Raw genomic sequence first — 55,738 nt, 5'->3', positions numbered from 1 at the left:
CAATGCCGAGGGCAGCTGTTTGATCAGGCCCTCGTTGGCGATGAACACGTCCGCGCCCTCGATGATGCTGGCCTCGATCACATTCCACACGATGATGCCGACGGTCACGTACGGCAGATATTCGCGCAGCGGCTGAGCGAGCAGCGTCGCGTACAGCAGGCCGATGGCGGCCGCCTGCACCGCGGTCGAGATGGTGATCCAGAACGGCCCCAGCACCGACCGGCGGTACCGCTGCTTGATGTCCTGCCAGCCCAGCGACAGCCATAGTTCACGCTGCGCGAAGCCGTCGCGTAGATCCTTGAACGCACGTCCGAACGACTGCGAATCAGACACTATCGGTACCGAGGCGTCGGCCGGGCGCTGTTCGGCGGTCGCCGGCTCGGCTGGAGCTGCTGCGGGCACAGTGACCGACTGTAGCTGTGCGCGGTGGCGGCCGCTGCGTGCGGGCCGCAAACCGCGCATGGTCGGTGTTCGGAAGCGTCAGAGATACTGACCGCTGCCCGTGGCCGAACCGCCCTGCCCGCGCTCGCCCGGGGTGTGCGCGCCCGGCGGCAGCGCGTGCCGCATCTGCTCGAGCTGCTGGCGCGCGGCCATCTGCTGGGCGAACAGCGCGGTCTGGATGCCGTGGAAAAGTCCCTCCAACCAGCCGACCAGCTGGGCCTGGGCGATGCGCAGCTCGGCGTCCGACGGGATGGACCCCTCGCTGAACGGCAGCGCGAGGCGCTCCAGCTCGTCGCGCAGCTCCGGCGACAGGCCCTGTTCCAGTTCGCGGATCGAGGTCTGGTGGATCTCCTTGAGGCGGGTGCGGCTGGCATCGTCCAGCGGCGCCGCCCGCACCTCCTCCAATAGCTGCTTGATCATGGTGCCGATGCGCATGACCTTCGCCGGTTGCTCGACCATGTCGGCCAGCGACTCGTCCTTGCTGTCGGTCTCCGCGCCGCCCTCGCCGACCACCTGCCCGGCGAACGGCGCCTCGCCCTGGGCGCTCGCCGGGATGACCAGCGGCTTGCCTTCGGGGCCGATCACCACGATGGAATCCGGTGCTCCGTCCGATTGCGTCATGATCTCCATCATGTCTTGTCCGGCCGCGACGCGCTTCGGGTGGGTACGCACTGCGGGTATGCCGGATGGTGACGGTCAGTATTCTGTTGCGGTCGTGTCCGCCTCGTGAGTGGTTCGGTTTGCTGAAAGTCGGTTGCCATGTCGCGTGATCTGTCAGCTGGTTACCCCGGTGGTACCGGTGTGGTAGTCCGGTGCTCGGTGGTAGCCGTCGACACGGTTACCTCGACTTGCCCCCTGCCCTTAGAGTGGCCCACATGACTTACGACGTCGCGAGGGTTCGGGGGTTGATACCGTCCCTGGGCGACGGCTGGATCCATCTCGACCCGCAGGCGGGGATGCTCGTCCCCGATTCGGTATCCCGCGCCGTCTCAACAGGTTTCCGCACTTCCGCGTTCACCCACGGTAATCGGTATTCGGCCACCAGGCGCAGCGGCGCCATCCTGGACGCCGCGCGCGAGGCGGTTGCGGACCTGGTCGGCGCCGACCCGGCGGGCGTCGTACTCGGCCCGGATCGCGCGGTACTGCTGGCCTGGCTGGCCGAGTCGTTGAGTTCCCGGCTCGGGCTGGGCACGGGGATCGTGCTGTCGCGTCTGGACGACGAGGCGAACGTGGCGCCGTGGCTGCGCATCGCCAACCGCTATGGCGCCCATGTGCGTTGGGCCGAGGTGGAAATAGAGACGTGTGAGATGCCGGCCTGGCAGTTCGAGGAGCTGATCGGGCCCACCGCGCGTTTAGTTGCCTTGACGGCGGCGTCGCCGATCGTGGGTTCGGCGCCGGCCGTGCGGGTTGCCGCGGACCGGGTGCACGAGGTCGGCGGTTTGCTGGTGGCCGATTGCTTCGGCGCCGCACCGTACGCGCTGATCGATATCGACGAACTCAACGCCGACGTGGTCGCGCTGTCGGCCCCCGCGTGGGGCGGGCCGCAGATCGGCGCGCTGGTGTTCCGGGATCCGGCGTTCCTGGACCGGATTCCGTCCATGTCGCTGAATCCCTATGCCAAAGGCGCCGAGCGGCTCGAGGTCGGGCATCACCAATACGCGTTGCTCGCCGGGCTCACCACCTCCATCGAATACCTCGCCGGGCTGGACGAGCAGGCCACCGGCACTCGCCGTGAGCGGCTGGAGATCTCGATCACCTCGCTGCAGGACTATCACGATCAGCTGTTCGAGCATCTGATGGACGTGTTGGACCGCGTCCCGAACCTGACGGTGATCGGCCGCGCCTCCACCCGCATCCCGACGGTGAGTTTCACCATCGCCGGCATGCAGGCCGAGAAGGTCTCCGCGAAGCTGGCCGATCATCGCGTCGGCACGCTCAGCGGCGTGCACGGGGGAAGCCGTCTGCTCGACGCGCTGGGTGTGAACGACGAGGGCGGGGCGGTCACCATCGGGTTGGCGCCTTACACAACGAAATTCGAGATCGAGCAGTTGGGCCGTGCCTTGGCGACGCTGGACTGAGCGTCCGTCTCCCTATTGCTCGTTGATCCGCAGGATCACCTTGCCGACGGTCTCCGGTGAGTCGAGCAGGCGATGCGCCTCGGCGGCCTCGGTGGCGGGGAGCTCGGCGCTCACCACGGGGGCGACGGTGCCGTCGGCGATCAGCGGCCACAGGTGTCGACGCAATTCGGCAATGATCTCCGCCTTGCTGGAACGGCCGGTTCCCGGGCGGCGCCGCAGGTTCGTTGCGTGCACGGTGCCGCGCTTGGCCAGCAGTTTCGAGATATCGAACTCGGCGCGGACCCCGCCCTGCATGCCGATGATGCACAGCTGCCCGTCCTCGGCGAGGGCCTCGACATTGCGGTTCAGGTAGGCCGCGCCCATATTGTCGAGAATGACGTCGGCGCCGCCCGCCTCGCCGACCACGGCCACGAAATCGTCGTCGCGGTAGTTGATCAGGATGCTCGCGCCGAGTTCCGCACAGCGGTCGAGCTTGAGCTGCGAGCCCGCCGTCACCGCCACCCGCGCGCCGCGGCTCACCGCCACCTGAATGGCATGGGTGCCGATACCGCTGCCGCCGCCGTGAATCAGCAGCAGCTGCCCCGCGTGCAGCCCGGCCCGCAGCACCAGATTCGACCAAACGGTGGCGGCCACCTCCGGAAGTGCCGCCGCCGCAGCCAGATCCAGCCCCTCCGGTACCGGCAGCACCTGGGTCGCGGCCACCACCACCCGCTCGGCGTACCCGCCGCCGGACAGCAGCGCACACACCCGATCACCCGTCCGGAAGTCCGTCACGCCCGCCCCGACCGCCGCGATCACACCCGACACTTCCAGTCCGACGATCTCGCTGGCCCCGGGCGGCGGCGGATAGAACCCCTGCCGCTGCATCAGATCCGCGCGATTCACGCCCGCCGCCGCGACCTCGATGAGCACCTCACCGGCCGCCGGACCCACCGGATCCGGCACTTCCGCCCACCCCAGTACCTCAGGACCGCCGAAACCCTCGAGTGTCACCGCATACATACCCGCGACCTTACGACCCTCCCGTTCCGAACTCCCGCGCCCCGCGCCGAAACCAGCACTCCGTCGCCGGTACTGCGCTGCTGCCCGGCTTCCCGCGTTGCGGTTTTGCTTCGGGTCAGGCGAGTGCTATCCAGTACCGTCGCGCGGGTCCGTGCCGGGTATCGCGGACTTCTTCGAGGATGCCGCCGGCGCGCTCGATCGTTTTCGCCGATTCGACATTGTGCGCGGCGCAGACAACCAGCACGCGGTCCATGCCGAGTGCACGCGCGTGGTCGAGCATGCTGCCCAGCGCCCAGGTGGCAAGCCCCTGTCGTCGTGCTGTCGGGCGGATGCCGAAGCCGATGTGGCCGGCCCAATTCACGTAGTCGTCGACGTTGTGTCGCAGTGCGATTCCGCCGAGTACGCGGTTGTCTTCGGCGATCCACCGGTATGTGGTGTCCGTGTCGTCGGTCAGCCGTTTCACCCATGCGGCGAAACCGGTCTGCGACTCGACCTCGTCGGTGGGCGCCAGCCCGAACCCGTCTTCATGCGCGCCGGGACCCCACTCGGCATGCGCGTCGAGCCAGGCGTCGTGAAGGCGTGTGGTGGGCGCGATCAACTCGGGCATGCGCCGACACTATCGATTCTGTTCGGCGGCGGGTGATTCCTACTAGCGTTCCGGGAATGAGCAGTTTCGCCGACTTCCAGAACGAGATCTATCTGGCCGGGCTCTCCGGTGCGGTCCCCGAGTTGCCGATGACGGCCGCGGGCCTGGCCGAACGAGCCCGCGAGGTGCTGTCGCCGGAGGCCTATGCCTATGTGGCGGGCAGCGCGTCGTCCGAACGCACCGCGGCGGCGAACGAGGCGGCGTTCGACCGGTACCGGCTGGTCCCGCGGATGTGGCGCGGCGCCAGCGGACCTGGTGTGCGCGATCTTTCGGTGGAGGTGCTCGGTACGCGGCTGGCCGCGCCGATCCTGACCGCACCGGTCGGCGTGCTGGAACTGCTGCACGAACGCGGCGAGGCGCTCGTCGCGGAGGTGACCCGCGAACTCGGCGTCGGCATGGTGCTGTCGACGGCGGCGTCGACCCCGATCGAGGACGTCGGCGCGGCCGCCGGGGCCTGGTGGTACCAGCTGTACTGGCCCAACGACGATGAGCTGGCCCGCTCGTTCGTGGAGCGGGCGACGAAGGCGGGCGCCCGGGCGATCGTGGTCACCGCGGACACTCCCAGCCTGGGTTGGCGTCCGCGCGATCTCGAGCTGGCCCACCTGCCGTTCCTGCAGGCCAAGGGCATCGCGAACTACTTGTCGGACCCCGTGTTTCGGGCGAAGCTGTCCGCGCCGCCGGAGGAGAGCGAGGAGGCGCTGCGGATGGCGGTGCTGACCTGGGTCGGCCTGTTCGGCAACCACGGCCTGCGCCCGGCCGACATCGCCCGGTTGCGCGAATGGACCGAACTGCCGATCGCGGTGAAGGGCGTCCTGCATCCCGACGACGCCCGCCAACTGGTCGACGCCGGCGCCGACGCGGTGGTGGTGAGCAACCACGGCGGCCGCCAGGTCGACGGCTCCATCGCGGCGCTGGACGCGCTGCCCACGGTTGTCGCGACCGTCGGCGACCGCGCCGACGTGCTCTTCGACTCCGGCATCCGCACCGGCTCGGACGTCATGGTCGCCCTCGCACTGGGCGCCAAGGCAGTGCTCTACGGCCGCCCGTGGGCCTACGGCCTGGGCATCGCCGGAGCGGCCGGAGTCCGGCACGCCCTCCGCGTGCTGCTCGCGGATCTCGATGCGGCCATGGGCCTTTCGGGCTGCACCGGCATCGCCGACCTGAGCCGCGCAATGCTGTCGTCCACCCGCTGACCCCGGTCCTCCCCGCCCTGACCGGGCGAAGCTCGCATCTCGGGCGGCTAATAGAATGTCCGCATGACTTCCGAACCGAGCGGTACGCCCCCGGAGCCGAGGTGGCTCAGCTCGGCTCAGCAGCGCGCTTGGCGCGCCTACATGGACGGCGGCCAACGCCTCATGGCCCAACTCAACCGCCAACTCCAACGCGACAACGACCTAAGCCTCGCCGAATACCGAATCCTCGTCCTCCTCTCCGAATCCCCCGACCACTCCCTCCGCATGAGCGATCTAGCCGACGGCGTCCTCTCCTCCAGAAGCCGCCTCACACACCAGATCCGCCGCATGGAAGCCCAGGGCATGGTCCGCCGCACGAGCGCGGAGGAAGACGGCCGAGGAGTCCGCGCCCACCTCACCGAGGTAGGCATGACCCGCCTACGCACCGCAGCCCCAGGCCACGTAAACGCGGTCCGCCGGGATTTCATAGACCTGCTGACACCGGAGCAGATCAGGGTTCTGGGCGAGGTTTTCGAACTGGTCGAGAAGGAACTGTCAACCCGCGACTTCCGCTGAAGCGATGGGGGTGGGCCGCGCCCAGCACAGGCGTCGGGTTGACTGAGACGTGTACCTGACCTGCGGTGGGTGTGGGATTTGAACCCACGGTGGCGTGAACCACGACGGTTTTCAAGACCGTTCCCTTAGGCCGCTCGGGCAACCCACCTTGCTCCGGACGGAGCCATCTCAGGTTACTGGTGAGCTGGGCGGGATGCCCAATCGGTGTCGGGGCGGGGGAGGGGGCGGGTTGTACCGTTGACCGGTTCGGTCGGTAGGGGAACGGGGTGTTGTGGTGCGCGGCGTGGTTGGAATGGTGGGGGCGATCGCGGTCCTGCATGTGGTCGGGTGGGGTGTGTTGTTGCTGGTGATCGTGCCGCAGCAGCACCTCGTCGACGGAGCGGTGTTCGGGGTCGGGCTGGGGGTGACCGCTTACACGCTCGGGATGCGGCATGCGTTCGATGCCGATCACATTGCCGCGATCGATAACACCACGCGGAAGTTGGTGGCGGAGAACGGGCGGGCGCGGTCGCAGTCGGTCGGGTTCTGGTTCTCGCTGGGGCACTCGTCGGTGGTCTTCGTGCTCGTCGGGCTGATCGCGCTGGGGGTGCGGGCGTTGGCGCGGAATCTGGAGGATTCCGATTCGGGGCTGCAACGGTGGACGGGGCTGTGGGGGACCAGCGTCTCGGGCACCTTCCTGATTCTGATCGGGCTGTTGAATCTGGCGTCCCTGATCGGGATCTGGCGGGTGTTCCGGCAGATGCGGCGCGGCGAGTTCGACGAGGCGCAGCTGGAACGGGCGCTGGACTCGCGCGGGCTGCTGAACAGAGTGCTCGCGCCCGCGGTGCGGATGGTGCGCAAGCCGTGGCACATGTATCCGGTCGGACTGCTGTTCGGGCTGGGTTTCGACACCGTCACCGAGGTGGGCCTGCTGGTCATCGCGGGCGGCGCGGCCGCGACCGGACTGCCCTGGTACGCGATTCTGGTGCTGCCCGTGCTGTTCTCGGCCGGCATGTCGCTGCTCGACTCGCTGGACGGCTCGTTCATGAGCTACGCCTACGACTGGGCCTTCGCCCGGCCGATCCGCAAGGTCTACTACAACCTGGTGATCACCGGGCTATCGGTGGCGGTGGCGTTGCTGATCGGCGGGCAGGAGTTGGTGTCGATCCTGGTGGAGAAGGTCGGTGTGGAGTCGGGGATCGTCGCCTGGATCGGCAATCTCGACCTGGGGCAGCTCGGCTTCATCATCGTCGGACTTTTCGTGCTGACCTGGGCGGTGGCCGTGGCGATCTGGCGGTTCACCGGGGTGGAGCGGCGCTGGGAGAACGACCTGGCCTCGGACTGACTCGCCAGCGTAACTCGAATTGCTGTGGCGCAGGCCACTTTCGGCGCGACCCCTATTCCGCGCTTCGCCGCTGCCCTCGACCTCTGGCAGGATGACGGTCATGGTTCGTCGCCGGAGACGGTGTCGGCTGTCCGGCGCCGCCATCGCCTGTGCCGCACTGGTCATCGGTGTGGCCGGTTCGGCAGCTCCGGGTATGGCCGACCCTCCGCCCCCGCATCAACCGCCCGCCGAGTCCGGTTCGGCCGAGGGGCCGCAGCCCCGGGCGGAGAAGTCGCCTCCCCTGGAAGCGGCGATCGACCACGTCGAGTCCCTCTCCGATCGGCTGGTCGAGGTGTCGGTGCGCTCGCCCGCGATGGGCCGGACGGTGGAGGTGCAGGTGCTGCTGCCCACCGACCGCAGCCGACCGCGGCCCACCCTCTACATGCTCGACGGCCGCAGCGCGAGTAACGACTACAACAACTGGATCGAACGCGGCCACGCCCTGCGGTTCTTCGACGACAAACAGGTCAACGTGGTCTTCACGCTCGGCGGCCCGGCCGGCTACTACACCGACTGGCAGCAGACGGACCCGGTCCTGGGCACCAACAAGTGGGAAACCTTTCTCACCCGCGAGCTCCCCGCTGATCGACGCGAAGTTCGACGGCAACGGCAGCAACGCCGTCGAGGGCGTATCGATGGGCGCCGAGGCCGCGATGATGCTGGTCATGCGCAATACCCGGCTGTACCGCGCGGTCGCCGCTCACAGTGGCTGCTACGCCATGGGTTCCGATCTCGGGCAGGCGCAGGCGCGGGCCGTGGTGCGCACCTACGGCGGCGACCCGGACAACATGTTCGGCAACCAGGACGACCCCGACTGGCTGGCGCACGATGTGATGGTGAACGCGGAAGGGTTACGCGGCGAGACGATCTACCTGTCGTCGGGCAGCGGTCTGCCCGGCCCGCACGACAGCTCCGCCAACCCCGACTCGACCACCTCGGTCGCCTTCGGCGGACCGCTCGAGGCCGCGGCCAACGCCTGCACGATGGCGCTGGCCGACCGGTTGTCCCGCATGCAGATCCCGGCCACGGTGAACCTCAACCCGGTGGGGACGCACTCCTGGCCGTACTGGGCGGATGAGTTGCCCAAGGCGTGGCCGACGCTCGCCAAGGCGCTGGGCACACACTGACCCGGTCTGAACGGACACAATCAGTCGGCAACCGGCGGATTTCGCCGCGCCGAGGCGGATTGTGTCCGCTGAGGCCGGTCCTCATTGAGTACGGCCACCGTCGCCCCTGCGGTGCCGACGGCTCACCTGGGCGGGTGTGGTCCCCTCAGCCCAGAAAACGGCCGATGACCTCTGAATTCGTAGCGAAGGCCAGGAACAGGTCGTTTTCGTGCGGATCGCCCGCCGTCACTCGGACGCCGTCGGTTCCGTAGGGCCGCACCAGCACTCCGGCCGCCGCGCTCGCCTCGCCGAACTCCGCACTGCGCTCGCCCAGCGGCAGCCACACGAAATTCGCCTCGCTCGGCGGCACGGTGTAGCCCGCTGACCGCAGCGCGTTGCCCATCCGATCCCGTTCGGCCGCAACATGATCGGTGCGGTCCAGCAGTTCGTGCCGGGCCTCCAGAGAGGCGATCGCGGCCGCCTGCGCCAGCCGATTCACGCTGAACGGGATGTGCACCTTGAGCAGCGCGGTGATGACCTCCGGATCGCCCACCGCGTAGCCGACCCGCAGCCCGGCCAGCCCGTACGCCTTCGAGAAGGTCCGCAGCACCAGCACGTTCGGCCGATCGCGGCCGATCTCCACGCCGTCGGGATGATCGTCGGCGGGCAGCCGCAGATATTCGTAGTAAGCCTCGTCGAGCACGACCAGGACGTGGCCCGGCACGGCGTCGAGGAACCGGATCAACTCGGCGCGCCCGTGGGCCGTGCCGGTGGGATTGTTCGGGTTGCAGACGAAGATCAGCCTGGTGTGCTCGGTGACGGCCGCGGCCATCGCGTCCAGGTCGTGGGCGTAGCCGCCGGTCAGCGGCACCTGCACCGCCCGCGCGTTGCCCACCTGGGTGACGATCGGATAAGCCTCGAACGAGCGCCACGCGAACAGCACCTCGTCGGTCGGCGCGGCACAGGTGATCTGCACCAATTCCTGACACAGAGCGACGCTGCCGCAACCGACCGCCACCCGCGACACGTCCACATCGTGGAACTCGGCGATGGCCGCGCGAAGTTCGCCGGCCATGTTGTCCGGGTACCGGTTGGCGAGTTCGACCGCCTCCGCGATGGCCTTGGCAACGGTCGGCAGCGGGCCGTGGGTGGTTTCGTTGCTGGCCAACTTCACCGCACCGGGACGACTGCGGCCGGGTGCGTAGGCGGGGATGGACTCCAGGTCCGGACGAATACGAGCGCTCACCTCACCACAGTAGAACTTGCCGGACCGGCTCGGTCGTGGTGGCGGCCCGGCCGAAAATTATTCGGGGGGAGTCCGCCTCATATGCGAGTTCTCCCGAAGTTTCCGAAGCCGAACTACCCTGGTTTCATGTCGGGCATTTATCGAGACATCGCAGCGCCGCGCGACGGCGCCGTGGCGGCCCGGGTGCCGATCACCGTGCTCGAGCCGGAGGGGCATGCGCGCGGCGCGATCGTCGTGCTGCATGAATCCCGGGAGTTCGCGGATGCGTTGCTGGAGCTGATGCGGTCGCTGTCCAGCGAGGGCTGGATCGTCGTGGCGCCCAATCTGTTCCACCGCAACGGCAGCACCGACGCGGTGTTCGGCGACGAACTGTTCGACGACTTCGACGCGTGTTACGACTGGCTCGTCGGCCGCGGGGTGTTCGGTGACTGCATCGGGGTCCTCGGCTTCGATTCGGCGGGCACCGCCGCCTGCCTGGTGGCGACCAACCGGCCGATCGGCGCCGCCGTCAGCGTGGCGGCCCCCGGAATCACCGTCCCCCTCGACGATCGGGCCGACGCGCTGGTCCGGGCCGCTCCGCAACTGCAGGCCCCGTGGCTGGGCCTGTACGGCATGGACGATCCGGCCACCCCGGCCGACCAACTCGAGTCCCTGCGCGAGGCCGCCGCCCGAGCCGCCGTCGCCACCCTCCTGGTGAGCTACCCAGGCCTGCACCACCGCCCCGACCACCCGGGCTTCGACGCCGCCGACTCCGAAGACGCCGACATCCTGCTCGACGCCCAGTCCCGAATCTTCGACTGGTTCGACAGCCACCTACGCTAGCCCCAACTGACCAGCCGTTTTGCGTCCCGAGCGGTACCTCTGTACTCTTTGCTCTCGGCGGTTCGAAAGGACCGGGCCCCTCGAACGAGAAGGCTCCAGGAGGCGTGCCAGAGCGGCCGAATGGGACTCACTGCTAATGAGTTGTCCCTTCACGGGGACCGGAGGTTCAAATCCTCTCGCCTCCGCCACGCCCGGCCAGCCGGGTCATAACTGAACACACGATGTCATTGGACATCACCTGCGCCCGTAGCTCAACGGATAGAGCATCTGACTACGGATCAGAAGGTTGGGAGTTCGAGTCTCTCCGGGCGCGCATCAATCCCCTGACACACATTGTGTGTCAGGGGATTTCTCTTTGCCCACGTTTCACGATGTTTCGGCTCGGGTGAATTCCCAGATTATGTCTGTGCCGATTTCTGCAGGGGCCAAGGGGTCGCGAGGTGGGGTGTGGCGGGCTATTTCGGTGAAGCCGAGGCGGTGGGGAACGCCGGCGCTCGCGGTGTTGGCGGCGTCGTGCCAGATTTGGACGCGGTCGATGGTGGGGAGGGTGAAGGCGGCGGTGATGAGGGCTGCGGCGGATTCGGTGGCGTAACCGTGTCCGGTGTGGGCGGGGTGTAGCCAGTAGCCGATTTCGAGGGCGCCCGGGCCGATTCGGTTTTCGAGGCCGCAGGCGCCGATCATGGTGTCGGAGACGAGGATCGCGTAGGAAAAGGAGTCACCGGAGAGCCAGTTCTGGTCGGCTCGGGTGAGGTAATCCGCGATTGCCGCGCGGGGGTGTTCGCCCTCGGGGGATACCCAGCCCATCCATGGGCGGAGGTGGGTGAGGGACTCGTTGATGAGGCGGTACAGGGTGTCTTCGTCGGTGCGGCGGACCCGGCGTAGCTGTACGCGTCCGTGGGTGAGGGTTTCGGCCGGGTAGGTCATGCGGCCCATGGTTGTCATGGGCGCGACGGTGGGCAAGCCGATTTCGCGGGGAGTCGGATACCCCGTTCCGGCACTCGAGTAACGTTCTCCCGCAGGCCCGGCACGGTAGTGCGGGCTTGCCGGGGTCGGGCGGCGAAAGGAGAGCTGTGACGGGCGCGCTGATGGTCGGGCTGTTCGCCGGTATCGGCGGACTGGAGCTCGGCCTGAGCGCGCACGGGTGGCGGACCGAATTGCTGTGCGAGATCGATCCGGGTGCGCAGGCGGTGCTGGCGGCGCGGTTTCCCGAGGTCGAGTTGCATGCGGACGTGACGCGATTGCGGTCGCTGCCGTCCGGGACCGATCTGGTCGCCGCCGGGTTTCCCTGTCAGGACCTGTCGCAGGCCGGGCGGACCGCCGGGATTACCGGTGCGCGTTCGGGTTTGGTGGATCAGGTGTTCCGGTTGGTGCGGCGCAAGCGGGGGCCGCGCTGGTTGCTGATCGAGAATGTGCCGTTCATGCTGCAACTCGATCGCGGGCAGGCGATGCGGCACATCACCGCCGCGCTGGAAGAACTCGGCTACACCTGGGCGTATCGGGTGGTGGATGCCCGAGCGTTCGGGTTACCACAGCGGCGACAACGGGTGCTGATGCTGGCCTCGCGCACCGAGGATCCGCGCCCGGTGCTGTTCGGCACCGACGCGGGGCCGCGGACGATCGGTGACGTGGATGTCGATCCGTGCGGCTTCTACTGGACCGAGGGGGTGCGTGGGCTCGGCTGGGCGGTGAACGCCGTACCTACTCTCAAGGGGGGATCCGGGCTGGGGATCGCCAGCCCGCCCGCGGTGCGGCTGCCGTCCGGCGAGATCGTCACGCCCGGTCTCGCGGATGCCGAACGCCTGCAAGGGTTTTCGCCCGGTTGGACGGATGCGGCGCTGGCCGCCCCGGGTGTGCGGCAGGGGCACCGGTGGAAGCTGGTCGGCAATGCGGTCAGCGTGCGGATGGCGTCGTGGGCGGGGGCGCGATTGGCCGATCCGGTGGTCCACGTGGTCCCCGACGAACTGCCGCTGCCGAGTCACCGCTGGCCCGCGGCGGCCTGGGGACACGCCGGAACCGTGCATCGCGTGGCCGTCTCGACCTGGCCGGTGCACGAACCGTACGAGGACCTCCGCTGGTTCCTCGAGGATGCCCGCCTGCTGTCGGCCCGCGCCACCGCGGGCTTCCTCCGCCGCGCCGCCCGCGGCAATCTCCGCTTCCCACCCGGATTCCTGGGCGATGTGGAGAACCATCTGCTCAGAATGGGTGGATTCCCCCCGGTCGCAGGGGAATTCACCGACTTGTCCACACTCGCCGAGACCCGTGTGACGGCCCGCTGACGGGAGCACAGCATGTGGAAAGGCAGTACATCGCAATACTCTTGGGCATCGTGACCGCAGGACGCCCCACGACCGACGCGCAAACCAGTGCGCGGATGTCTCGCCAGCGCCGGGTCGGTACCAAACCCGAAACCGAACTGCGCAAGGAGCTACATCGGCGTGGGTGCCGGTTCTTCGTGGACCGGGCACCGGTGCGTGGCCTGCGGCGACGGGCGGACCTGGTGTTCCCGCGTCGGAAGGTGGCCGTCTATGTCGACGGCTGTTTCTGGCACTGCTGCCCGGAGCATGCCACCTATCCGAAGAACAATGCGCAGTGGTGGGCGGACAAACTCGCGGGCAATGTCGCGCGGGACCGCGACACCGATGCGCGGCTGGCGGACGCGGGCTGGCTGGTGGTGCGGGTGTGGGAGCACGAGCCCGCCGCGGCGGCGGCCGACCGAGTGCAGGCGGCGCTGTCGGGTCGATAGGTCATGATGGAGTGGTAGGGCGGCAACCCGTCCGACCAGTCCGTAGTCGGGCCGACGGACCAACGAAACGAGGGCGATGGCGCAGACCGAACACTCGCGCTCCGCGGCGGCCGTGCTGGAACGGGATCGGCCGGTGTCTCGGTGGCCGCGGGTCCTGCGCTGGTGCATTGCCGCGGCGATCGCGGTGGCGGGCGTCTGCTACTCCTCGTGGATCCTGGAATTCGTGCTGCCGGTCGGCCTGGACCCGGTCGACTCGTTCCTCAGCGAACTCGACGCCGACGGCCGCCCCTACGGCTGGGTCTTCTCCACAGCCGACACGATCGCGGGCAGTCTGGCGCTGGCGGCCGCACTCGGCGGGCTGTTCGCGTTCTCGCGCCGCCGGTTGTCGACGGTCGGATGGGTGGCGCTGGGTTGCTTCGGCGCGTCCACCATCGCGGACGCGCAATGGCCGATCGAACCGTGCGCCGAATCGTGCGACAACGGCCTGTTCCCGCAGCTGCACCAGGTGCACGCGCTCACCAGCACGCTCGCCGTGACCTCGATCTTCGTGGCCATGATCGCGTTCAGCGCGGCCGCGTTCCGGTACCGGCGCTGGCCGATCCTGCGGCATTCGGGCCTGTGGATAGTTGTGCTGGGGACGGCGGCGACGGCCTGGATGTTGATCGCCGACAACCTGACCGGCGATTACGCGCTCGGCATCGCCCAGCGCATCCAGGTCGGGTCGATGTCGCTGTGGCTGGTGGCGCTGGCGGTGCAGGTCGGGCTGGTCAGCGGCGGCGGACGCGCACGGCGACCAGCGAGCGCGGCGCCGCCGACGCGACGGCCCCCGACACGGCCATAGCTCCCAGGACGGCCAGCGCGCCGGCTCCGACGATGATCTCCATGAGGATGTGCATAACTCCACCGTGACACCGCCGCCTGTCAGCGGTCCGTGTGCTGTGTGGGTAAATCCTGAGAATCACCCGACGGTCACGGTCACCTCGGCCGTCTCGGTGCGCGCGGGCAGTTTGCCGGTGTCGATCCGCAGGATCTCGCCACTGTCCTGTGCTCCGTTCGGCAGGATCTTGGGTCGCAGCCCGAACGGTGGGGCGTCGCCCGTGCTGCCGGCCAGGCCGAAGTCGCTGTCGTCGGTGATGTAGAGGGTCCTGCCGCCGTCGGTGGTGGCGACGCCCTCGATTTTGTCGTGGCCGAAGCAGCCGCCGTCGGCGGCCAGCCCGGCCACCAGGCCCGACAGGTCGAGGTTCGAACGCTTCGCGACCGGTGTGATCGCGGCCCGCCGCAGCGCCGCCACGCCGTCGGCGGTGGGCACGGCGCCGACGTAGGTCTCCAGCGGCTTGTCTCCGACGAGCAGACCGAGGTTCGGGTCGTAGCGCGTGCCGGGCACCGCGGCCCGCGGACCGACGTCGGTGGCCCCGGCCAGATCGATGGTCCACAGCTTCTTGTCCGACTTCGGCGCGAGTTTGCCGTCACGCTCGTCGACGAGGAAGGTGGTGGCGCTCAACGCGGTGATATCGGAGACGGCCAGCTGACTCTTCGGATTCTCCAGCGGATAGACGAACTCGCGGACCGCCTTGGATTTCAGGTCGACGGTGACGATGCGGGTCATCGGGACTTCGCGGGCCGAGGTGAGACCCGGTGTGCGCAAACCACTTTGGATGATGCCGACGAGCGTGCCGCCGTCCGGCGTGAGGGTGAGTCCTTCCATCCCCTGATTGGGGGTGCGTAGCGAAAGTTCCTTCGGCAGGCCGCTGCCCGGGGCGAGGCGCTCGATCTCGGTACCGGCGGCGTCGAAATGCACCAGGAACGGGCCGTATTCGTCGGAGACCCAGAAGGTTCCGTCGGGCAGCGCCACCAGGCCCTCGGGATCCAGGCCGTGATCGGTCGGGGCCAGGGGCCGGCCGTCGAGGTCCCGGATCGTCTCGCCGGTCGAGGCCGAACTATCGATCCCTCCGTTGAACGCCACGCCCGCACGGCTTTTCAGTTCCAGGGTCGATTCCAATTCGGCGCGCGTGCCGGTCAGCTGGAACTTGCCGATCTTCGGAACGAAATCCGGTGTGGGCGAGATCTTTTCATCCTTCGCGGGACCATCCACGTTGGGGCCGCGGTCGGTCAGTCCGTAGAACTCGTCGGCCGATCCCGGAACCGGTGTGAGCGCCGACCCGAAACCACTGCCCTGCACCGTCGTTCCACCGAATTGCCCCAAAGGCGGAATGTCGGTGGTGTACAGCCGCACGGCATCGGTGGTGGTGACCGAGAGCGTGTCCGAGCCGGTGAAACCCGCGTCGGGGGTGTAGATCACCGCGCCGTCGGGACGATGTTCGATCCGCCCGTGCGCCGGGTCGGCGATCGCGACGGCCGCGCTGCCGCCGGTGCGCGCGAGGAGATCGTCCGGGGAGATGACCAGCGGCCGATCCTTCCCCGTGGCGAAGCCCGGCTGATCGGACGAGCAGGCGGCCAGGTACAAGGCGGCGGCCAGCATGGCGGCTCGGAGACAACTGCTGGTTCTCATCGGTGATGCCTATCGCGACCAGGCGACGACCACTTGTCTCGCATCTGAACAGTTACCTTTCGGCGATCGATATGGTGCGGCGCGCCGCCGCCGCGATGAGTAGTGTCGCATCCGTGACCAGCGATGCCCCCGAACTGAGCGAGCATCTGTCCCTGCTCGGCACGGTCGACACGGCGACCGCCCGCCTGCTCGGCGCGGTGGAGAAACTGACCGACGACGACCTGCCCGGACCGTCGCTGTGCGCCGGCTGGACCCGCGCACACGTGCTCGCGCATCTGGCACGCAATGCCGACAGCCTGGTGAATCTGCTGCTGTGGGCCCGCACCGGGATCGAAACACCGCAGTACGCAAGCCAATTCCTGCGCGACTCCGATATCGAGATGGGCGCGCGGCGGCCGCTGGCGGAGCAGATCGACGACCTGCGCGCCGCCTCCGACCGCTGGCTGGCGCTGGCCCGTGCCATGCCCGCCGACCGCTGGCCCACCCCGGTGCGCACCCGCACCGGAAAAGAACTGCCCGCCACGGCAATTCCGTGGCTGCGCCTGCGCGAGGCCGAGATCCACCACGTCGACCTCGACATCGGCTATCGGCCCGCCGACTGGCCCGAGGAGTTCGTCGCACGGTTGCTGCCCGAAGTGGTGCACGGGTTGGATCGCGCGGCCACGCCCAGCCTGCCGCCGGGCGCGAAGCCCATGACATCGGATCCGTCGGAGCCCAAGCCGCCCAGTTTCACCGTGACCACCACCGACACCGGCTACACGGCCACCATCGGGACCTCGCCCACGACCGAGGTCACCGGCCCGGCCGCCGCCGTCGCCGCCTGGCTCATCGGGCGGTCCGACGGCGCCGATCTCACCGGCGACCTCCCGGCGCTGCCCGACTGGCTGTAGGAATCACAGTCGGCGCTCGTCCGAGCAGGTGAATTCGCGCACGTCGGCGTCGATGATCTGTTCGGACAGATCGCCCGGACCCGCGCCGCGGAAGGACTCCACGGCCTCGCGCGAGGTCCAGCGCTCGTACACGGTGACACGGTCGGGCTCGACGAGGTCCGCGCCCAAGGCATAGTCCAGGCAACCCGGGGTGGTCCGGGCGGTCTCGACCACCGCGCGGCAGCTGTCGAGATAGCGATCGCGGTCGAGGACCCGCAGGTATCCGGCGACTATCAGCACGTCGTGCAGCATAGGCCGGGTCTCGGGCCCGCCGCGAGCAGCTTCCGGACCGGACGAGTCCGCCGAAAACCTGTGGCGTGCCCGTGCCCGGTGCTGGCAACCTGGAATGTCGTACCCCGGCGCGAGCTGTGCGGCGGCCGCTGTGTGGGGCGGGAGAATCTTGCGAACGACGAAGGGGGAGAAGCTGTGTCCGTCGTCTTGGCGGGGGCCTCGTCCGATACGGAGGCCGACATTACCGGATCGAGTGCGCCGGTCGAAAACTCGCGTTCGGGTCCGCTGCGGCGGCTGTGGCCCGATTTCCGCCCGTACCGCCGCGCGCTCTACGCCAGCGCGCTGCTGCCGGGTCTCGGCATGCTGTGCGATCTGCTGGTGCCGGTGCTGACCGCGCACATCGTCGACGGGCCCGTTGCCCGCCGCGATTTCGACGGGATCTGGGGCCCGGTGCTGCTGGTGGCGGTGCTGTCGCTGCTCAGCACCATGACGTCGTGGCTGCGGCGATGGATCATCGCCCATCCCGCCGCGCAGCTGGAAGTCGGCTTGCGCGCCAGGCTGTTTCGGCGATTACAAGTGCTGTCCGTCGGCGTGCACGACGGCATGGAATCGGGGCAGCTGACCTCCCGCGCCATCACCGACATGTCCACGCTGCGCCGGTTTTTCGCGTTCGTGGCGCCGACGCTGGTCGCACTGTCGATGACCTTGGCCGCCGGGGTGCTGATCCTGTTCGCGTTCGCCTGGCAGATCGGTCTGGTCGAATTGCTGATCGCGGTGCCGCTGGTGCTGCTGGCGCTGCGATTCGAGCAGGAGTACGGCCGCGCGTCGCGGCGCGCCCAGGACCAGTCCGGCGATCTGGCCACCACGGTGGAGGAGTCGGCGCAGGGCATCCGGGTGCTCAAGGCCTTCGGCCGCGGTCTGTGGTTCGGTGGCCGGTTCCGGCGGCAGGCCCGCGAACTGCAGCGGCTGGAACTGGACAAGGTGCGGCTGGCCGCCCGGCTGTGGACGGCGCTGAACACGCTGTCGACGCTGAGTATCGCGGCGGCGCTGGCCATCGGCGGGTTCCTGCTCACGACGCACACGATGACGCTCGGCACTCTGGTCGCGGGCATCACCCTGGCCACCTACCTGCAATGGCCGATCATGGGGATCGGGTTCGTGCTGGCCGAGATGAACCAGGCCCGCACCGCGGCGGAGCGGTACTGGGAGATCATCGACACTCCGGTGGAGATCGCCGATCCCGTGCGGCCGGTGCCGGCGCCGCGGCCACTGCGCGGTGAATTGTGTTTCGAGACTGTGCGATTCCGTTTTCCGGACGCCGAACACGATCTGCTGCACGACGTTTCGCTGCGGATACGGCCGGGTGAGACGGTCGCGATCGTCGGCGCTACGGGAAGTGGCAAGTCGGCTCTGCTGGGGCTGGCGCCGCGGCTGTTCGATGTCTCCGCCGGTGCGGTCACCGTCGACGGCGTCGACATCCGCTCGCTGCGCCTGGCGGACCTGCGCTCGATGGTGTCGGTCGCGTTCGAGGAACCGGTGCTGTTCTCGGCGAGTGTGCGGGAGAACATCACCCTCGGATACCCGGATGCCACCATCGCGCAGGTTCGCGCCGCGCTCGAGGTCGCCTGTGCCACCGAGTTCGTGGACAACCTGCCCTGGGGCCTGCGCACGCGCATCGGCGAGCAGGGGCTGAGCCTGTCCGGCGGACAGCGGCAGCGTCTGGCGCTCGCCCGCGCGGTGCTGGACCGGCAGCGGCACAGCGACGGGCACATCGTCGTACTCGACGATCCGCTGTCGGCCTTGGACGTCACCACAGAGGAAGTGGTGCAGGCCCGATTGCATGCCGCCCTCGCCGGGGCGACCGTGCTGCTCGTCGCCCACCGCCCCTCCACCGCCGCCTGGGCCGACCGCGTCGCGGTGCTCGACGGCGGCCGCGTCATCGCCGACGGTCCGCACGAACGCCTGCTGGAAACCTGCCCGCGCTACCGGGGAGCTCATGGGCGGGGTGGTCGAGGGTGGTCGGGCAACCGGGGCGACCGGGGAGACCGGGGAGACCGGCGGCGAACGTGTTCCCGAAGACTTTGGCTCGCAAACGATTTCAGTGGACAGGAGGTGACGAAGATGCCGGAAAGCCCCTTCCCGGAACGAGACTCCTCGGCGCATCGAGCCGAGTCCGCACCTTCGGTCGAGTCGGCACCTGAGCCGGCTATGCCCTCCGGCTCGGCCGTGTTCCCGACCGACTCGCCCCGGCCCCCGGCTGACTCGGCCGCATTTCCGCCCGCGATGTCGCTGCCCTCGACCGCGACTAGCGCCGAACCCGAAGCGCCCGAGGCGGAGTGGCGTGGTGTCGCCGCGGAGGAGACCGAGGCTTCCGATGCTGTGAATCTCGCGTTGGCGGCGCGGCAGCGGCGGTTGCTGTGGTCGCTGGTGCGGCCGTATCGGTTGTGGGCGCTGGCGGCGCTCGTGCTGGTCGTGGTGGACAACGCCACCATGGTGTCGGCGCCGCTGTTCATCGCGCACGGTCTGGATGCCGGTGTGCGCCCGGCGATGTCGGGGGACTGGGGGCCGCTGTTGCTGGCCGTCGGCGGGGTGGCCGGTTGCGCGGTGCTGGGTGGTGTGACGACGTTCCTGTTCGTGCGCATCTCGGGCCGGCTGAGTCAGCAGGTGCTGTTCGATCTGCGGATGCGGGTGTTCGCCCACGTGCAACGACTGTCGGTCGCCTTTCACGAGAACTACACCTCGGGCAAGATCGTCGCCCGGCTCACCAGCGACCTGGAGTCGCTGGAGGACCTGCTCGACCGCGCCCTCAACGATGCCCTGAGCGCCGTGCTGTCGGTCGCGACGATCGCGGTGATCCTGCTGTGGCTGGACATTCCGCTCGCGCTGGTGGTGCTGGCCGGGTTCGTCCCGCTCGTCTACGTGACCCGCTGGGCGCAGCGGCGGCAGCGGGCGGGATACCGGCGCACCCGCAGCGCCATCGCCAAGGTCGTCGTCCATTTCGTGGAAGTCATGGGCGGGATTCGCGCGGTGCAGGCCTTCCGTCGCGAGGACCGCAACCAGACCATCCTGGGAACCGAGGACGACGAGTACCGCGCCGCGAATGCCGGGGCACTGCGCGGCATGGCCGGCTACATCGGCCTGGTGCGGTTGATCAGCAACGGGACCACCGTGGTGATTCTGGTGGTGGGCGCGTGGCGAGTCATTCACGGCCACGTCGAGATCGGCGTGCTGGCGGCCTTCCTGCTGTACCTGCGGCAGTTCTACGGACCGCTGGACGAATTGGCCCAGGTGTTCAACTCCTACCAATCCGCGGCCGCGGCGCTGGAACGCATCTCCGGGGTGCTCGAGGAGCGGCCGACCGTGGCCGAACCGCGCACGCCGCACCCGCTCGGCCGGGCGCGCGGCGAATTGGCGCTCGATGACGTCCACTTCGAATACCCGGCGCGAAATACTCAGGACGACGGGGAGGTGGCGGAAAATTTCGCGAAAAAGCCCGTCCTGCCGAAATTCTCGTTGCGAATTCCGGCGGGACAGGTGATAGCGCTCGTGGGCGCCACGGGTGCCGGGAAATCGACGCTCGCCAAACTCGTCGCGCGTTTCTACGATCCCTCCGGCGGTACCGTCCGGCTGGACGGCGTGGATCTGCGCGAGGTGTCCGATGTCGACCTGCGCCGCAATATCGCCATGGTGACCCAGGAGTCGTACCTGTTCTCCGGCTCGGTGGCCGACAATATCCGGCTGGGCAAGCCCGACGCTTCCGACGCCGAGGTGCATGCCGCGGCCCGCGCGGTCGGGTTCTACGACTTCGCGATGTCGCTGCCCGAGGGTTTCGACACCGATGTGCGCAAGCGCGGTGGGCGATTGTCGGCGGGGCAGCGTCAGCTGGTCGCGTTCGCGCGGGTGTTCCTGGCCGACCCGGCGGTGATCGTGCTCGACGAGGCCACCTCGAGCCTGGACATTCCGGGCGAGCGGCAGGTCCAGCACGCCCTGGAAACCGTGCTCCGCGACCGCACGGCCGTCATCATCGCGCATCGCCTGTCCACCGTGGCCATCGCCGACCGGGTGCTGGTGCTGGAGTCCGGCCGCATCGTCGAGGACGGCTCCCCGGCCGAACTGACAGCTACCACCGGGCGTTTCGCTTCCTTGCACACGGCATGGCAGGAGTCGCTGGTGTGAACCCGAGGTTCGGGCGGCGCGCGGCACCTACGGCGCGCGGGGGACGGGTGACTCGTCACTTACGGTAGAGAGGTGAGCAATCCAGCCCAGGGCAATTCGGCGGCCGCCCAGGCGAGCGGCGAACGTGTGGACGCGGCAGCGACGGTATCGCGCTGGCCCGCGATGCTCACCTGGCGGTCGCACAATGCCTCTCGCATGGAGTCGGTGCGGGTGATCCTCACCGGCAACCGGATTCGCGCCTCCGGCCGGATCATCGCCGGTGACTCCGACGAGCACCCCGCGTTCAGCGCCTCCTACGACCTGGTCACCGATGAGAGCGGGGTGACGAAACGCCTGTCGCTGCGCAGCACGGTGGCCGCGGGCGAGCGGCACGCCTCCATCGCCCGCGACGAGGAGAACTACTGGCTGATCGACGCGGGCGGGACCCACGTGCGCTCGACCTTCGGCGGGGCGCTGGACGTCGACGTGGTGCTCAGCCCGTTCTTCAACACTCTGCCGATCCGCCGCTACGGTCTCGCACAGGCCGCCGAGGACGTCCAGGTACCCGTCGTCTACGTGCGCCTGCCGGATCTGCTCGTGCAGGAGGCGAGTCTCACCTATTCCAGCGGCGCCGACGGCATTCACGTCCTCTCCCCGGTCTCGAGTGCGACCGTGACCGTCGATCCCGACGGCCTTGTGTTGGACTACCCGGGGCTCGCGGAACGCATCTGATTCTCCGGGCGCTGCCGGGGCTTTCCGGGCGCTGCCGGGACTTCGCCGGACGCCGCCGGGACTTCTCCGGCGTCGCCGGGACTCGGGTTGTCCAGGGGACAAAATGTGTACAGCCTCCCCGGCGGCGTGTCGCCCAGGGTCCAGGGCGGAGTGCCGCCGATGTCAGCGCACTGTCCAGGCCGTGTCGATCAGGAAAGCGTGCGGAGGACGCCGCCGCGTTGGCCCGCGTCGCGCAGCTGCTCGAGCCAGTCGTGGTCGCCGGGGCGGATACCGGTGATTTCCCAGCGTTCGAGGGTGTCGTAGCGGTTGCGTTCGGTGTATCCGGCGTCGACGAGTTCGCCCAGGGCGCCGGTGGCGGACAGGTTGTCGCGGGCGGCGGTGAGTAGTCGCAGGGTGTCGTCGAGGGCGTCCAGGAGGGCGGTGGAATTCGGCTCGCAGATGGCCCGCACCAGGTCGGGGGCGGTGGCCGCGACTCGGGTGCCGTCGCGGAAGGAACCCGCGGCCAGGCCCAGCGCGAGGTCGCCGCCGCCCGCTCCGGCCACCGCGAGCGCCTCGGCGAGCACGTGCGGCAGATGCGAGATCCGTGCCACCGCGCGGTCGTGCTCCTCGGCGCGGACCGGGACCAGATACGCGCCGCAGTCCAGCGCCAGCCGGGCGACCCGCGTCCACGGGTCGGCGTGCGTGCCGGTATCGACGCCGATCGCCCAGGCCGCGCCCTGGAACAGGTCGGGACTCGATGCCGCCCAACCCGATTCGGAGGTACCGGCCATCGGGTGCCCGCCGACGTAGCGCGCTCCCAACTCGTGTTCGCGCACGGCGGCGGCGACCGGACCCTTCACGCTCACCACATCGGTGAGGGCGCAATCGGGCGCGAACTGTTTCACATCGGACAGGATCGGGGCGAGGGCCGGCATCGGCACGCCCACCACCAGCAGCGCGTCGGCCGCGGCGGCCCGGGAAAGGACGGCTTCGATATTGCCGTCGACGTCGAATCCGTCCGCGCGGGCGGCCCGCACACCGGCCTCGGAACGGTTGTATCCCCAGGCCGGATAACCCGCGGCGACGGCGGCGCGCAGCACCGATCCGCCGATCAATCCCGTGCCCAACACGCATACGGCTGATTTTCGGTCGCCTGTCACCGGATCAGATTCGCATACGACTTCAACATTTCCGCCCAAGCGGACTACCGTTGCGGCCATGGCAGCACAGCGCTCGAGCACGAACAGGGCGGCGTCGGACGATTACGAAGACGTCGAAGGGTTCGCAGTGGCGGTTGTCCGCGAAGAAAGCACCTGGCGATGCAGCCCGCTGTCCCCCGCGGCACTCAACAGTTTGACGGCGGCCGAACACGAACTGCGCGCACTGCGCAGTACCGGAGCGGTGTTCGGACTGCTCGATGTCGACGACGAATTCTTCATCGTTTTGCGGCCCGCGCCGACCGGCAGCCGGCTGTTGCTCTCGGATGCCACAGCCGCGATCGACTACGACATCGCCGCGGACGTCCTCGAGACTTTGAATGTCGAGATTCCGGATATCGATCCCGATGAACTCGACGACGTCGAGCCGTGGGAGGAAGGCGATCTCGGCGTGCTCGCCGACCTGGGCCTGCCCGAACCGGTGCTGAGCGTGATCCTCGCCGAGACCGACCTGTACCCGGACGAGCAGCTCGGAATGATCGCCCAGCGCCTCGGTTTCGCCAACGAGCTGTCGGCGGTGCTGGACAAGCTGCCCCGCTGAATCGTGCCGGACACCAGGCGAGCACGGGGCTCGATGCGGGCGCCCGGAGGCAGTGCGCCCGGAGGCAGCGACGGGCGGAGCGACAGCTCGTGATGCCGTCCGACGAGGAACTCGTCCGCGCGGCGCTGTCCGCGGCCGCCGACGCCGACCCCCGCGATGTGCCGGTCGGCGCCGTGGTCTTCGACGGCGACGGGCGTGAGCTGGCCCGCGCGGCCAACGCCCGCGAAGCGCTCGGCGACCCCACCGCCCACGCCGAGGTCCTGGCACTGCGCCGCGCCGCCGAGGTACACGGCGACGGCTGGCGACTCGCGGGCGCCACGCTGGCCGTGACACTGGAACCCTGCACGATGTGCGCCGGCGCGCTGGTACTCGCCCGAGTGGACCGCCTGGTCTTCGGCGCCTGGGAACCGAAGACGGGCGCGGTCGGCTCCCTCTGGGACGTCGTCCGCGACCGCCGCCTCAACCACCGCCCCGAAGTCCGCGGCGGCATCCTCGAATCCGAATGCGCCGCAACCCTGGACGCCTTCTTCCACACCCAACGCCCCTGAACCCTCGCACCACCCCCTCCCCGCCGATTTCGGGAATACGGGGTCGTTCCGGTAAAGTCACCGGCGGTGGCGTGTCCGAGCGGCCTAAGGAGCACGCCTCGAAAGCGTGTGAGGGGTAACCCCCCTCCGCGGGTTCAAATCCCGCCGCCACCGCTCTTGCCCCTCATCTGCCCAGCAGGTGAGGGGCTTTTTGCGAGATATCCGGAGGTTGGACGACACGCATTCCCCACACTGAGCTCGCAGTGCTGATGTCGATGGTCGCCGCAACGTGTCGGTACCGGATGTCATGATCTGGGCCATGGGGGGAACAGCAGCTGAGTGCGAGGAGCCGGACGGTTGGGTGGTGCGGGCCTACCGGTTCGCGCTCGACCCCTCGCCGGCGCAGGAACAGATGCTGCGATCGCACTGCGGTGCACAACGCTTTGCCTACAACTGGGGCCTCGCGGTGATCAAGGCCAATGTCGGCCAGCGCGCCGCCGAACGTTCCTACGAAATCCCCGAAGAACTGATGACACCGCCGGTGCCATGGGATGCCTACGGTATGCGCCGGTCATGGAACCGAGCCAAGGACAGCATCGCGCCCTGGTGGCGGGAGAACTCGAAAGAGGCATATGCCTCGGGCTTGGCCAATCTGGCTGCCGCTCTGAACAATTGGGCACGATCGCGAGATGGCGACCGTGCCGGTGAGCGGATGCGATTCCCGCGATTCAAATCGAAGAAGTGTGCGTTGTCGTGCAGGTTCACCACCGGCGCGTTCGGCCTGACGGCTTCGGACCGACGGCACGTGAAGTTGCCACGGATCGGACCGGTACGCACCCATGAATCCACCCGCAAGTTGGCTCGCCGCATCGAGGCCGGTGCTGCCCGGATCAGGTCGGCGACGGTAACTCACCGACGCGAACGCTGGTTCGTCTCGTTCTCCGTCGAGGTCCGGTGCGCGCAGCTGCCGCCCGTACGGCCGGATGCCGTGGTGGGAGTGGACCTCGGGGTGAAGTACCTGGCAGTGCTGTCATGCCCGGTGCTCGGCGTGTCCGATGATCGCGGCATGGTGGCCAACCCGGCGCATCTCGAGCGGGCCCAGCGAAAGTTACGCCGACTGCAGCGTCGAGCGGCACGACGCCGTGGACCGGATAGGCGCGGAAGTGCGACACCGTCGCGGCGCTGGCGGCGCGCCAACGCCACGGTCACCAAGTTGCATGCTCGCGTCGCGAACTGCCGGGAGGACGGTCTTCATCGGCTGACCAACGCGCTGACCGATCAATTCGGTGTGATTGTGGTCGAAGATCTCAATGTCGCGGGCATGCTGCGCAATCGTCGACTGGCCCGTCGGATAGCAGGGGCCGGATGGGGCGAACTACGCCGTCAACTCGCCTACAAGACCGGCCGGCGTGGCGGCAGTCTGGTGGTTGCCGACCGCTGGTACCCCAGTTCCAAATTGTGCTCGGTGTGTGGCGCCGTAAAAACCAAACTTCGCCTCTCCCACCGTGTCTACCACTGCGAGGTCTGCGGATTCCGGGCCGACCGGGACCGCAACGCTGCCCGGAATCTGGCCGCACTCGCTGCCCGGACTGTCAACCATGACACGTCCTCCCCGAGTCGCGGGGCGACGTTAAACGAGCCCGCTGGAAATCCACGGAAGACCGGCATCGCCGGCGGCGGATACTGCCACGGGAAGCCCCACGAGGGCAACGTCGAGTGCGCAAGCACGCGACTGTCATCGAACGTGAACCATGCGCTGGATGGCAACGGTTCAAATCCCTCCGCCCTCGGGCTATCGCTGTGTATCGGCGAGTTCGCTGAAGACTCGTAGGCCCTCGGTGACCTTGCCTGACATCACGTTGAGTTGTTCGGGGGAGAGGTGGGTGCTGGTGGCGGCGGCGGCGGAGGCGAGGTGGTCGCGGACCTGCTCCAGCCACAGCTGGGCGAACTGGATGTGGCGGTCGAGGGGCATGGGGTTAGAGTACTCCGATTCGAACAAGAGTTCGATACCTTTGGTCTCGGTAACCATGTTACTGTCCGGTAGGTCGTGATCGTGACCGGGCTCATGTTCCGGTCCGCGTTGCGACTCGGGACACTCCGGCGACGGCGCCGGGAAGTAGCGGGAGATTATCGATGTATCGACAGCAGGGGCGTGTCCGGGCGCCGTGGCGACTATGGGCTGCACGGACGGCGGCGGTGTTGACCGCGGCCTGTTCCGTCGTCGCGGCGGCGGGGGCGATGGACATGCGGGAGGCGGTAGCGGATCCGGTGGGTGGCTTCTACACGCCGCCCGCGCAGATTCCGTCCGAACCTGGCGCAATCGTCAAGACTCAGCCGATGACCGTGTTCGCGGCCCCGCCGACCGCGGGCCGGTGGCCCGTCGCCGCCCAGCAGGTCATGTACACCAGCCAGTTGCAGGACGGCTCGCCGACGGCGGTGACCGGCACGTTCATCGACGCCGCCGGTCCGTGGCAGGGCGCCGGCCCGCGCCCGACCGTGGTCATCGCGCCCGGCACCTCTGGGCAGGGCGACCAGTGTGCGATGTCGCAGGCTTTCGCGACCGGGGTGACGCTGACCGCCGACCCCTCGGTGTCGCTGTCGGCGAATCAGGAGGCGCCCGCGGCGGCCGTGTGGAGCGCGCTGGGTGCCCGCGTCCTGGTCACCGACTACATCGGTCTGGGCACGCCCGGCATCCACACCTACGCGAACCGGATCGAGGAGGCCCACGCCGTGCTCGACGGCGCTCGTGCCGCCAACAATCTCGCCGGTGCGGGACCCGAGACGCCGCTGGTGCTGTGGGGTTACTCGCAGGGCGGCGGCGCGACCGCGGCCTCCGCGGAGATGGCGCCTGACTACGCCCCCGAGCTGAACCTCAAGGGCACCTGGGCAGGTGGCCCGGTCGCCGACCTTGCCGCGATCCTCGAACGCATCGACGGCTCGCTCATCTCGGGCGCCATCGGCTTCGCCGTCAACGGCATGCTCGCCCGCTACCCGGAACTGCAGAAGGCGGTCGACCGTGTGACCAGCCCGGCCGGTCGCGCCATGCTCGATACGCTGAGTCACGAATGCATCGGCGACATCATCGTCCGCCACCCGTTCCAGCGGACCAACTCGCTGACCATCGACGGCCGCCCCCTCACAACACATCTGCAGGCCATTCCCGAGGCGGCCCCGGTGCTCGCCGACCTGCGCGTGGGCAGTCTCACCCCGGCCACCCCGGTGCTCATCACCAGCGGCCGCAACGATGACACCGTCCCGTACGGCCAGGCCCGCCACCTCGCCGAGGAATGGTGCGCCAAGGGCGCCACGGTCACCTTCCGCACCAACGAACTGCCGCCGATCCTCCCCGGCGCCACCATCCCCAACCACTTCGGCCCGGAGATGATCGACGGCTTCGGCCCCGACAACGCGGTCACCTACCTGCTCGACCGCCTCGCCGACAAGCCGGTGACGGGCTGCACCATCGCCTGACCCACGTCCGATCCACCCGCCGTACCCCGCCCTCCCGTGGGTGGCGGTGCGGCGGGTGGCGATATCGCGCGATGCGGCACGCACCGACGACGACATCGCCGCCATGTTCGCCGTGGCCGCGCGCCGGTCTCGACACGACCACCTGGACCGGCACGCTCGGCGTTCGAAACCACGGGCGATGCCCGCAGGGCGGGTCGTGCGATACGAACCCTCGGGGGCGTCGGTACGTTGGAGGCCGTGGACCTACGGATCTTCACCGAACCTCAGCAGGGCGCTACCTACGACGATCTTCTCCGCGTGGCGAAGACGACCGAGGACGCGGGCTTCGACGCGTTCTTCCGGTCCGACCACTATCTGAAGATGGGCGGTGTGTCGGGGCTGCCGGGCCCTACCGACGCCTGGATCACGCTGGCCGGGCTGGCGCGGGAGACCTCCCGGATTCGGCTGGGCACGCTGGTCACCGCCGCCACCTTCCGGCATCCGTCGGTGCTGGCGATCTCGGTGGCGCAGGTGGACCGGATGTCCGGCGGCCGAGTCGAATTCGGCTTCGGCGCGGGCTGGTTCGAGGAGGAGCACCGGGCCTACGGCATTCCGCTGCCGGAGGTGGCGGAGCGGTTCGATCGGTACTCCGAGCAGCTCGAGGTGATCACGGGCTTGTGGGCGACCGTCGAGGGCGAGACCTTCGACTACCTCGGCAAGCACTACACGCTGGAAGGTTCCCCCGCGCTGCCCAAGCCCGCGCAGCGGCCGGGCCCGCCGGTGATCATCGGCGGCATGGGCAAGAAGCGCACGCCGGAGCTGGCCGCCCGCTTCGCGCGGGAGTTCAATCTGCCGTTCGTCGATTCCACCACGGCCACAGCGCAATTCGAGCGGGTCGCGGCGGCGGCCCGGGAAATCGGTCGCGATCCGGGCGAGATCATCCGGTCCGCCGCACAGGTGCTGTGCGTGGGCCGCGACGACGCGGAGGTGGCCCGCCGCGCCGCCGCCATCGGCCGCGAGGTCGACGAACTGAGGCAGAACGGCTTGGCCGGAACCCCGGCGGAGGTGGTCGACAAGATCGGCCGCTACCGCGAGGCCACCGGCATCACCCGGCTCTACCTGCAAACCCTGGACCTGTCCGACCTCGACCACCTGGAACTGGTGGCCGCCGAGGTCGCGCCCCAGCTGGGCTGAGCCGCTCGACGACCGGCTACCGCACGGGCACAGTGGTTTTCGTCTCGTGCTCGCGGTTCAGCTCCCGCAGCCGCGCGCCCTCCACATCAATGTCGGGCACGATCTTGCTGAGCCAGTTCGGAATCCACCACGCCCACTTGCCCATCAGGATCAGCAGCGAGGGAATCAGCACCATCCGGACGAGGAAGGCGTCGAAGAGTACGCCCGCCGCCAGCGCGAAGCCCATCGATTTGGCGGTGGTGTCGGATTCCAGGATGAACGAGCCGAATACGAAGATCATGATGATCGCGGCGGAGGTGACCACGCGGGCGCCGTGGTGGTAGCCCTTGATCACCGCCTCCTTGGGCGGCTCGCCGTGCACGTACTCCTCGCGCATGCGGGTCACCAGGAACACCTGATAGTCCATCGCGAGCCCGAATACCAAGCCGATCAACATGATCGGCAGGAAGCTCACGATCGGCCGTGGTTCGTCGACCAGCCCGAGCGCGCCGTCCTGGAATATCAGCACGGTCGCGCCGAAGGTGGCCGCCATCGACAGCAGGAAGCCCAGCGCCGCGGTGAGCGGCACCAGCACCGACCGGAACACCGCGATCAACAACAGGAACGCCGCCCCCGCGACGATCGCCAGATACGGCACGATCTTGCTCAGCAGCGCGTGGTCGACATCGGCGTAGATGGCCGTGGTGCCGGTGATGCCGTATTCGATGCCGTACCGGTCCCGCAATCCGGCCTCGGCATCGCGGGCGTCGCGGACCAGATCCTTGGTGTCCTGGTTGTTCGGGCCGGTCTTCGGCACGGCGTTGAGCAGCGCGCCCGCGCCGTCCTGACTCAGCTGCGGCTCGGTGACGTAGTCCATGCCGGAGTACCCGGCCAGCTTGTCGCGCAGCGCCTGCACCGCGGCGGGCCGCTGCTCCGGCGCGACGTTGCCGAGTTCGGCGACGACCATCAGCTTGCCGTTGCTGCCCTCGCCGAAGCCCTCCGTGCGCAGGTCGTAGGCCTTGCGGATGGTGGTGTCCTTGGGCATGCTGTCCTCGCCCGGCAGCCCGAGTTGCAGGTGCGTGGCGGGCCCGGCGGCCAGCGCGAGCACGACGATGCTGAGTACCAGCGTGATGGCCGGCGCCTTGCCGATCAGTCGCGCCGCCCGCGTGCCGTTGGTGACGGAGTCGTCGTCCTCCGGATCGTGCTGGGCGATCACCGGCAGCTTCGGCTTGAACAGGAACCGCCCGAACGCACCCAGCAGCGCCGGCATCAGCGTGATGGCGGTGAGCACCGCGAACGCCGCGGCCAGCGCGCCGCCCAGACCCATGAAGGTCAGGAAGCGGATGCCCACGATCGCCAGCCCGACCAGTGCGATGATCACCGTCCCGCCCGCGAACACCACCGCCGCCCCGGCCGTCCCGAGCGCGGTGCCCGCCGCCGATTCGGGCGAATCCTGCACGACCAGTTCGTGTTTGTAGCGCGACACGATGAACAGCGCGTAGTCGATGGACAGCGCGATGCCGATCATCGAGGCGAGGAAGGTGGTGAAGCTCGGTATCTCCACGACCGAGGTGCCCAGCATGATCACCGACATGGTGACGCCCAGCCCGACGATCGCGGTGATGATCGGCACGAACGCCGCGACGATGGCTCCGAACGCCACGATCATCACGATCAGCGCGAAGCCCATGCCGATCATCTCCGACTTGCCGCTGGGCTGTTGCTGTTCCATCGCGATGGAGCCGTCGAGTTCGACGGTGAGCCCCGCGCCGCGGGCGTCGTCGGCGATGTCGTAGGCGGCCTTGCGGTCGTCCGCGGTGACGTCGGTGAACTGCTTGATCGTGAATGGAACCGTCAGTATCGCAACCGAATCCGGTTTCTCCTTGTTCAGCACGTTCAGCGGTGCGGCACTGCATTTGGCGGAGAATGCGCCGGAATCGCGGTCGGGCGCCAGGCAGCCGAGCTGCTCGGTGGCGGTGATCGGGTCCGCGAGCGGCGTGTTGTGATCGACGATGCCGAGCGTGCCGAGCTTGGTGATCAGCTGCTGGATCGCGGCGTGGTTGGCCGGATCGGTCAGTTTCTGCCCGGCGGGCGCCGCGATGACGTAAGTGCCCGTGACGGCGTCGAACTGGAACGCCTCCGACATGCCCGGGAAGTGCTGGTCGAGAATCCGGGTGGCCCGCTCGGAGGGCAGGTTCGGGATGTTGAAGTCGTTGCTCATCGGTTTGCTGAGCTGATTCCCGAGGCCGCCGATCACGATGAACAGCAAGATCCATACGGGTAGGACGATCCACTTGCGGCGGAACGCGAACCTGCCCCACCGGTACAGATATACGGACACGAGCGTCTCCTTGCGGTCTGTAGGCCGTGCTTTCGCTTGTCGAACCGGGATGCGGGACAGTAGCTGGAGAACGTGTTCGAGTCTGCTGTGTCGTTGCTACAAGATCAAGCGGCGGGGCCGGAAACGCCGTCGGCCCCTATCCGGAGTGGATGGGGGGCCGACGGTGCGATGTGTCCGGCGCGGGTCAGCCGACGGGCACCGGCTCCCGCTCCGCCGCCGCGTCGCGCTCACGCTGCTGCAGTTCGCGCAGCTTGGTGCCTTCGACGTCGACGTTGGGCAGGATGCGATCCAGCCACTTCGGCATCCACCAGGCCCACTTGCCCAGCAGCACCAGCAGCGACGGGATGAGCACCATCCGGACGATGAAGGCGTCGAACAGCACGCCCGCGGCCAGCGCGAAGCCCATCGACTTCGCGGTGACGTCGGTTTCCAGGATGAAGCCGCCGAACACCGAGATCATGATGACCGCGGCCGAGGCCACCACCCGGGCGCCGTGGTGGTATCCGGAGATCATCGCCTCCTTCGGTGACTTGCCGTGCACGTACTCCTCGCGCATGCGGGTCACCAGGAACACCTGGTAGTCCATCGCGAGGCCGAACACCAGGCCGATCAGCACGATCGGCAGGAAGCTGACGATCGGATGCTGCTCGCCGATCAGTCCCAGCTTGTCCTGCTGGAACACCAGCACCGTCGCGCCGAAGGTCGCCGCCATCGAGAGCAGGAAGCCCAGCGCGGCGGTCAGCGGCACCAGAATCGACCGGAAGACCAGCACGAGCAGGATGAACGCGGCGAGGGCGACGATCGTCATGTACGGCAGGATCTTGCCGAGCAGGGCATTGGACACATCGGCGTAGATGGCCGTGGTGCCGGTGATGCCGTACTCCATGCCGTACTGCGACTTGAAGTCCGCCTCGGCCTCCCGAGCGTGCTTCACCAGGTCTTGGGTCGCCTCGTCGTTCGGACCCGTCTGCGGGACGGCCAGCAGCTGGGCGCCGGTGCTGCGCTCCCAGTCGGGCGCCTTGCTCGCGTCGAACGCGTTGGTCGACGCGGCGGTGACGAAGTCCATGCCCGCGTAACCGGCCAGCTTGTCGCGCAGCGCGGTCACCGCGGCCTGCCGCTGCGCCGGGGCGACATCGGTGAGATCCGCGACCACGGTCAGAATGCCATTGCTGCCCTCGCCGAAGCCCTCCGTGCGCAGGTCGTAGGCCTTGCGGATGGTGCTGGTCTTGGGCTGGCTGTCCTCACCGGGCAGGCCCAGGCTGAGGTTGACCGCGGGCGCGGCCAGCAGGCCGAGCACCACGACGCTCAGCGCCAGCGTCACCGCCGGGGCCTTGCCGATCAGCCGCGCGAACCGCTTGCCGTTGGCGACCGAGTTCTCGTCCTCGGGGTTGTGCTTGGCGACTACCGGCAGCTTCGGCTTGAACAGGAACCGCCCGAACGCGCCCATCAGCGCGGGCAGCAGGGTCAGCGCGACCAGGATGGCGAAGGCCGCCGCCAGCGCGCCGCCCAGTCCCATCCAGGTCAGGAAGCTGACTCCGACGATGCTCAGTCCGCACAGCGCGATGATCACGGTCAGGCCGGCGAACACCACCGCGGAACCGGCCGTGCCGATCGCGATGCCGGCCGCCTCCTCCGGCGAATCCTGTACTGCCAGTTCGCTCTTGTAGCGCGAGACGATGAACAGCGCGTAGTCGATCGACAGCGCGATACCGATCATCGACGCCAGGATCATGGTGAAGTTCGGGATGTTCACCACCGAGGTGCCCATCATGATGAGCGCCGAGGCCGAGCCGACGCCGACGATGCCGGTGAGGATCGGCACGAACGCGGCGATGAGCGCACCGAAGGCGACCATCATGACGATGAAAGCGACTGCGTAGCCGATCATTTCGGCCTTGCCGCTGGAGGTCATGCCCTCCTGCGCGATGCTGCCGCTCAGTTCGACGGTGAGCCCGGCGTTGCGCGCCTCGGTCGCCACGTTGTAGGCCGCCTCGCGGTCGGCCGCGGTGACGTCGGAGAACGACTTGATCGAGAACGGCACCTGAATGTAGGCCACGGTGTCGGCGTTGGTTTCACCCAGCACATTCAGCGGCGCGAGACCGCATTTGGAGATGAACGCGGGGTCGGTGCGGTCGCCGGTGAGACAGCCCATAGCGGAGGTGACGCCGATCGGATCGGCCGGTTTCTGGGCGGTGTCGAACTTGGCGTTGTCGACGATGCCGAGGCCGTGCAGGCGCTGGATCAGGGCGGTGACCGCGGCGTGATTGCCTGGGTCGGTGAGCTTTCCGCCGTTCTCCACGGCGACCACGTAGGTGCCGGTGACGGCGTCGAACTTGAATTGCTCCGAGGCCCCGGGGAATTGCTTGTCGAGGATGTCGGTGGCCCGCTGCGAAGGCAGGTTGGGCATGTTGAAGTCGTCTTGGCTCTGCTTCTTCAGGCTGACGCCGAGCCCGCCGATCAGCAGGAATATCAACAGCCAGACCGGCAATACGATCCATTTCCGGCGGAAGGCGAATTTGCCCCACCGGTAGAGGTATACGGACACGAGTGGGTTCTCCTAGTGATAACCGGGTTGCTGATTTCAGGCGTGTAGACAGCACTTTCGCGGCCGCCCTGCACGCGTACCGCCTCCACCTGAGCCTTGCCTACCGTGCGGTAGGTAGACTACCCAGCGGTAAGCGGAGGAACAACCTCGATTTCCGGGGCTTCACCCGCCGAACCGGATCGTGATGAGAGGATCATCCCATGAGAGCCCGTAGTACATCCGGGGACGTAGTCGCAGGTGGAAGCACCAAGGATGCGATCCGGGACGCTGCGATCCGGCTTTTCTCGAGCAAAGGATTCGATCACGCGAGCCTGCGCGAGGTCGCAGATGCGGTAGGAATCACAAAAGCGTCGCTCTACTATCACTACGCCTCGAAGAAGGATCTGCTGCTCGCCATCATCGAGCCGATCTTCGACGATCTGAACGCAGTCGTGGCCCACTTGGACGAGGTGCCCTACGGTCCCGACACCGTTCGCGAGGTACTGACCAGACAACTGCACACATTGCTGCGGCACCGCACCGCGGGCGCGATGTGTGTGCGCGACACTGTCGCGATCATCAACGCCATCGGCGACCGCTATCCCGACATGATCGACATGCACCGCCGCCTGTGCGACTGGCTCTCCGGCGCGAATCCCACGCCCGAACAGAAACTGCGGGCCAGCGCGGCGCTCGAATTGCTCGGCGCGGCACTGTGGTCGAAGGAGCTGAGTCCCGACACCGAAGACGAGTTGATCGAGCGCGTGCTGCTGGATGCCGCGTTCGGAGTGCTGGGCGTCGACGGGGGAGCGAGTCCTCCGGACATGTCCGGACCGGTCACCCACTACGAAGCAACTGCGGGTGACGGAACAGGTGTGGGGGGCGGTTACGCAGCGACTGCGGGTGATGGGACAGGTGTGGGGGGCGGTTACGCAGCGACTGCGGGTGACGCGGCAGGTGCGGTGGGCGGTTACGAGGCGGGTGCGAGCGGCGCGGGGATGGTCGCGGTCGGCGGCCCCACGGCGGGGAGCGGCCGTGCACATCAGCGCTAGGGTCGACTACGCGGTCCGCATTCTGCTGGAAATCGCTCGCGCACAGTCCGATTCGGTCAAGGCCGACACCCTCTCCGCCGCCCAGTCGATCCCGCCCAAGATTCTCGAGTCCACCGCCGCCGAACTGCGGCGGGCCGGTTTGGTGACCAGCCGGCGCGGTCCCGACGGCGGCTACCGGCTGGCGCGTCCGGCCGCGGAGATCAGCGTGGCCGACATCATCCGCGCGGTCGAGGGCCCGCTCGCCTCCGTGCGCGGGCAGCGGCCCGAGGACGTGAGTTATCCGGGCGCCGCCGAATCGCTGCAGCATGTGTGGATCGCGCTGCGGGTCAACATCCGCGCGGTACTGGAGCGGGTCTCGATCGCACAACTCGCCGCGGGCGAGTTACCGGCCTTCGTCGGCGAATTGACCAGCGATCCCGGCGCCTGGGCGCGGCGGCCGGGCCCCGGCGCGTGAGGCCGTGTCCGGCAACCGAACAGCCATCGTGTCGCGCGAAAAGGTAGCGGCGGCTGTCGGTCGTAGACGGTAGCCTGCACGCATCATGCTGATCAGACTGCTGCGCGGCTTCATGCGCCCCTACCGCACCCAGCTGGCGGGGGTCGTCGTGCTGCAACTGATCTCGGTGATCGCGATGCTGTACCTGCCCAGCCTGAACGCCGACATCATCGACAACGGCGTCACCAAGGGCGATATCGCCTACATCTGGAACACCGGCCTGTGGATGCTGCTGGTCACGGCCGTGCAGATCGTCGCCTCGGGCTACTCGGTGTACCTCGGCGCGCAGGCGGCGATGGGCGCGGGCCGGGATATGCGCGCGGCCCTGCTGCACCGAGTCTCCACCTTCTCCGCGCGCGAGGTCGGCATCTTCGGCGCGCCGTCGCTGATCACCCGCAACACCAACGACGTCCAGCAGGTGCAGCTGCTGATCGTGATGAGCGCGACCATCCTGGTGATGGCGCCGATCATGTGCGTCGGCGGCATCGTCATGGCGCTGCGGCAGGATCTGGGCCTGTCCTGGCTGCTGCTGATCGCGGTCCCGGCGCTGGGGCTGACCATGGCCGTGATCATCTCCCGGATGGTGCCCGGCTTCCGTCGCATGCAGGAGCGCATCGACGCGGTGAATCGCGTACTGCGCGAACAGATCACGGGCATCCGGGTGGTCCGGGCGTTCGTCCGCGAGCGGCAGGAGACCTGGCGTTTCGGCGTCGCCAACTCGGAGCTGACGGAGTCGTCGCTGTACGTCGGGCGGCTGATGGCGCTGATGTTCCCGGCCGTCATGCTGATCAGCAACCTCACCACGGTGGCGGTGATCTGGTTCGGCGGCCACGCCATCGATTCGGGGGAGATGCAGATCGGCTCGCTGACCGCGATGCTCTCCTACATCATGCAGATCCTGATGGCGGTCATGATGGCGTCCTTCCTGGCCATGATGGCGCCGCGCGCGGCCGTCTCGGCCGAGCGCATCGCGCAGGTGCTGGAGACGGATTCGTCGGTGACGCCGCCGCCGTTGCCGCAGCCCTTCAAATCCGACCCGGGCTCGGTGGACGTGGCCTTCGCCGAATTCAAGTTCCCCGGTGCGGAGAAGCCGGTGCTGCGCGCCATCCGATTCGAGGTGGGACCGGGGCAGACCACCGCGGTCGTGGGTTCCACCGGTTCGGGTAAGACCACTCTGATCAATCTGATCCCGCGGCTGGTCGACGTGACCGACGGCGCGGTGTACGTCGGCGGTACCGATGTCCGCCACATCGAGCTGGATCTGCTGCGTTCGCAGATCGGCCTGGTCCCGCAGAAGGCATACCTGTTCTCCGGCACGATCGCGTCCAATCTGCGCTACGGCGATCCGGAGGCCACCGACGAGGAGCTGTGGCACGCGCTCGAGGTCGCGCAGGCCGCCGATTTCGTCCGGGACATGCCGCAGGGGCTGGAAACGCCTGTCGCACAGGGAGGTACCACCGTGTCCGGCGGTCAGCGCCAGCGGCTGGCGATCGCCCGCGCGGTGGTGAAGAAGCCGAAGATCTATCTCTTCGACGACTGCTTCTCCGCCCTCGACGTGGCCACCGACGCCCGGGTGCGGGAGGCGCTGCGGCCCGAGACGGCCGCGGCCGCGGTTATCACGGTGGCCCAACGGATTTCGACCGTGCGCGACGCCGACCAGATCGTGGTGCTGGAGGACGGCGCGATGGTCGGGCTCGGCAAGCACGACCAGCTGCTGCGCGACTGCCCGGAGTACCGGGAGATCGTGGAGTCCCAGCTCGGTGTGGAGGAGGTGCGATGAGGCCCGGCATGCCCAGCCCCGGTGCGCCGGACACCCGGGCCAAGTCGTTCGGGCCGTCGATGAAACGCCTGCTGCGCCGGCTCGCGCCGGAGCGGGTCTATCTGATCGCGATCCTGCTGCTCGCGGTGACGGCCGTGGTACTCAACACCCTCGGCCCGCAGCTGCTCGGCAAGGCCACCAACCTGATCTTCGACGGCGTCGTCGGCAAGCAACTCCCGGCCGGGCTCTCCAAGGACCAGGCGGTCGAGTCGCTGCGCGCCCAGGGCCAGGACAGGCTGGCCGACATGCTCGCGGGCATGCACGTGATCCCCGGCGCCGGAATCGATTTCGGCGCCGTCGGCGACGTGCTGCTGCTGGTGCTGGTGATCTACGTGTGCGCCGCGGTGTTCACCTGGCTGCAGGCGTTCCTGCTGAACCTGGTCATCAACCGCACGGTGAAGCGGCTGCGCAGCGATATCGAGGACAAGATCCACCGGTTGCCGCTGAGCTACTTCGATTCCACGCCGCGCGGCGATCTGCTCTCCCGCGTGACCAACGACGTCGACAACATCGCCCAGAGCCTGAACCAGACCATCAGCCAGCTGCTCATCTCGGTGCTGTCGGTGCTCGGCATCCTGGCGATGATGTTCTGGATCTCGCCGCTGCTGGCGCTGATCGCGCTGCTCACGGTGCCGGCGGCGGTGATCGTCACCGCGCAGATCGCCAAGCGCTCCAAGCCGCACTTCGTCGATCAGTGGAAGTACACCGGCCTGGTGAACGCGCAGGTCGAGGAGGCCTACACCGGCCACGAGATCGTCACCGCCTTCGGCCGGGTGCGCGAGGTCGGCCAAGAGTTCGACAAGCGCAACGACAAGCTCTACGAGTCCAGCTTCCGGGCGCAGTTCATCTCCGGGCTGATCATGCCGGTGATGATGTTCATCGGGAACCTGAACTACGTGCTGATCGCGGTGGTCGGCGGCCTGCGGGTGGCCTCGGGCAGCCTGTCGCTGGGCGAGGTGCAGGCGTTCATCCAGTACTCGCGCCAGTTCAGCCAGCCGCTCACGCAGATCGGCTCGATGGTCAACCTGCTGCAGTCCGGGGTCGCCTCGGCCGAGCGGATCTTCGAGATTCTCGATGCCGACGAGCAGGTGCCGGATCCGGTGGAGGAGGATTCCCGTCCGGTGGACCGCGGCCGGGTGGCGTTCGAGTCGGTGTCGTTCCGCTACGAGCCGGACAAGCCGGTGATCGAGGACCTGTCGCTGGTCGCCGAGCCCGGCCACGTGGTCGCCATCGTCGGGCCCACCGGCGCCGGCAAGACCACGCTGGTGAATCTGCTGGAGCGGTTCTACGAGCTGGATTCCGGCGCGATCACCATCGACGGCGTCGACATCACCCGCATCACCCGCGACCATCTGCGCTCCCGCATCGGCATGGTGCTGCAGGACACCTGGCTGTTCGGCGGCACCATCCGCGAGAACATCGCCTACGGCAACACCACCGCGAGCGAGGACGAGATCGTGGCCGCCGCCCGCGCCGCCTACGTCGACCGGTTCGTGCACTCCCTGCCCGACGGCTACGACACGGTGATCGATGAGGAGGGTTCGGGCGTCAGCGCGGGCGAGAAGCAGCTCATCACGATCGCCCGCGCCTTCCTGGCCAAACCGTCCATCCTGATCCTGGACGAGGCCACCAGTTCGGTCGACACCCGCACCGAGCTGCTGGTGCAGCAGGCCATGGCGGCACTGCGGCGCGACCGCACCAGTTTCGTTATCGCACACCGCTTGTCGACGATTCGCGACGCCGACACGATCGTGGTGATGGCGAAGGGGCACATCGTCGAGCACGGCACACACGACGAGCTGCTGGCCCGCCGCGGCGCCTACTACCAGCTCTACAACGCCCAATTCGCCGGTGCCGCAGTCGATCAGGATCTGGTCGACGAGGAATCCGTCGACATCGTCTAGTCGGCTCGCTCCGCCCGGCCGGGCGTGGCCATCGCCGTCAGCCGGTTCGCGAGTTCGATTGCGGCCGCGCGTAGTTCGGGTGGTTCCAGCACTTGCGCCTCGAATCCGAGTCGCACGGTCTGGACGGCGATCTGGGCCAGGTTCTCTCCGGCGACGACGAGTACGCACCATCCGTCCCGGTCCTCCTCGACCCGGCCCACCTGGGGCGGTACCAGTTCGCGTACCTGTTCGGGGTTGGCCCGCAAGCGGATTCGGGCGAGGTACCGGTAGGGCGCCTCGGTGACCGAACGCTGTACGTAGGCGGCCGGATCGGGATGGTCTCGCGGCCGGAAGCGCCAGGTGGTCGCCTCCAGTTCGCGGATGCGGTCGAGGCGGAAGGTGCGCCAGTCGTCGCGGTCGACATCCCAGGCCATCAGGTACCAGCGGCGGCCCGTGGTGACCATGCGCACCGGCTCCACCGTGCGCTCCCGTGACTCGCCGTCGCGCCCGGCGTAGCGGAAGCGCACCCGCACCGCGTCGCGACGGGCGCGGGCGAGCGTCACCAGCAATTCCGCGTCGATCGCCACGCCCGGATCGGCCAGTGTCTCGGTTGCGCCGTGTACCGCTCGTACCTCGCCGCGCAGTCGCGGCGGCATCACCTGGTCGAGTTTGGCCAGGGCCCGCAACGCGGCGTCACCCGCCCCGACGACCGTGCCGCCCGCCGCCAGCCGCAGCGACACCGCGGTCGCGATGGCCTCCTCGTCGTCGAACAGCAGCGGCGGTAGCCGGGTGCCCGCGCCGAGCTGGTAGCCGCCCCCGACCCCGGCCGTCGCGTGCACCGGATAACCGAGCGAGCGCAGCCGTTCCACGTCGCGTCGCACCGAGCGATCGGTGACGCCCAGCTCGGCGGCCAGTTCGGTGGCGGTCCAGGACGGCCGCCGCTGCAGCAGCGCCAGCAGCCGGAGCACGCGTTCGGTCGTCGTCTCGACGGTCACGCGGTCATCGTCGCACAGATCACGGACCGATCCTGTCCGCTATTTGCGGCAGGCTGAGGGCATGACCGACCAGACCTGGAATCCCCTACTCCGCGAGCAGCTCAGCTGGCACTGGTCCCATCAGCTGCGTCCGCGCCTCGAGGGGCTGAGCGACGACGAGTACTTCTGGGAACCCGTGCCCGACTGCTGGAACGTCCGGCCGCGTGGCACCGGGACCGCGCCGGTGCAGGCCGGATCCGGCGCGATGACCATCGACTTCGCGTTCCCGCCGCCCGAGCCGCCACCGTTCACGACCATCGCCTGGCGCCTCGGCCACGTGATCGTCGGTGTCCTCGCGATGCGCAATGCCTCGCACTTCGGTGGCGAACCGACCGACTACCAATCCTTCGAGTACGCCCCGACCGCCGCCGCGGCACTGAGCCAGCTGGACGCCGAGTACGCCGCCTGGCTGGCCGGAGTCGAGTCCCTCGGCGACGACGGACTGGCCCGCCCGTCCGGCGAGGCCGAGGGACCCTACGGCGACATGCCGCTGGCGACGCTGGTGCTGCACATCAATCGTGAAGTGATCCACCATCTTTCCGAGGTGTGCCTGCTGCGTGACCTGTACCTGCACACCCGCCGTTCGATCCGACAGGAGGCGAGCTGACATGGCCCGCGATATCCAGATCACCTTCGACGCCGGCGACCCGGCCGCGCTGTCCGCGTTCTGGGCCGAGGCCCTCGGCTACCAGTTGCAGAAGCCGCCGGGCGGTTTCGAATCCTGGGACCAAGCCCTGGAAGCGATGGGTGTACCGCCCGAGCGACGCAACGACGCCTCCGCCCTGAGCGACCCCGAAGGAACCGGACCTCGGCTGTTCTTCCAGCGGGTGCCGGAGGGCAAGACGGCCAAGAACCGCGTGCACCTCGATGTTCGTACCGCGCCGGGCCTCGAGGGTGACGCCCGGATGGCCGCGCTAGAGAAGGAGGCCGAGCGGCTCGGCGCGCTCGGCGCGACCCGGCTCGAGCGCCACGAACCGCAACCCCCGCTCGGCTACGGCCACATCGTGATGGCCGACCCCGAGGGCAACGAGTTCTGCCTGGACTGATCGCGCGAACGGGCAGGCAGGCCACGGCGCGTCCGCGACGTGCTGGCACTATGTCTGCGTGCCCGATCCCGCGTCGTTCTCGTTCACCGTCGGTACCCGTGTGGCGGGCCGGCACGCGCGGACCGGCCTGATCACGACCCCGCACGGCGCCATCGCGACCCCGGCCTTCGTGCCCGTCGGCACCAAGGCGACGGTCAAGGCGGTGCTGCCGGAGACGATGGCGGAACTCGGCGCGCAGGCCCTGCTGGCCAACGCCTACCACCTGTACCTGCAACCCGGCCCGGACATCGTGGATGAGGCCGGCGGGCTGGGCCGGTTCATGAACTGGCCGGGGCCGACCTTCACCGACAGCGGCGGGTTCCAGGTGATGTCGCTCGGCGTCGGGTTCAAGAAGGTGCTGGCGATGGACGCGGTCGGGGTGCGCAACGACGACGTGATCGCGAAGGGCAAGGAGCGGCTGGCGGTCGTCGACGACGACGGCGTCACCTTCCGCTCACACCTCGACGGCTCGAAACACCGCTTCACGCCCGAGGTTTCGATGGGCATCCAGCACCGGCTCGGCGCCGACATCATGTTCGCCTTCGACGAGCTGACCACCCTGCTCAATACCCGTGGCTACCAGGAGAAGTCGCTGCAGCGCACGCACGAGTGGGCGCACCGCTGCATCGACGAGCACGAGCGGCTCACCGCGGCCCGCGGCCACCGTCCCTATCAGGCGCTGTTCGCGGTGATCCAGGGCGCGCAGTACGAGGACCTGCGCCGCAAGGCCTGCCGCGAGCTGGACGCGATGCGCGGCCGCGCCGGAACGGAATTCGACGGTTACGGCATCGGCGGTGCGCTGGAGAAGCAGAACCTCGGCACCATCGTGGGCTGGTGCTCCGACGAACTGCCCGAGGACAAGCCGCGGCACCTGCTCGGGATCAGCGAGCCGGAGGATCTGTTCGTCGCGGTGGAGAACGGCGCGGACACCTTCGACTGCGTGAACCCGTCGCGGGTCGCCCGCAACGCGGCCATCTATGTGGACACCGGTCGTTTCAACATCAACACCAGCCGCTTCCGCCGCGACTTCACTCCCATCGACGAGACCTGCGACTGCTACACCTGCGCGCACTACACCCGCGCGTACCTCCATCACCTGTTCAAGGCGAAGGAGATGCTGGCGTCGACCCTGTGCACAATCCACAACGAACGCTTCACCGTCCGCCTGGTGGACCGCATCCGCGCCAGCATCGAGGGCGGTTACTTCGACGAGTTCAAGGCGGAGGCGCTGGGCCGCTGGCAGGGCCGGGCTCAGCTGTAGATGGCCGGGCGGTCCAGCGGTTTGTAGGTCGGTTCGCGCTTTTTCAACAGCGCGATGCAGCGGTAGCTGATCGGCAGGACGACGACCTCCACCAACGTCTTCCACAGGAAGCCGACGATCACGTAGTTGACGAACGCGCCCCAGGTGTCGATGCCGATGGCGGTCGCCGCGATCGAGCAGAACACGAGCGTGTCACCGAATTCGCCGGCGACGGTGGAGCCGAGCAGCCGGGCCCACAGGTGCTTCTCCTTGGTGCGCTCCTTGATCAGCACCAGCGTCACCGAGTTGAGGAACTGTCCCACCACGAATCCGGCCAGCCCGGCCGCGACCAGTTGCGGGGTGGTGCCGACGATGGTGCGGAAGGCGTCCTGGTTCTCGTAGAACCCGGCCGCGGGCAGTCCGATGGCGATCCAGAAGCAGACCACCATCAGTAGCAGCATGGCGAAGCCGTAGTAGACGGTGCGGCGCATGGCGCGGAAGCCGTACACCTCGCTCAGCACGTCGCCGATGACATAGGCGAGCGGGAACAGGAAGAACGCGCCGTCGGTGGTGATGGGCAGAATCTCCAGCGGTCCCAGCGACAGCTGGTGGTCGGCGAAGAACTGCACGCCCTTGGTGGCGCAGATATTGGAGATCATCAAGGTGGCCGTGAACAAGGTCACGATCAGTGTGAACGGGCCCCCCGCGGCCTGCGCGAATGCTGCGTGCGCGGGCGCGGGGCGTCCAGACCCGTCGGTTTCCGTGGTATCGCTGGTATCCCTCACGAGGTGACGACGATACCGGCCCGGAGCCGTCGTGGAATAGGCTGTGCCAATGACGAATCCCGGCGATTCCGACGAATGGTGGAAGCAATACGGCGGCGAGGGCGTGTCGTCGGAGTCCGGGGGCCATGCCGAGGTGCCACCGCCCCCGTCCGCGCCGCCCGCGGGGTACTCCTCGGGCGGGCAGCCGCAGGCGCAGCCGCCGATGACGCCGCCTCCGCAGCAGCAGTACCCGAGCTACCCGCAGCAGCCGTCGCAGCCGTACGGCCAGGCGGGTGCGCAGGCGTACGGTCAGCCGGGCGCCCAGCAGTACGGCCAGCAATATCCGCAGCAGCCCTACGGCCAGCCCGCCTACGGTTATCCGGCGGGCGGGGCGTACCAGCCGTACGGCTATCCCCAGCAGGCCCAGGGCACCAACGGCCTCGCGATCGGTTCGCTGATCGCCTCGGTCCTCGGCCTGTGCACCTGCATCGGCGCGATCGTCGGCATCATCCTGGGCATCATCGCGCTGAACCAGATCAAGGAGCGCGGCGGTGAAGGACGCGGCCTGGCCCTGTCGGGTATCTGGGTCGGCGCCGCCGCCATCGTCCTGCAGATCGTCTGGGTCGTGGTGAACATCGCCCTCTCCAGCTGAGCCCGAACAAGCGAAGGGGCGCATCCGGAATCCGGATGCGCCCCTTGCCTATTGGGCCCAGTGCGGCAGGTCAGCCCTTGACGACCTGGGTGCCGCCCGCGAACTTGTCGTGCCAGCCCTGCTTGGCCGGGTCCTGGGAGATCGTCACGGCGATGTAGATGATCAAGCCCAGTTCCACCAGCGTACCCAGGCAGGGGATGACGCCGGCGAGGTACCACAGGTTGCGCTTGAAGGAGGTGCCGGCGTCCAGCGTGCCTCCGCCGGGTGCGAGCACTCGCAGGCCGAGCAGCTTCTTGCCGAGCGTGGCGCCCTGCGAGGTCTCCAGCGCGACGTTGTAGCCCACGTAGACCAGGGCGGCGACGATGCCCTCCACGATCTGGATGCCGAGGCTGTTGCCGAGGAAGAAGAAGATGATCGCGATCGGGATGCCGACGATCAGGCCGTCGATCACGCGGGCGCCGAAGCGCACGCCCAGGTCACCGGGGACGGTGCCCGGCGGCACGCCCGGCGCGCCGTACTGCGGCTGGCCGTAGGGCTGCTGGCCGTAGGGCTGGCCGGGCTGCTGCCCGTACGGCTGACCCGGCTGGCCGGGCTGACCGTAGGGCTGACCCGGCTGCTGCGAATACGGCTCCTGCTGTCCGTACGGCGGCTGGCCGCCCTGGGGCTGCCCGCCCTGCGGGTACTGCTGTCCGTACGGTGGCTGGCCACCCTGCGGGTACTGCTGGCCGTACGGCTGTTGCTGCCCGTACTGTTCCTGTCCTGGATATTGCTGGCCGCCTTGCGGATACTGCTGGCCACCGCCCTGGGGATACGGCTGGCCATACGGCTGGCCGCCCTGCGGATACTGGTTGGGGTCGTACCCACCGCTTGTCATCAATTGTCCTTGTGAATGGTTGTGGCTTCGGGCTTCTGCGTACGTTACGGATTCCCGCTGGATTTCACCATGTTCCCGGAGTCGAGTGTCCACGGCTCGCGCGGCAGCGTATCGGGTCGGAAGCCGTCGAGCAGTGCGGTGGGGGTGGAACCGCTACGGCCGAGCGAATTCGCCAGCAGCGCCACCACTTCCCGCGGGGATTCGCCCAGCGCCGCGCGATCGGCCAGGGTGACCGCGCCGTCACGTTTGGCCAGCCGCTTCCCGTCCCGGTTGAGAACCAGCGGGACGTGAGCGTACCGCGGGATCGGGAAGCCGAGCACGGTGGCCAGATACGCCTGGCGCGGAGTGGAGGGCAGCAGATCGTCACCGCGCACCACCTGGTCGATTCCCTGTTCGGCATCGTCGACCACGACGGCGAGGTTGTACGCGGGGGTGCCGTCGCCGCGGCGTAGCACGAAATCGTCCACCACACCCGAGTAGACGCCGTGGATCTCGTCCTTGATCTCGAATTCCGTTGTCCGCGACCGTAATCGAAGCGCGGCGGGGCGGCCCGCGGCACGCCGGGTGGCGCGCTCGGCGGCAGTGAGGTCGCGGCAGGTGCCCGGATAGGCGCCCATCGGGCCGTGTGGCGCGGCCGCGGACTGCTGGATTTCCCTTCGCGTGCAATAGCATTCGTAGGTCATCCCGGCCGCGACGAGGGTGTCGATGGCGGCGCGGTACCGGTCCCGCCGCTCGGATTGCCACAGCACCGGCGGGTCCCAGTCCAGGCCGAGCGCGGACAGATCCCCGAGCTGGCGTTCGGCCGCGCCGGGCCGCACCCGGTCGAGATCCTCGACGCGCAGATAGAACGCGCGCCCCGTCGACCGGGCGAACAGCCATGCCAGCAGCGCGGTGCGCAGGTTGCCCAGGTGGAGGTCGCCGGACGGGCTCGGCGCGAACCTGCCCGCGCCGGACCGGGGCGGCCGCTCATCGGTGGACATGTCGGTCCATCGTAGGGAGCACCTCGTGTTCAGCCCCGTAGACGCGGGCGCAACCGGTCCTCGCCGACCGCCCGACCGGCCGCCAGATCCGCCAGCAGACTCTCGGCATGGTCGATCAGACCCGGCCCGTCGATGCCGTAGGGAGTGGGTCCGTAGGCGCTCAACCGGCCCACGGCGCGCTCGAGCAGGGTGCGAGCCCCCTTCGGGTTGCCGCGCTGAATGTGGGTGAGTCCGACCGCGTACTGGGCCAGACCCTGCCACAGCATCCGCTCCGCGAACGGGCAGTTCTTCCAGGCGCCCTCGAGGACTTCGTGGGCGTTGAAGGCCAGGCCGTCGTCCAGCAGGCGCTGCGCGTAGTCGAGCGTCTCGTCCGGCGCCAGGTCCAGATCGTCGGGTACGCGCTCGACACCGACGCTGCCCGGCGGCAATGGGCGCCCGAATCGGTCCCGGGGACGGGCATTTCGGGCACGTCCGACATCGTCTCGATCACGTTCGACCACCACTCCATGATCCACGGTTTCGCGGGCATGGTGATTTGCGGGTCGGGCACAGTCGTACGCACGTACGTATATATCGCTTTCGCATAGCGTTTGGCGAGCGTCGATCGAACCCTGATAGCAATTATTCCGCTACCGCAATCGTTGTCCGAATAAAGTGAAATGCGCGCGATTGAAAACGAAAAGGAAACGGCATCTCATTGCGTGGACCTGCTAATGTGCACGGCGGGGGTGATCCCCCGTGGTGCTCATGGAGCGGGCACATGCTTTGAAAGCAGCACAATGCAATGTTGCGCGCTACTGCCAGGCGCATCGCGAGATTCCACAGGGAAGTGGGATCTCGGTACCAGAAAAGCAAAGCCAGCGTTATATCGTTCTCGATGCAGCAAAGGAGCAGTGCCGTGAAGTTCGATTCGACCGGTGCCGTGTGGCGCAAGAGCACGTACAGCGGACCCGATGGAAACTGCGTAGAGGTCGCATTTCTTGTCGACGGCAATGTTGCAGTTCGCGACACCAAGGACCGCGGACACGGTCCGGTGTTGGCTTTCACACCCGGCGCGTGGGACGCCTTTGTCACGGAGGTGAGCGCGGGAGAGTTCGGGCACGCCTGATCGGCGGCCCCGAGCGAGGTGATCACGGGCCCCGGGTCGACCGACTCGGGGCCTTCGCGATCGCGGACTACTCGTTCTCCTGATGCCGCCGCAGCACCGCCAGCTGTTCGCGCTCCTGGTCGTGCTCGGTGGCGCGCAACTGCTCGATCTCCGGCGGCGGATCCGCGCGGAAGAAGGTGCCGCTGCCGGGTTTGCCGGACAGGCCCAGCCGATTCATCTTCTTCGGCACGGGTGCGCCCTGGTACGGCAGCGGGATCGGGTGCCCGTGCTCGTCGACCGGCCCGAGCGGCTGATGGATCTCGATGTACTCGCCGTGCGGCAGCCGCCGGACCACGCCGGTCTCGATGCCGTGCTCGAGCACGCTGCGGTCGCTGCGCTGCAGGGCCAGGCACAGCCGGTAGGCCGCGAGGTAGGCCAGCGGCGGCGCGAGCAGCAGGGCGATGCGGAAGAACCAGGTCGTCGCGTTGAGGGAGATGTCGAACTGGAACGCGATGATGTCGTTGACGCAGGCCAGGGTGAGGGTCACGTAGAAGGCCAGCGACATGGCGCCGATCGCGGTGCGCACGGGGACGTCGCGGGGGCGCTGCAGCAGGTTGTGGCGCGCGTAGTCCTTGGTGAGCCGCTTCTCGATCCACGGGTAGGCGATGAGCGCGCCGAAGATCAGCGGCATGAGGATCGCCACCGAGAACGCGCCCGGCACCGTGTGCCCGAAGATATACAGCTCCCACGCCGGGAACAGCCGCAGGAAGCCGTCGGTCCACATCAGATAGAAGTCGGGCTGGGTGCCGGCCGACACCTGAGAAGGGTTGTAGGGCCCCAGGTTCCAGATCGGATTGATCTGCAGCACGCCGCCCATGATCGCGAGCACGCCCAGCGTGAACATGAAGAACGCGCCCTGATCCAGCGAGAACACCGGCACGATGCGCGTGCCGACGACATTCTTCTCGGTGCGCGCCGGGCCGGGATACTGAGTGTGCTTCTGGTACCAGACCAGCGCGATGTGGGCGGCGATCAGGGCCAGCATGATGCCGGGGAACAGCAGCACGTGCGCGATGTACAGGCGCGGAATGATGATGTCGCCCGGGAAGTCGCCGCCGAACATCAGCCAGTGTGTCCAGGTGCCGATCACCGGGATGCTCATGGTGATGCCCGCGAACGCGGCGCGCAGGCCGGTGCCCGAGAGCAGGTCGTCGGGCAGCGAGTAGCCGAAGAAGCCCTCGAACATCGCGATGATCAGCAGAATGGAGCCGATCACCCAGTTCGCCTCGCGCGGTTTGCGGAACGCGCCGGTGAAGAAGATCCGGCACAGGTGCACGATCATCGACGCCGTGAAAAGCAGTGCGGCCCAATGGTGTACCTGCCGGACGAACAGCCCGCCGCGCACGTCGAAGGTGATCTGCAGCGCCGATTCGTAGGCGCGCGACATGGTCACCCCGCGCAACGGCTGGTACGTGCCGTTGTAGACGACCTCCGTCATCGAGGGGTCGAAGAACAGCGTCAGGTACACCCCCGACAGCAGCAGAATGATGAAGCTGTACAGGGCGATCTCACCGAGCAGGAACGACCAGTGCGTCGGGAAGACCTTGTTGATGGATCTCTTGACGAAATTGGCCGCTCGGTATCGCTGATCGGCGGAATCGGCTTGCGCGGCAATGCGGCGGCCGAGGGCGCCTTGCTGAGTCGCCATGGCGATCACCCCACCCAGGGAGAGAACTGATCTTCTACTACAGACGGTAGCACTTCCGTCCGGGCCGATCCATGGCTTCGCCCGATATCGTCTGCGGCGTGGATGCGCTGACGCCCCAGGACGCGACCAGGTACTGGTTGTCCCGCCGGACGTGCAACGACCTGTTCCTGCTGTACTGCTTCACCGATACCGGACTGCCGCCCGATGTCCTGCGCGCGGCGTTGGCCGAGCGATCCCGACGCATCGCCGACCTGTCGGTGCGGGTGCGGGAGCGTCGGTTCGCCTATCCGGCGTGGGTTCCGGCCGAGTTCGGTGATACCCCGATCGTCGACCATGTCCGCACCGTCGCGACATGGACGAATACCGTTGCGGCACTGGGTGATCTGCTTCCACAGGGGGTAGACGCCGCGGGCTGCCCATGGCGCTTGCACCTGTTTCGCGGCGTACTCGGCGCACCGGGCGGCGATGAACCCGCGCTGGTGGCGGTCCTGCAACTCTCACACGCGCTGGCCGACGGCCGCCGTGCCGCGACCATTGCCCGCGCACTGTTCACGGAGGCGGGGGAAAGTGCGGAGCCCACACCTGCCCGCTCGGATGGGACCGGCACACACGTTCGCGACAGGCTGGGGATAGATGTGGATGCCTATCGGGTGAAAGGAATTGCGGAAGAGGTCGGTTCGCTGGCACTGCTTCCGGTTGCGCTGGGGCGCACGGTGGTTCGGGGTATCGCGGCCGAGCGGGCGCGTCGCGAACTGGCGGAAATCACCGAGCGCGGTGAGGTGCCGCCGCCCGTGGCGGACTACCCGCCCACGCTGCTCAATCGGCTGCCGCCACCGGCCGCGCACGCGGTGCGCATGCTGGTCCGGGACGATCTGCACGTCCCCGGCCGCACCGTCACCGTGGTGGTGCTGACGGCGATCGGGGCGGCGCTGACCCGGTATCTCGAATCCCGGGGCGAACCGGCCGCCGCACTCGCCGCACAGGTCTCGATGGCTCGTGCGGGACGAAATCCGCACGCGCGCAACAACTACCACGATGTCGGCATCGAACTGCACGGCGCGGAAACCGATCCGTGCCGCCGCGCCGACCGCATCGCCGCCGACCTCGCCCTGCGCCGTGTTCGCGCCGCGCATCCGCTGCTCGCGGTTCAGGACCGGGTCACCGATGTGCTGCCCGCGCCCGTGCTGCGTCGCGATATCGCCACCTACCCAATGGATCTGGTGCCCGAGACCCTCTCCGGGCACACGGTCGTCTCCAGCGTGAACCGTGGTCCGGCCGACCTGACGCTAGGCGGTGGCCGGGTCCGATTCACCGGCGGTTTCCCGGCTTTGGGGACCGTCATGCATCTGACCCACGGTGTGCACGGACTCGGCGAAACGGTGACGGTGTCGATACACGCCGACCCCGCGGCCGTCACAGCTGTGGACAACTACGCGAGCCTGCTCGACGCGGCGTTGACCGAGGTGGTCGACGCGTTGCGGTCGGCGCGCTAGACCGATGAATTCGCGCATCCCGGCCGGTCTACCTCTCGGGCGCGCGTACCCGGATCGTGCCGAACCAGGAGGGAGAACATCATGATCGACCTGAAACCGGCCTGCCACACCATGAGCGACCTGCTCGAGGGCATCTCCGGCTTTCAGCTCTGCTTTCCCACGCCGTGCACCGAGTACACCGTCAGAAACCTCGTCGAACACATCGCTGAGACAGCCTGGGGTGCAACAGAACTCGCGGGTGGTGTCGCCTCACGAAGCGCAACCGATCCCGCGGGTGACGGTCCGACCGATGTAGCCGCTGCAGGGCCGCGCGGCACGGCCAACGGCGCGGGTGACCGAGCCGGGGCTGCTGCGAGAGGTGCGGTGCGTCCCGTGGAGAACGACCTCGCCTGCGTACCGTCCGCCGACTACCTGCGTGCGGTCGCGGCGCAGGTGCGGGCGCTGGGGATGGCTTGGGACAACCCGGCCGCCTGGGTGGGCACGACCGTGGCGGGTGGGCTCGAGTTGCCAAATGAACTGTGGGGGAAGATCGCGTTCACCGAGATGGTGGTGCACGGCTGGGATCTGGCAGCGGCGCTGGGCCGTCCGTTCCGGCTCCCCGAACCGACTCTGCGCGCCTGCCTCGACCACGTCACCGCGTTCGTCCCCGCCGCCCCCGTCCCGGCCCTGTGGGGCACCGCCGTCGACCTGCCCACCGACGCCGCCCTGATCGACCGCATAGTCGCCGTCACCGGCCGCAACCCACACTGGGTCCCCGCCGCAGTCGCCTGATCCCCGCCCTCCGGCACAGCCCGTTTTTACACACACACGCCCAGGCCGGTATGCTCCTCCGCGGAGGATTCGCCTAGTGGCCTATGGCGCTCGCCTGGAACGCGGGTTGGGTTAACAGCCCTCGCGGGTTCGAATCCCGCATCCTCCGCAGCGAACCGCCGGTAGAAGAAGTTTCTACCGGCGGTTCTGCATTCCGGCTGGGCTTCTACCGGCGGTTCTGTGTTCTGGCTGGCGTTCTACCGGCGGTTCTGCGTTGCGGCCGAGCTTCTGCGTGTCGGCCGATTTCCACCGGCCGCGCGCGTGGTGACTACTTGTGGAGGGCCGTCAAGGCCTTCTTCAGTTGCTCCTTGCAGACCGTGCCGACATCTTCCTTGTTGATCGGGGAGGAGGAGTCGATGGACAGCTTCACCTTGGCCGAGAGGTTGGAGTCCAGTACCGCGCAGGTGTAGTCCGTGCTGACGAAGCTCGAGTAGTTCTGCTCGTAGACGGCGTAGTAGGCGTCCTGGCCGAGGCCGGCGATGGTGCCGGAGGTGCGGCCGCTGCCGGTGGTCTTGGTGTCGTAGTCCTTCCAGTTGTTGAAGCCCGGCGTGCCGTACTTCGACTGGAAATCGGCCTCGAAGTCCAGGTCCGAGCCGTCGGAGCCGTATTTGCCGGCGCCGGTGTAGGACGCGCGGCACTCCAGCGAACCGCCGCCGTAGCTGGCGTCGGGCTGGCGCTCGGTGTGCTCGTTGGCGCCGTCGGGCGTGGGCGCCCACTTGCGCAGCACCGTGGTGTCGACCAGCGCGCACGCGTCGTTGATGTTGGACATGGAGTAGTTGCCGTCGGTCTTCTTGTCCGTACCGGGCACTCCGCTGCCGCCGCCTCCGCCGTCGTCCTTGGCGGCGAGGGCCACGATGCCGATGACCACGCCGACGAGCACGACCAGGCCCAGCACACCGCCGATGATCCACGGGGTCGCATTGCTCTTCTTGGGCGGATACCCGCCCTGATAAGGCTGCTGCCCGTAGGGCGTACCACCGTACGGCGGCGCCGGATAACCGGGCTGCGGCTGGGCCTGCTGCGGATACTGCGGCTGGCTCTGCTGCTGATACTGCGGCTGCGGCGTGCCGAGGTAGTTGTCGAAACCGGCGCCGAGCACGGTCGGGTCGGTGCCGGTGACCGGCCCCTGCCCGCCGCCGTACACGGTCGGGTCGGTGCCCGTCACCGGTCCTTGTCCGCCGCCGTACACGGTCGGATCCGCGCCGGTGACCGGGTTGTCCGGGCTCGACATGGGCGTCGACCACCACTGTGTCTCATTGGATTGCCCGCTCTGCGCCGGCTGATCCCGGTCGTGCGGTGGGTTGGTGCCTGTCACTGCTCAAATCCTCCGGTTGTGGCGCGGAAGCCCCCTCGAAATGTCGCACAGATCGTAGCGATTCGGGCGCTCTACGTCGCGATGCCAGTTGTGGGGGCAGCAAACCCCGCCACCCGCCGCGGCGTTTGCCGTGGTGACGCGGGTGGCGAGGGGCCGGTTCGGCTCCGGGCCGCACAGTCGCTACACTTGCCGATGGATCCCGCGCGGCGCGCATCCTGTGAACTCCCCCAGGGCCGGAAGGCAGCAAGGGTCAACGGGCTCTGCCGGGTGCGCGGGGTCCCCTTAATTTCTCTGCGGCCTGGGGGCGGCCGAAAGTTCCGAAAGTCGTATGCACCACACCTTGCGCGCCGGGTAACGTGGTCGGCTGGACCGGGGCCAGAAGCACCCGGCCCGCAACCCTGTACCTCGCTGCTTGAAAGGCTGCTCAGGATGCCCCGGCAAACGCAGATCCGTTTGATGAGCCACGCGGAACTCGTGTCCGAACACGAGACGCAGACCGCGAACTACGCGAAGCTCCAGACCGAGAAGCTCACGCTGGATATCACGCGCGGTAAGCCGTCGCCGGAACAACTCGACCTGTCCGCCGAGCTGCTGACGCTGCCCGGCGAGGGCGACTTCCGCGACGCCTCCGGCACCGACTGCCGCAATTACGGCGGGCTGCACGGACTTCCGGAGCTGCGCGCCATCTTCGGCGAACTGCTCGGCATCCCGGTCGAGAACCTGCTGGCCGGCAACAACGCCAGCCTGGAGCTGATGCACGACGTCATCGTCTACGCCATGCTGCACGGCACGGCCGATTCGCCGCGGCGCTGGGCGGACGATCCGGTCAAGTTCATCTGCCCCGCACCGGGTTACGACCGGCATTTCGCGATCACCCAGTCCCTCGGTATCGAGATGATCCCGGTCGCCATGCACCACGACGGCCCGGACGTGCGGGCCATCGCGGCGCTGGTGGCCGCCGATCCGCAGATCAAGGGCCTGTGGGCGGTGCCCAACTACTCCAACCCGACCGGTGTCACTTTCTCCGAAGACGTTGTGCGCGAGCTGGTTTCGATGCCCGCCGCGGCTCCGGACTTCCGGCTGTTCTGGGACAACGCGTACGCGGTGCACCCGCTGACCGACACCGCCGCGCCGGTGCTGGACGTGCTCGGGATGGCGGCGGCCGCCGGAAACCCGAACCGGCCCTTCGTCTTCGCCTCCACGTCGAAGATCACCTTCGCCGGATCCGGCGTCAGTTTCATCGGCGGGTCGGCCGCCAATCTGGAGTGGTACCTGAAGCACCTGTCGAAGAAGAGTATCGGCCCGGACAAGATCAATCAGCTGCGGCACCTGCGTTTCTTCGGCGACGCCGAGGGCGTGCGCGCGCACATGCAGAAGCACCGCGCCGTCCTGGAGCCGAAATTCAAACTGGTGCTGCGCATTCTGGAGGAGCGGCTGGGCGCCTCGAAGGTGGCGTCCTGGACCGAGCCCAAGGGCGGCTACTTCGTCAGCCTCGACGTCCTGGAGGGCACCGCCGCCAAGGTGGTGAAGCTCGCCAAGGAGGCCGGTATCGCCCTCACCCCAGCGGGTTCGGCGTTCCCCTACGGAAAAGACCCGGAGGACAAGAACATTCGCATCGCCCCCAGCTTCCCCTCCCTCCCGGATCTGGAAGCCGCGATGCACGGCCTGTCCACCTGCGTCCTGCTGGCCGCCACGGAAAAGCACCTCGGCAAGTAGGACCGCGTCGTCCGGTTCGACGTACCGGAAATGGATGAAGCTGCCGCCGCTGGTTCGCAGCGGCGGCAGCGTTGATGGCCCTATTCGGGCTTGTGGGCGAGTACCGCGAAGAGGGTCACGGACAGGTGGATATCGCCGGTACGGGCGCCCGCGTCCAGGTCGGCGAGCAATTGGGTGCGCTGCTGTTCGGTGATCGCGCCGCGGGCCACCGCCATCGCGGAGACGCGGCCCACCAGAGCCCCCGCCCCGATCGCGGGATCCTGCACCAACGCGTGCGAACCGTAGTCGTCGACCTCCAGCCCGGCCTGGGTGAGCAGTCCGGGCAGCCGACGCCCGGCGAACGGGTCCGTGGTGCTGCTGATCAGCGTCTCGATCACCTCGTGCACGACATGACGATCGCCGGGATGCACGATGGCCGTGCCCCAGTCGCTGTCCATCAGCACCACCCGCCCGCCCGGACGAAGTACCCGCGCGATCTCGCCGACGGCACGGGCCGGGGCGGTCAGGTGCTGGAACACCCGCTCGCACAGGGCGACATCACAGCTCTCGCTTGCCAGCGGAAGGTTATAGGCATCGCCGGGGACGAACCTGGCCGCCGACCCCGCCTCGGCGGCGCGGCGCTCGGCCGTGGCCAGCAGCTCCGGGTCGGGTTCCACGCCGACGGCCGACCCGCTGGGCCCGACCGCCTCGCCGAACGCGAGTACCTCCGACCCGGCGCCGGACCCGATATCGACGGCGCTCTCACCGGGCCGCGCGGCCAGAGCTTCGTGCGCCCAGCGCCGCAACCGGCGAATTCCGGGCAGCGCGGCCTGTAGGTCGCGGACATCGATGAGCTGCTCCCGGCCGTCCCGATCGAAACGGTCCGGCCGCAAACCGGAGGACGAGGTGCTGTGTGTGGGCGCCATCTGTCTTGCCGTTCTACTGTCTCTCGGCACCGTTGCCACTGTGGATGTAGCCATAGTGTCAGGCATGCCGACACCCTACGCGCGATGGAAAGCTACGCGCCGGTACGAACGTGAGTCCGCGCCACGTCCCCCGCAACCTCCGGCGCGCCGCGCTGTCGTAACAGCTCGCACGGCGTGTCGAACCCGATCGAGTAGCGGGTTGGCCACCACCTCGGACGGCCCGGGTGCGATGATCGAGGCATGGTGAGCCGCAAACTGTGCCTCGCGCAGGATCCGGAGGCGGACAAGCTGCTGTCGACCGACAACTTCGCGCTGCTGACGGGGATGCTGCTGGATCAGCAATACCCGCTCGAACACGCCTTCCGGGGACCTAGGAAGATCGCAGACAGGATGGATGGCTTCGACATTCATCGGATCGCAGAGGCCGATCCCCAGGCATTCGAAGACCTGTGCGCCACGCCTCCAGCGATCCATCGCTATGGACGGTCTATGGCTCGCCGGACCCAGGAGTTGGCCCGGTACGTGGTCGAGCACTACGACGGGAACACCGAAGCTATTTGGACCGAGGGTAATCCGGACGGCAAAGAGGTTCTTCGTCGGCTGAAGGATCTCCCAGGCTACGGCGATCAAAAGGCGCGGATATTCCTCGCTCTGCTCGGTAAGCAACTCGGCGTGGAGCCGAAGGGGTGGGAGAAGGCCGCAGGCACGTACTCGGAGAAGGGCTCGCGCCGATCGGCGGCTGACATCGTTGACCAGCAATCACTGCTCGAAGTGCGGGCCTTCAAGAAGGAAATGAAAGCGGCTGCGAAGGCTGCCGGAAAGTAAGGCATTGGCGCTGCTGCGAGCCTGAAAACCCGTACAGGATTCGGAGGCGGCATTACATCCCGATCCCGAACCACGGGCAGGGGTTGTACTCGGGTGCTCCCGGGCGACTGCCTATCGGTACTTGTCAGGGGAGTAGATTCCGAACATGGCAAGGCCCCGGAGAAATCGGGGCTTGTTTCTTCTCTGTGGTCCCTTGGGCGGTCGGACCCACCCCGGACCACTCTAGCCAAGCTGGGCAGCCCAGTTGGTCATATAGACCGAATTTCGAGCGCTTTCCTGATTAGCTCCCTCGCCCCTTCTCCCGTCGCGGCCTGTTTTGCTAACACGTCGAAGGCTCGACCATAGAGCGCAATCTCTCTGGGTTGGGTAATCGTGATTCCTGCCGTGTGGCCTTCTATCTTCACCATCCGGTTGTCGAACATTACGAAGTTCTCCACCACTACGAGCCCGACCGCTTCTCTAGGAACTATTCCCAAGGTGACACGGGGCATTCCTATCAT

50 protein-coding genes, 5 tRNA genes, 1 other RNA gene and 1 pseudogene (2 of these 57 only partly in view) are annotated in these 55,738 nt (G+C 68.1%); 35 read left to right on the top strand and 22 right to left on the bottom strand.

All coding sequences use genetic code 11. The features are described 5' to 3' along the window. Together ACFMRZ_RS21620 and ACFMRZ_RS21615 are read right to left on the bottom strand one after the other, a co-directional pair. Window positions 1-336 carry the 5' portion of an ABC transporter permease gene (locus ACFMRZ_RS21620; RefSeq protein ID WP_280274446.1) on the bottom strand. Its footprint begins 492 nt before the window's first position, so only the first 336 of its 828 coding nucleotides appear in the window; its start codon is at window positions 334-336; its stop codon lies off the left edge, out of view. A 144-nt stretch (window positions 337-480) separates the two neighbouring features. Further along, window positions 481-1,062, bottom strand: coding sequence for a bacterial proteasome activator family protein (locus ACFMRZ_RS21615; protein ID WP_280274381.1), 582 nt, complete (start codon window positions 1,060-1,062; stop codon window positions 481-483). 254 nt (window positions 1,063-1,316) lie between these two features. Here ACFMRZ_RS21615 and ACFMRZ_RS21610 point away from each other — a divergent pair, with 254 nt between their 5' ends. Then, on the top strand, window positions 1,317-2,519 hold the full coding sequence (locus tag ACFMRZ_RS21610; RefSeq protein WP_280274382.1) for a cysteine desulfurase-like protein: 1,203 nt from the start codon (window positions 1,317-1,319) through the stop codon (window positions 2,517-2,519). 12 nt (window positions 2,520-2,531) lie between these two features. Here the strand turns inward: ACFMRZ_RS21610 and ACFMRZ_RS21605 are convergent, their stop codons facing one another. Together ACFMRZ_RS21605 and ACFMRZ_RS21600 are read right to left on the bottom strand one after the other, a co-directional pair. Next, window positions 2,532-3,521, bottom strand: a complete 990-nt coding sequence (locus tag ACFMRZ_RS21605; protein ID WP_400180517.1) for an NAD(P)H-quinone oxidoreductase — start codon at window positions 3,519-3,521, stop codon at window positions 2,532-2,534. Between the two features lie 115 nt (window positions 3,522-3,636). Then, window positions 3,637-4,128: a GNAT family N-acetyltransferase gene (locus ACFMRZ_RS21600; RefSeq protein ID WP_400180516.1), complete on the bottom strand. Its 492-nt coding sequence runs from the start codon at window positions 4,126-4,128 to the stop codon at window positions 3,637-3,639. A gap of 56 nt (window positions 4,129-4,184) precedes the next feature. Here ACFMRZ_RS21600 and ACFMRZ_RS21595 point away from each other — a divergent pair, with 56 nt between their 5' ends. Next, window positions 4,185-5,360, top strand: a complete 1,176-nt coding sequence (locus tag ACFMRZ_RS21595) for an alpha-hydroxy-acid oxidizing protein (RefSeq protein WP_400180515.1) — start codon at window positions 4,185-4,187, stop codon at window positions 5,358-5,360. Between the two features lie 63 nt (window positions 5,361-5,423). Continuing rightward, entirely contained in the window at window positions 5,424-5,915 is a 492-nt protein-coding gene (locus tag ACFMRZ_RS21590; protein ID WP_400180514.1) for a MarR family winged helix-turn-helix transcriptional regulator, read from the top strand. Window positions 5,916-5,978: 63 nt separating this feature from the next. Here the strand turns inward: ACFMRZ_RS21590 and ACFMRZ_RS21585 are convergent. After that, window positions 5,979-6,063, bottom strand: a tRNA-Ser gene (locus tag ACFMRZ_RS21585). 144 nt (window positions 6,064-6,207) lie between these two features. Here ACFMRZ_RS21585 and ACFMRZ_RS21580 point away from each other — a divergent pair. Together ACFMRZ_RS21580 and ACFMRZ_RS21575 are read left to right on the top strand one after the other, a co-directional pair. Next, window positions 6,208-7,239, top strand: a complete 1,032-nt coding sequence (locus ACFMRZ_RS21580) for a HoxN/HupN/NixA family nickel/cobalt transporter (RefSeq protein ID WP_400182935.1) — start codon at window positions 6,208-6,210, stop codon at window positions 7,237-7,239. 91 nt (window positions 7,240-7,330) lie between these two features. Then, window positions 7,331-8,405: pseudogene (locus ACFMRZ_RS21575) on the top strand (alpha/beta hydrolase). Window positions 8,406-8,550: 145 nt separating this feature from the next. Here ACFMRZ_RS21575 and hisC read toward each other — a convergent pair. After that, window positions 8,551-9,630, bottom strand: coding sequence for a histidinol-phosphate transaminase (gene hisC / locus ACFMRZ_RS21570; RefSeq protein ID WP_400180513.1), 1,080 nt, complete (start codon window positions 9,628-9,630; stop codon window positions 8,551-8,553). Between the two features lie 126 nt (window positions 9,631-9,756). Between hisC and ACFMRZ_RS21565 the strand changes: the two genes are divergently transcribed. The 3 genes from ACFMRZ_RS21565 to ACFMRZ_RS21555 all read left to right on the top strand — a co-directional run bounded on the left by ACFMRZ_RS21565 (window position 9,757) and on the right by ACFMRZ_RS21555 (window position 10,765). Beyond that, the gene (locus ACFMRZ_RS21565; RefSeq protein WP_400180512.1) at window positions 9,757-10,452 is read left to right on the top strand and encodes a dienelactone hydrolase family protein; all 696 of its coding nucleotides are present in this window, start codon (window positions 9,757-9,759) and stop codon (window positions 10,450-10,452) included. 98 nt (window positions 10,453-10,550) lie between these two features. Continuing rightward, window positions 10,551-10,640 (top strand) — tRNA-Ser (locus tag ACFMRZ_RS21560). Between the two features lie 52 nt (window positions 10,641-10,692). Beyond that, window positions 10,693-10,765: transfer RNA gene (locus ACFMRZ_RS21555), tRNA-Arg, on the top strand. Window positions 10,766-10,818: 53 nt separating this feature from the next. Here ACFMRZ_RS21555 and ACFMRZ_RS21550 read toward each other — a convergent pair. Then, on the bottom strand, window positions 10,819-11,394 hold the full coding sequence (locus ACFMRZ_RS21550; protein ID WP_400180511.1) for a GNAT family N-acetyltransferase: 576 nt from the start codon (window positions 11,392-11,394) through the stop codon (window positions 10,819-10,821). Window positions 11,395-11,537: 143 nt separating this feature from the next. Between ACFMRZ_RS21550 and ACFMRZ_RS21545 the strand changes: the two genes are divergently transcribed. From ACFMRZ_RS21545 to ACFMRZ_RS21535, 3 genes are all read left to right on the top strand, one after another. After that, the gene (locus ACFMRZ_RS21545) at window positions 11,538-12,728 is read left to right on the top strand and encodes a DNA cytosine methyltransferase (protein ID WP_400182934.1); all 1,191 of its coding nucleotides are present in this window, start codon (window positions 11,538-11,540) and stop codon (window positions 12,726-12,728) included. A 50-nt stretch (window positions 12,729-12,778) separates the two neighbouring features. Beyond that, window positions 12,779-13,195 (top strand): very short patch repair endonuclease, encoded by a 417-nt coding sequence (locus tag ACFMRZ_RS21540; RefSeq protein ID WP_400180510.1) that lies wholly within the window; start codon window positions 12,779-12,781, stop codon window positions 13,193-13,195. 76 nt (window positions 13,196-13,271) lie between these two features. Beyond that, the gene (locus tag ACFMRZ_RS21535) at window positions 13,272-14,036 is read left to right on the top strand and encodes a DUF998 domain-containing protein (protein WP_400180509.1); all 765 of its coding nucleotides are present in this window, start codon (window positions 13,272-13,274) and stop codon (window positions 14,034-14,036) included. A 117-nt stretch (window positions 14,037-14,153) separates the two neighbouring features. Here the strand turns inward: ACFMRZ_RS21535 and ACFMRZ_RS21530 are convergent, their stop codons facing one another. After that, complete coding sequence (locus tag ACFMRZ_RS21530) at window positions 14,154-15,704, bottom strand: esterase-like activity of phytase family protein (protein ID WP_400180508.1); 1,551 nt, start codon at window positions 15,702-15,704, stop codon at window positions 14,154-14,156. A gap of 113 nt (window positions 15,705-15,817) precedes the next feature. Between ACFMRZ_RS21530 and ACFMRZ_RS21525 the strand changes: the two genes are divergently transcribed. Next, on the top strand, window positions 15,818-16,594 hold the full coding sequence (locus ACFMRZ_RS21525; RefSeq protein WP_400180507.1) for a maleylpyruvate isomerase family mycothiol-dependent enzyme: 777 nt from the start codon (window positions 15,818-15,820) through the stop codon (window positions 16,592-16,594). Window positions 16,595-16,597: 3 nt separating this feature from the next. Here ACFMRZ_RS21525 and ACFMRZ_RS21520 read toward each other — a convergent pair whose 3' ends face one another. Beyond that, complete coding sequence (locus ACFMRZ_RS21520) at window positions 16,598-16,873, bottom strand: putative quinol monooxygenase (protein ID WP_280369059.1); 276 nt, start codon at window positions 16,871-16,873, stop codon at window positions 16,598-16,600. 186 nt (window positions 16,874-17,059) lie between these two features. Here ACFMRZ_RS21520 and ACFMRZ_RS21515 point away from each other — a divergent pair, with 186 nt between their 5' ends. Both ACFMRZ_RS21515 and ACFMRZ_RS21510 read left to right on the top strand, forming a co-directional pair. Next, window positions 17,060-21,040: an ABC transporter transmembrane domain-containing protein gene (locus ACFMRZ_RS21515; RefSeq protein WP_400180506.1), complete on the top strand. Its 3,981-nt coding sequence runs from the start codon at window positions 17,060-17,062 to the stop codon at window positions 21,038-21,040. Window positions 21,041-21,202: 162 nt separating this feature from the next. Next, window positions 21,203-21,751, top strand: a complete 549-nt coding sequence (locus ACFMRZ_RS21510) for a putative glycolipid-binding domain-containing protein (protein ID WP_280274450.1) — start codon at window positions 21,203-21,205, stop codon at window positions 21,749-21,751. A gap of 188 nt (window positions 21,752-21,939) precedes the next feature. Here the strand turns inward: ACFMRZ_RS21510 and ACFMRZ_RS21505 are convergent, their stop codons facing one another. Continuing rightward, window positions 21,940-22,890, bottom strand: coding sequence for a prephenate dehydrogenase (locus ACFMRZ_RS21505; protein ID WP_400180505.1), 951 nt, complete (start codon window positions 22,888-22,890; stop codon window positions 21,940-21,942). 58 nt (window positions 22,891-22,948) lie between these two features. Here ACFMRZ_RS21505 and ACFMRZ_RS21500 point away from each other — a divergent pair, with 58 nt between their 5' ends. The 4 genes from ACFMRZ_RS21500 to tnpB all read left to right on the top strand — a co-directional run bounded on the left by ACFMRZ_RS21500 (window position 22,949) and on the right by tnpB (window position 25,846). Next, window positions 22,949-23,488: a tRNA adenosine deaminase-associated protein gene (locus ACFMRZ_RS21500; RefSeq protein WP_187686144.1), complete on the top strand. Its 540-nt coding sequence runs from the start codon at window positions 22,949-22,951 to the stop codon at window positions 23,486-23,488. 92 nt (window positions 23,489-23,580) lie between these two features. Further along, window positions 23,581-24,036 carry a nucleoside deaminase gene (locus ACFMRZ_RS21495; RefSeq protein ID WP_400182933.1) on the top strand — a complete coding sequence of 152 codons (456 nt, stop codon included), beginning with the start codon at window positions 23,581-23,583 and terminating at the stop codon, window positions 24,034-24,036. A 65-nt stretch (window positions 24,037-24,101) separates the two neighbouring features. Next, window positions 24,102-24,189, top strand: a tRNA-Ser gene (locus ACFMRZ_RS21490). A 115-nt stretch (window positions 24,190-24,304) separates the two neighbouring features. After that, complete coding sequence (gene tnpB, locus ACFMRZ_RS21485; RefSeq protein ID WP_400180504.1) at window positions 24,305-25,846, top strand: IS607 family element RNA-guided endonuclease TnpB; 1,542 nt, start codon at window positions 24,305-24,307, stop codon at window positions 25,844-25,846. Here the strand turns inward: tnpB and ACFMRZ_RS21480 are convergent. Continuing rightward, entirely contained in the window at window positions 25,808-25,987 is a 180-nt protein-coding gene (locus tag ACFMRZ_RS21480; RefSeq protein WP_400180503.1) for a DUF6374 family protein, read from the bottom strand. The genes tnpB and ACFMRZ_RS21480 overlap by 39 nt on opposite strands. Before the next feature lie 266 nt (window positions 25,988-26,253). On the opposite strand from ACFMRZ_RS21480, the gene ACFMRZ_RS21475 reads away from it, so the two are divergent. Together ACFMRZ_RS21475 and ACFMRZ_RS21470 are read left to right on the top strand one after the other, a co-directional pair. Then, window positions 26,254-27,486: a lipase family protein gene (locus tag ACFMRZ_RS21475; protein WP_400182932.1), complete on the top strand. Its 1,233-nt coding sequence runs from the start codon at window positions 26,254-26,256 to the stop codon at window positions 27,484-27,486. Between the two features lie 237 nt (window positions 27,487-27,723). Then, complete coding sequence (locus ACFMRZ_RS21470) at window positions 27,724-28,659, top strand: LLM class F420-dependent oxidoreductase (protein WP_400180502.1); 936 nt, start codon at window positions 27,724-27,726, stop codon at window positions 28,657-28,659. Window positions 28,660-28,675: 16 nt separating this feature from the next. On the opposite strand, the gene ACFMRZ_RS21465 is transcribed toward ACFMRZ_RS21470, so the two are convergent. Both ACFMRZ_RS21465 and ACFMRZ_RS21460 read right to left on the bottom strand, forming a co-directional pair. Beyond that, the gene (locus tag ACFMRZ_RS21465) at window positions 28,676-30,979 is read right to left on the bottom strand and encodes an MMPL family transporter (RefSeq protein WP_400180501.1); all 2,304 of its coding nucleotides are present in this window, start codon (window positions 30,977-30,979) and stop codon (window positions 28,676-28,678) included. A gap of 184 nt (window positions 30,980-31,163) precedes the next feature. Beyond that, window positions 31,164-33,524 (bottom strand): MMPL family transporter, encoded by a 2,361-nt coding sequence (locus ACFMRZ_RS21460; RefSeq protein WP_400180500.1) that lies wholly within the window; start codon window positions 33,522-33,524, stop codon window positions 31,164-31,166. A 200-nt stretch (window positions 33,525-33,724) separates the two neighbouring features. Here ACFMRZ_RS21460 and ACFMRZ_RS21455 point away from each other — a divergent pair, with 200 nt between their 5' ends. The 4 genes from ACFMRZ_RS21455 to ACFMRZ_RS21440 all read left to right on the top strand — a co-directional run bounded on the left by ACFMRZ_RS21455 (window position 33,725) and on the right by ACFMRZ_RS21440 (window position 38,771). After that, window positions 33,725-34,555, top strand: a complete 831-nt coding sequence (locus ACFMRZ_RS21455) for a TetR/AcrR family transcriptional regulator (RefSeq protein WP_400180499.1) — start codon at window positions 33,725-33,727, stop codon at window positions 34,553-34,555. Further along, window positions 34,539-35,009 (top strand): Rrf2 family transcriptional regulator, encoded by a 471-nt coding sequence (locus tag ACFMRZ_RS21450; RefSeq protein WP_280274405.1) that lies wholly within the window; start codon window positions 34,539-34,541, stop codon window positions 35,007-35,009. Before ACFMRZ_RS21455 ends, ACFMRZ_RS21450 begins: the two co-directional genes overlap by 17 nt. A gap of 85 nt (window positions 35,010-35,094) precedes the next feature. After that, entirely contained in the window at window positions 35,095-36,828 is a 1,734-nt protein-coding gene (locus tag ACFMRZ_RS21445; RefSeq protein ID WP_400180498.1) for an ABC transporter ATP-binding protein, read from the top strand. 8 nt (window positions 36,829-36,836) lie between these two features. Continuing rightward, window positions 36,837-38,771 (top strand): ABC transporter ATP-binding protein, encoded by a 1,935-nt coding sequence (locus ACFMRZ_RS21440; RefSeq protein ID WP_400180497.1) that lies wholly within the window; start codon window positions 36,837-36,839, stop codon window positions 38,769-38,771. Here the strand turns inward: ACFMRZ_RS21440 and ACFMRZ_RS21435 are convergent. Beyond that, window positions 38,768-39,745, bottom strand: a complete 978-nt coding sequence (locus tag ACFMRZ_RS21435) for a helix-turn-helix transcriptional regulator (protein ID WP_400180496.1) — start codon at window positions 39,743-39,745, stop codon at window positions 38,768-38,770. The genes ACFMRZ_RS21440 and ACFMRZ_RS21435 overlap by 4 nt on opposite strands. Before the next feature lie 61 nt (window positions 39,746-39,806). Between ACFMRZ_RS21435 and ACFMRZ_RS21430 the strand changes: the two genes are divergently transcribed. The 3 genes from ACFMRZ_RS21430 to tgt are packed head-to-tail and all read left to right on the top strand — an operon-like array spanning window position 39,807 to window position 42,130. Beyond that, window positions 39,807-40,391, top strand: coding sequence for a DinB family protein (locus ACFMRZ_RS21430; RefSeq protein WP_400180495.1), 585 nt, complete (start codon window positions 39,807-39,809; stop codon window positions 40,389-40,391). 1 nt (window position 40,392) lies between these two features. Continuing rightward, window positions 40,393-40,830: a VOC family protein gene (locus tag ACFMRZ_RS21425; protein ID WP_400180494.1), complete on the top strand. Its 438-nt coding sequence runs from the start codon at window positions 40,393-40,395 to the stop codon at window positions 40,828-40,830. A 58-nt stretch (window positions 40,831-40,888) separates the two neighbouring features. Further along, a complete protein-coding gene (gene tgt, locus ACFMRZ_RS21420) occupies window positions 40,889-42,130 on the top strand; it encodes a tRNA guanosine(34) transglycosylase Tgt (protein WP_400180493.1) in 1,242 nt (413 codons plus the stop codon). Here the strand turns inward: tgt and ACFMRZ_RS21415 are convergent. Continuing rightward, window positions 42,121-42,894 (bottom strand): queuosine precursor transporter, encoded by a 774-nt coding sequence (locus ACFMRZ_RS21415; protein ID WP_280274412.1) that lies wholly within the window; start codon window positions 42,892-42,894, stop codon window positions 42,121-42,123. The genes tgt and ACFMRZ_RS21415 overlap by 10 nt on opposite strands. A 49-nt stretch (window positions 42,895-42,943) precedes the next feature. Here ACFMRZ_RS21415 and ACFMRZ_RS21410 point away from each other — a divergent pair, with 49 nt between their 5' ends. Beyond that, on the top strand, window positions 42,944-43,525 hold the full coding sequence (locus ACFMRZ_RS21410; protein ID WP_280274413.1) for a DUF4190 domain-containing protein: 582 nt from the start codon (window positions 42,944-42,946) through the stop codon (window positions 43,523-43,525). A 70-nt stretch (window positions 43,526-43,595) separates the two neighbouring features. Here the strand turns inward: ACFMRZ_RS21410 and ACFMRZ_RS21405 are convergent, their stop codons facing one another. The 3 genes from ACFMRZ_RS21405 to ACFMRZ_RS21395 are packed head-to-tail and all read right to left on the bottom strand — an operon-like array spanning window position 43,596 to window position 45,879. Continuing rightward, a complete protein-coding gene (locus ACFMRZ_RS21405) occupies window positions 43,596-44,399 on the bottom strand; it encodes an RDD family protein (RefSeq protein ID WP_400180492.1) in 804 nt (267 codons plus the stop codon). Window positions 44,400-44,443: 44 nt separating this feature from the next. Further along, window positions 44,444-45,379 (bottom strand): tRNA glutamyl-Q(34) synthetase GluQRS, encoded by a 936-nt coding sequence (gluQRS, locus tag ACFMRZ_RS21400; RefSeq protein ID WP_400180491.1) that lies wholly within the window; start codon window positions 45,377-45,379, stop codon window positions 44,444-44,446. Window positions 45,380-45,408: 29 nt separating this feature from the next. Beyond that, window positions 45,409-45,879, bottom strand: coding sequence for a DUF309 domain-containing protein (locus ACFMRZ_RS21395; RefSeq protein WP_280274416.1), 471 nt, complete (start codon window positions 45,877-45,879; stop codon window positions 45,409-45,411). Between the two features lie 398 nt (window positions 45,880-46,277). On the opposite strand from ACFMRZ_RS21395, the gene ACFMRZ_RS21390 reads away from it, so the two are divergent. After that, window positions 46,278-46,487, top strand: a complete 210-nt coding sequence (locus ACFMRZ_RS21390) for a DUF397 domain-containing protein (protein WP_280274417.1) — start codon at window positions 46,278-46,280, stop codon at window positions 46,485-46,487. Window positions 46,488-46,554: 67 nt separating this feature from the next. Here the strand turns inward: ACFMRZ_RS21390 and ACFMRZ_RS21385 are convergent, their stop codons facing one another. Further along, on the bottom strand, window positions 46,555-48,174 hold the full coding sequence (locus ACFMRZ_RS21385; RefSeq protein WP_400180490.1) for a cytochrome bc complex cytochrome b subunit: 1,620 nt from the start codon (window positions 48,172-48,174) through the stop codon (window positions 46,555-46,557). Window positions 48,175-48,272: 98 nt separating this feature from the next. On the opposite strand from ACFMRZ_RS21385, the gene ACFMRZ_RS21380 reads away from it, so the two are divergent. From ACFMRZ_RS21380 to ACFMRZ_RS21370, 3 genes are all read left to right on the top strand, one after another. Continuing rightward, entirely contained in the window at window positions 48,273-49,667 is a 1,395-nt protein-coding gene (locus ACFMRZ_RS21380) for a hypothetical protein (RefSeq protein WP_400180489.1), read from the top strand. 81 nt (window positions 49,668-49,748) lie between these two features. Beyond that, on the top strand, window positions 49,749-50,438 hold the full coding sequence (locus ACFMRZ_RS21375; RefSeq protein ID WP_400180488.1) for a TIGR03086 family metal-binding protein: 690 nt from the start codon (window positions 49,749-49,751) through the stop codon (window positions 50,436-50,438). Window positions 50,439-50,500: 62 nt separating this feature from the next. After that, window positions 50,501-50,586, top strand: a tRNA-Ser gene (locus ACFMRZ_RS21370). Between the two features lie 159 nt (window positions 50,587-50,745). On the opposite strand, the gene ACFMRZ_RS21365 is transcribed toward ACFMRZ_RS21370, so the two are convergent. Continuing rightward, window positions 50,746-51,792, bottom strand: a complete 1,047-nt coding sequence (locus tag ACFMRZ_RS21365) for a hypothetical protein (protein ID WP_280361274.1) — start codon at window positions 51,790-51,792, stop codon at window positions 50,746-50,748. A gap of 191 nt (window positions 51,793-51,983) precedes the next feature. Between ACFMRZ_RS21365 and ffs the strand changes: the two genes are divergently transcribed. Then, an RNA gene (gene ffs, locus ACFMRZ_RS21360) (signal recognition particle sRNA small type) lies at window positions 51,984-52,078 on the top strand. 143 nt (window positions 52,079-52,221) lie between these two features. Beyond that, window positions 52,222-53,508: an aminotransferase class I/II-fold pyridoxal phosphate-dependent enzyme gene (locus ACFMRZ_RS21355; protein ID WP_400180487.1), complete on the top strand. Its 1,287-nt coding sequence runs from the start codon at window positions 52,222-52,224 to the stop codon at window positions 53,506-53,508. Between the two features lie 80 nt (window positions 53,509-53,588). Here ACFMRZ_RS21355 and ACFMRZ_RS21350 read toward each other — a convergent pair whose 3' ends face one another. Then, window positions 53,589-54,413, bottom strand: coding sequence for a methyltransferase domain-containing protein (locus tag ACFMRZ_RS21350; RefSeq protein ID WP_400180486.1), 825 nt, complete (start codon window positions 54,411-54,413; stop codon window positions 53,589-53,591). A gap of 240 nt (window positions 54,414-54,653) precedes the next feature. On the opposite strand from ACFMRZ_RS21350, the gene ACFMRZ_RS21345 reads away from it, so the two are divergent. Then, window positions 54,654-55,238 carry an HhH-GPD-type base excision DNA repair protein gene (locus ACFMRZ_RS21345; RefSeq protein ID WP_400180485.1) on the top strand — a complete coding sequence of 195 codons (585 nt, stop codon included), beginning with the start codon at window positions 54,654-54,656 and terminating at the stop codon, window positions 55,236-55,238. 248 nt (window positions 55,239-55,486) lie between these two features. Here ACFMRZ_RS21345 and ACFMRZ_RS21340 read toward each other — a convergent pair whose 3' ends face one another. Further along, window positions 55,487-55,738: the 3' end of a helix-turn-helix domain-containing protein gene (locus ACFMRZ_RS21340; protein WP_400180484.1), read on the bottom strand. It continues 585 nt past the right edge of the window; 252 of the gene's 837 nt are visible here — the last part of the coding sequence; its start codon lies beyond the right edge, outside the window — the gene reads right to left on this strand; the stop codon is at window positions 55,487-55,489.

This window comes from Nocardia sp. N2S4-5 (assembly GCF_044628355.1).
GTDB lineage: Bacteria > Actinomycetota > Actinomycetes > Mycobacteriales > Mycobacteriaceae > Nocardia > Nocardia wallacei_B.
The sequence above is the reverse complement of the archived record's forward strand: the minus strand, read 5'-3'. Positions and strand labels throughout refer to the sequence as shown.

Excerpts from the sequence above, each read along its gene's own strand:
- ACFMRZ_RS21410 (WP_280274413.1), top strand. The coding sequence starts at position 42,944 with ATGACGAATCCCGGCGATTCCGACGAATGGTGGAAGCAATACGGCGGC.
- ACFMRZ_RS21610 (WP_280274382.1), top strand. The coding sequence starts at position 1,317 with ATGACTTACGACGTCGCGAGGGTTCGGGGGTTGATACCGTCCCTGGGC.
- ACFMRZ_RS21580 (WP_400182935.1), top strand. The coding sequence starts at position 6,208 with ATGGTGGGGGCGATCGCGGTCCTGCATGTGGTCGGGTGGGGTGTGTTG.
- ACFMRZ_RS21475 (WP_400182932.1), top strand. The coding sequence starts at position 26,254 with ATGGACATGCGGGAGGCGGTAGCGGATCCGGTGGGTGGCTTCTACACG.
- ACFMRZ_RS21500 (WP_187686144.1), top strand. The coding sequence starts at position 22,949 with ATGGCAGCACAGCGCTCGAGCACGAACAGGGCGGCGTCGGACGATTAC.
- ACFMRZ_RS21440 (WP_400180497.1), top strand. The coding sequence starts at position 36,837 with ATGCCCAGCCCCGGTGCGCCGGACACCCGGGCCAAGTCGTTCGGGCCG.
- ACFMRZ_RS21455 (WP_400180499.1), top strand. The coding sequence starts at position 33,725 with ATGAGAGCCCGTAGTACATCCGGGGACGTAGTCGCAGGTGGAAGCACC.
- ACFMRZ_RS21445 (WP_400180498.1), top strand. The coding sequence starts at position 35,095 with ATGCTGATCAGACTGCTGCGCGGCTTCATGCGCCCCTACCGCACCCAG.
- ACFMRZ_RS21350 (WP_400180486.1), bottom strand. The coding sequence starts at position 54,413 with ATGGCGCCCACACACAGCACCTCGTCCTCCGGTTTGCGGCCGGACCGT.
- ACFMRZ_RS21355 (WP_400180487.1), top strand. The coding sequence starts at position 52,222 with ATGCCCCGGCAAACGCAGATCCGTTTGATGAGCCACGCGGAACTCGTG.
- ACFMRZ_RS21550 (WP_400180511.1), bottom strand. The coding sequence starts at position 11,394 with ATGACAACCATGGGCCGCATGACCTACCCGGCCGAAACCCTCACCCAC.
- ACFMRZ_RS21425 (WP_400180494.1), top strand. The coding sequence starts at position 40,393 with ATGGCCCGCGATATCCAGATCACCTTCGACGCCGGCGACCCGGCCGCG.
- ACFMRZ_RS21375 (WP_400180488.1), top strand. The coding sequence starts at position 49,749 with ATGATCGACCTGAAACCGGCCTGCCACACCATGAGCGACCTGCTCGAG.
- ACFMRZ_RS21535 (WP_400180509.1), top strand. The coding sequence starts at position 13,272 with ATGGCGCAGACCGAACACTCGCGCTCCGCGGCGGCCGTGCTGGAACGG.
- ACFMRZ_RS21385 (WP_400180490.1), bottom strand. The coding sequence starts at position 48,174 with ATGGCGACTCAGCAAGGCGCCCTCGGCCGCCGCATTGCCGCGCAAGCC.
- ACFMRZ_RS21495 (WP_400182933.1), top strand. The coding sequence starts at position 23,581 with ATGCCGTCCGACGAGGAACTCGTCCGCGCGGCGCTGTCCGCGGCCGCC.
- ACFMRZ_RS21615 (WP_280274381.1), bottom strand. The coding sequence starts at position 1,062 with ATGACGCAATCGGACGGAGCACCGGATTCCATCGTGGTGATCGGCCCC.
- ACFMRZ_RS21430 (WP_400180495.1), top strand. The coding sequence starts at position 39,807 with ATGACCGACCAGACCTGGAATCCCCTACTCCGCGAGCAGCTCAGCTGG.
- ACFMRZ_RS21545 (WP_400182934.1), top strand. The coding sequence starts at position 11,538 with ATGGTCGGGCTGTTCGCCGGTATCGGCGGACTGGAGCTCGGCCTGAGC.
- ACFMRZ_RS21565 (WP_400180512.1), top strand. The coding sequence starts at position 9,757 with ATGTCGGGCATTTATCGAGACATCGCAGCGCCGCGCGACGGCGCCGTG.
- ACFMRZ_RS21405 (WP_400180492.1), bottom strand. The coding sequence starts at position 44,399 with ATGACAAGCGGTGGGTACGACCCCAACCAGTATCCGCAGGGCGGCCAG.
- ACFMRZ_RS21530 (WP_400180508.1), bottom strand. The coding sequence starts at position 15,704 with ATGAGAACCAGCAGTTGTCTCCGAGCCGCCATGCTGGCCGCCGCCTTG.
- ACFMRZ_RS21590 (WP_400180514.1), top strand. The coding sequence starts at position 5,424 with ATGACTTCCGAACCGAGCGGTACGCCCCCGGAGCCGAGGTGGCTCAGC.
- ACFMRZ_RS21595 (WP_400180515.1), top strand. The coding sequence starts at position 4,185 with ATGAGCAGTTTCGCCGACTTCCAGAACGAGATCTATCTGGCCGGGCTC.
- ACFMRZ_RS21480 (WP_400180503.1), bottom strand. The coding sequence starts at position 25,987 with ATGCCCCTCGACCGCCACATCCAGTTCGCCCAGCTGTGGCTGGAGCAG.
- ACFMRZ_RS21600 (WP_400180516.1), bottom strand. The coding sequence starts at position 4,128 with ATGCCCGAGTTGATCGCGCCCACCACACGCCTTCACGACGCCTGGCTC.
- ACFMRZ_RS21605 (WP_400180517.1), bottom strand. The coding sequence starts at position 3,521 with ATGTATGCGGTGACACTCGAGGGTTTCGGCGGTCCTGAGGTACTGGGG.
- ACFMRZ_RS21345 (WP_400180485.1), top strand. The coding sequence starts at position 54,654 with ATGGTGAGCCGCAAACTGTGCCTCGCGCAGGATCCGGAGGCGGACAAG.
- ACFMRZ_RS21510 (WP_280274450.1), top strand. The coding sequence starts at position 21,203 with ATGCTCACCTGGCGGTCGCACAATGCCTCTCGCATGGAGTCGGTGCGG.
- gluQRS (WP_400180491.1), bottom strand. The coding sequence starts at position 45,379 with ATGTCCACCGATGAGCGGCCGCCCCGGTCCGGCGCGGGCAGGTTCGCG.